Here is a 57,671-nt window from a genome sequence, read left to right on the forward strand (position 1 = left end):
CATAGCCCTTCACGAAGCTGGAGAAGACTCGCTTCGGCTCGCCCACCACGTCGATGCGGGGGAAGCGCTTGAGCACCTCTTCCCAGACGATCCGCAGCTGCATCTCGGCCAGCCGGTTGCCGACGCAACGGTGGATGCCGAACCCGAAGGACATGTGATGCCGGGGCCGCTCGCGGTCGATGATGAAGGCGTTCGGGTTGTCGATCGCCGTCTCGTCGCGGTTGCCCGAGACATACCACATGACCACCTTGTCGCCCTTCTTGATCAGCTTGCCGCCCACCACCGTGTCGGCCACGCAGGTGCGGCGCATGTGGGCCAGCGGCGTCTGCCAGCGGATGATCTCCGACACCATCCCGGGGATCAGCGAGGGGTCGGCCCGCAGCTTGTTGTACTGATCGGGGTTCTGGTTCAGGGCCAGCAGGCCGCCGGTGATCGAGTTCCGCGTCGTGTCATTGCCGCCGACGATCAGCAGGACGATGTTGCCGAGGTACTCCATCGGCGTCATGTCTCTGGTGCTCTCGCCGTGGGCAAGCATGGAGATCAGGTCCGGCGCCGGCGGGGCGTTGATCCGCTCGTTCCACAGCCTCGTAAAATACTCCAGGCAGCCCAGGAGTTCGGCCTGACCCTCTTCCTCGGTCTCGACGATGCCCTGGCCCGGAATGGCGGTGGCCACGTCCGACCAGCGGGTCAGCTTGCGGCGGTCCTCCCAGGGAAAGTCGAACAGGGTGGCCAGCATCTGGGTGGTCAGTTCGATGCTGATCTTGTCGACCCAGTCGAATTCCTCGCCGATCGGCAGGCTGTCCAGCAGCGCCGCCGCCCGCGCGCGGATGACCGGCTCCAGCTCCATCAGCCGCTGCGGCCCCACCGAGGGGCTGACCGTCTTGCGCTGCACGTCGTGCTTGGGCGGGTCCATGGCGATGAACATCGGCAGCATGAACTCAGGATTGAAGTCAGCCAGGGTGATGCCGCCGAGATAGGCGTCGCTGCTGAACGCCTGGTGGTTGGTGTCCACCGCCACGATGTCCTCGAACTTCGTCACCGACCAGTAGGGTCCCCACTCGCTTTCCGGCGTAAAGTGAACGGGATCCTCCTGCCGCAGTCGCTCGAACACCGGCCAGAAGCTGTCGTCGGCGAACCGGTCGGGCAGGCCGGGGTTCAGCTGGTCCAGTGGGGTGGCGTAGGCCGCCGCTCTATCGGCGGCGCGCTTGTCGAAATTGCCATCGGCCATGGGATCAGACCTTCGCGGGGATGATGACGGGAAGGGTGTCGTAGCCCTTCACGAAGCTGGAGTAGACGCGGGTCGGCTCGCCGACCACGTCGATGCGGGGGAAGCGTTTCAGCACCTCCTCCCAGACGATGCGCAGCTGCATCTCGGCTAGTCGGTTGCCCACGCACCTATGGATGCCGAAGCCGAACGACAGGTGATGCCGGGGTCGCTCGCGGTCGATGATGAAGGCGTTCGGGTTTTCGATCACCGTCTCGTCGCGATTGCCCGAAACGTACCACATGACCACCTTGTCGCCGGCCTTGATGGTCTTGCCGCCGACCACCGTGTCGGCCACGCAGGTCCGCCGCATATGGGCCAGCGGCGTCTGCCAGCGGATGATCTCCGAGACCATGCTGGGGATCAGCGAGGGATCGGCCCGCAGCTTGTCGTACTCCGCCGGGTTCTGGTTCAGCGCTAGCAGACCCCCGGTGATCGAGTTTCGCGTGGTGTCGTTGCCCCCGACGATCAGCAGGATGATATTCCCCAGGTACTCCATGGGGTCCATGTTTTTGGTGTGCTCGCCATGGGCCAGCATCGAGATCAGGTCATTGTGCGGCTCGGCGTTGATCCGCTCGTTCCAGAGCCGGGTGAAGTAGTCGAGGCACTCTTTCAGTTCGAGCCGGCGCTGCTCCTCGCTCTGGACGATGCCGTTGCCGGGAATGGCGGTGGCCACGTCGGACCAGCGGGTCAGCTTGCGCCGGTCCTCCCAGGGGAAATCGAACAGGGTGGCCAGCATCTGGGTGGTCAGCTCGATGCTGATCCTGTCGACCCAGTTGAATTCCTCGCCGATCGGCAGGTCGTCGAGCAGCTTGCCGGCCCGCTCGCGGATCAGTGGCTCCAGCAGCATCAGGCTGGCCGGGCTGACCATCGGCTGGACGGTCTTGCGCTGCACGTCGTGCTTGGGCGGGTCCATGGCGATGAACATCGGCAGCACGAAGTCGGGCTTGGGATCCCGGATGGTGATCCCGCCCCGGAAGGCGTCGCTGCTGAAGGCCGCATGGTTGGTGTCCACCGCGACGATGTCGTCGAACCGGGTGATCGACCAGTAGGCGCCCCATTCGCTGTCGGGCGTGAAGTGGACGGGGTCTTCCTGGCGCAGCCGCTCGAACACCGGCCAGAAGGTATCGTCACGGAAGCGGGCCGGATCGCCGGGGTTCAGCCGCTCCAGGGGCGTCGACCAGGCCTCGGCGCGCGCCGCCGCCTGCTTGTCGAAGGATCCATCGGCCATGGTCCCATCCTCCCTTATCTTGTCATTGTTCACATTGGGCCACGGAACCGTGGTTTTGTGAAGCGGGGAGGGATCAAAGACGACCAGCGCTCTTGGCGCCCCCTCCCTAAGGGAGGGGGTAGGGGGAGGGTTTAAGGTGTCCGAAGGTTGGCGTTCGTAAACCCTCTCCCTCCCACCGCTTCGCGGCGGGTCCCTCCCTCTCCCTCAGGGAGAGGGGTTTGAAAGATCGGCCGAACGGATTGGAAAGGGAGCTAACCAGCCCGAGCGTAAGCCGGTCGCGACGCGGTCGCGCCCGCCGCGCTGACCTTGAACCGGCGGATCAGGGCGCCGAGTTGCTCGGCCTCCTGACGCATCATGTGCGAGGCGGCGGTGCTTTCCTCGACCATGGCGGCGTTCTGCTGGGTCATCTGGTCCATTCGGTTGGCGGTCAGGGTGACTTCGCGCAGGCCGATCGACTGTTCGCGCACCGAGCCGGTGATCTCGGTCATCAGGGCGGTCACGTCGCCGACCCGCTCGACGATCCGGTCCAGGGCCGCGCCGGCCTGGCCGACTAGGTCGACGCCGGAACTGATTTGCTGGCTTGAGGCGGCGATCAGGCTCTTGATTTCCTTGGCCGCCTCGGCCGAGCGCTGGGCCAGGGCGCGGACTTCCTGGGCGACCACGGCGAAGCCCCGGCCCGACTCTCCGGCACGGGCCGCCTCGACCCCGGCGTTCAGGGCCAGGAGGTTGGTCTGGAAGGCGATTTCGTCGATCACGCCGATGATCTGGGTGACATGGCGCGAGCTTTCCTCGATGTCGGCCATGGCGGTGACCGCCCGGCGGACCACCTCGCCCGAGCCACGCGCATCGGCGCCGGTCTCGGTCACCACCTGGTCGGCCTTGCCGGCCCCTTCGGCGGCGCGGGCGGCGGCGGCGGTGATCTGCTCCAGGGCCGAGGCTGTCTGTTGCAGGCTGGCGGCTTGGGCCTCGGTGCGGCGCGAAAGGTCGTCGGCGGCGCTGCTGGTCTCACCGGACACCGACTCGATGGTCACCGCACGCTCGCTGATGGTGCGAATGACCCCGGCCAGCTCGATGACCGTGTTGTTGAAGTCGTTGCGCAGGCCTTCGTAGGCGTCGGCGAACGGGGTGGTCAGCTGGAAGGTCAGGTCGCCCTGCGACAGGCGGCTCAGACCCTCGGCCAGGCCTTCGACGACTTGGGCCTGCTCGCGGCTGGCGGCGGCCCGGCGGGCCTCCTCCCCGGCGCGGGCCTGGTCCTGCTGGGCGCTGGCCGCGTCCTGCTGGGCGGCCAGTTCGGCCAGACGCAGCTGGTTGTCGCGGAACACCACCAGCGAACGCACCAGGGCGCCCAGCTCGTCGCCGCGCTTCATCCGGTCCAGATCGACGCTGTTGTCTCCGCCTGCCAGAGTCTCGGTCGCGCGGGCGATGCCCATCACGTCCTTGCGGATCACCATGACCAGCAGGAAGGCGATCCCCGCCACCCCGACCAGAGCCAGCAGCACCAAGCCGATGGCGGCCGAGCCGATCAGCTTGGCCTGGGATACCGAGGCCTCCGCCCGGGCGATGGATCCGGCGCTGATGTTGGCCGCCGCCTTGTCCAGGGTGGCGGTCATCTTCACATAGGCTTCCTCGAACGGCACGGTGAACTGGGCCGCCGTGGCGGTATCGACCTCCAGCATCGACATGACGACGCCCACCGCGTCCTCATAGTCCTTGAGGTCCTTCTTCAGCCCGGCCAGGTCGGCGCGCTCCTTGGAGCCGGCCGGCCATTTGTCGTGCGCCTGGTCGACGGCCTTCTTGATCTGGGCCACCTCGGTGGTCAGGGCCTCGGCCCGGCCCGAAATCGTGCCCTGCTCGATGCCGGCCGACTGGCGGGTCAGCAGCAAATAGAGTTCGCCATGGGCCGAGCGGATCCGCTTGGAGATGGTCGCCAGCTCCAGCATGGCCGGGGTGTCGGTCTGGACGACCTGTGTCAGCACCGCGCGCTGGTTGACGTTCATCCACCAGGAGCCGCCGGCCACCAGGGCCAGGGCCACGATGGCCAACATCGGCGCGAGCCCGACCTTGATGGCGAGCGGAGCGTCTGCAAGCCGAGGCATGCGCATGTCTGGTAGTCCCCTTGGTCCCGAACCCTAAGGTGCAAAGTCGGGCAAGAGGGTAATCCTCAGGTTAAGGATACCGGTCCCCGAGACGATTATTTCCCGCTGCGGGTTCCAGAAACGCGAAAACGCGCGGCGGTCGCAGGACCACCGCGCGTTCCGATGCCCTTGGGAAAGGGCGGAGGCTTCAGGCCTGTCAGGCGCCGGTGAAGCGCAGCGGCACCCGGATCACACCGGACTTGCCGCCCATCGGCAGGGCGCCGGCCACGCAGATGGCGGCGGCTTCGAAGCCCTTCGACGGGGCTTCGCTCTCGACCACCTTGCAGGCGGACAGCTTGCCGGCCGCGGCGGTGCATTCCAGGGTGACCTTGGCCGCCTGGCGGGTGTTGGCGTGTTTGGTCAGGCAGCGGGTCATTTCCGACTGCAGGTCGCCGGCCGAGCCCGCGCTGGCCACGGACAGCATTCCGAGAGCCGCGACCGCGGCAATGATCTTTTTCATAAGCTAGAGCCCCTTCTGAGCTTGTGGGTCGAATGACGGGGGTAGCTAATCGAAGAGTCCTTAAAGGTGGCTTACGCCGCATTGCAACTTGACCGGCCGCGCCGGCCTGGCCCTTGCCGCAAGGCCGCGCGGGTCCCATGTTCGGCTCATGTTTATCCAGACCGAAGCCACCCCGAATCCCGAGGTGATGAAGTTCCTGCCCGGCCGCGAAGTGCTTGGCGAAGGCAGCCGCGAGCTGGCCTCGCCGGAAGAGGCGGTCATCTCCCCGCTCGGGAGGGCGCTGTTCGACCTGGGGGACGTGACGCGAGTATTCCTGGGTCCGGACTTCCTGACCGTGACCCGGGCGGAGGGTGTCGACTGGTCGCACCTGAAGGCGCCGATCCTGGCCGCTATCATGGACCACTACACCTCCGGCCAGCCGGTGCTGACCGGCGATGAGGCCGCCCCCGCCGACGAGATCGTCTATGAGGGCGAGACCGCCCAGATCGTCGCCGAGATCAAGGACCTGCTGGACAGCCGGGTACGCCCGGCGGTGGCCCAGGACGGCGGCGACATCGTCTTCGCCCGCTATGAGGCGGACACCGGCGTGGTCTACCTGCACATGCGCGGCGCCTGCTCGGGCTGCCCCTCCTCGACCGCCACGCTGAAGAGCGGCGTCGAGAACATGCTGCGCCACTACGTGCCCGAGGTGACGCGGGTCGAGCAGACGCTCTGAAGGGCGCCATTTCCATCGGCGAACGTTAGAGACTGGTCCGTCGGGTCTCCGACGCTATATGCAACCCAGTCCGTTACTGATGGAGTCTCTATGTCCGCGCCCCTGCCCGACGCTTCCCTCGACCAACTGTTCCGCGAGGCGCGCAGCTACAACGCCTGGAAGACCGAACCCCTGCCGGAGACCCTGCTCCGCGCCGTCTACGACCTGGCACGCATGGGCCCGACCAGCGCCAACTGCAGCCCGGCACGCTTCGTCTTCTGCACCAGCGCCGAGTCCCGCGAGAAGCTGGCCTCCCTCGCCTCGGCGACCAACGGCGCCAAAATCCGCCAGGCTCCCTGTACGGTGATCATCGGCCACGACCTGGAATTCATGGACCGCATCCCCGAGCTCTTCCCCCACAACCCGGGCGCCAAGGACTGGTTTCCCAAGGGCTCGGACCTCGCCGAACGCACCGCCTTCCGGAACGGGACATTGCAGGGCGCCTACCTCATCCTGGCCGCAAGGTCGCTCGGTCTCGACTGCGGCCCGATGAGCGGCTTCGCCAACGACAAGGTCGACGAGGCCTTCTTCGCCGGCACGACCGTGAAGTCGAACTTCATCTGCAGCCTCGGCCACGGCACGGACGAAAACCTCTTCCCCCGCAGTCCGCGCCTGACGTTCGAGGACGCTTGCCGGATCGCGTGATCAGGCCCGCAGCCGGTACCCCGTCTTGAAGATCCACCAGATCGCCGTCAGGCACAGGGCCATGAACCCGAACGTCGCGGCGATGCTGATGCCGATGGCCACGTCCGACACCCCGTAGAAGCTCCAGCGGAAGCCGCTGACAAGATAGACCACCGGGTTGAACAGGGTGATCTTCTGCCAGACCTCCGGCAGCATGCTGATCGAGTAGAAGCTGCCGCCCAGGAAGGTCAGCGGGGTGACGATCAGCATCGGCACGATCTGCAACTTCTCGAAGCCGTCGGCCCAGATGCCGATGACGAAGCCGAACAGGCTGAAGGTCACCGCCGTCAGCACCAGGAAGCCGGCCATCAGGAAGGGGTGCTCGATCTCGTAGGGCACGAAAATCCGGGCGGTGATCAGGATGATGATCCCAAGGACGATCGATTTGCTGGCGGCGGCCCCGACATAGCCGCAGACCACCTCGATCCAGCTGATCGGCGCCGACAGCACCTCATAGATGGTCCCGCTCCACTTGGGCATGTAGATGCCGAAGCTGGCGTTGGAGATGCTCTCGGTGAGCAGGCTGAGCATCAACAGGCCGGGGATGATGAAGGCGCCGTAGGACACCCCGTCGATGTCGCCCATCCGCCCGCCGATCGCCGAGCCGAAGACCACGAAATAGAGGCTGGTCGACAGCACCGGTGAGGCGATCGACTGCATCAGCGTCCGGAACGTCCGGTGCATCTCGAACATGTAGATGGCGCGGATGGCGTGAAGGTTCATTGTCCGCTCCGGACCTTGTCGTTGTGAACCAGCGAGACGAAGATTTCCTCCAGGCTCGACTGGTGGGTGCGCAGGTCCTTGAAGTCGATGTTCAGCCCGTTCAGCCGCCGGATCAGGGCGGCGATGCCGGTCTCGTCGGCCTGGGCGTCGAAGGTGTAGATCAGGTCCTGGCCGCCCGCCGCCAGCTCCAGCGGCTCGCCCGCCAGTTCCGGAGGCAGCGCCTCCAGCGGCGTCTGCAGGTGCAAGGTCAGCTGCTTCTTGCCCAGCTTGCGCATCAGCACGTCCTTGTCCTCGACCAGGACGATCTGCCCCTTGTTGATCACCCCGATCCGGTCGGCCATCTCCTCGGCCTCCTCGATGTAGTGGGTGGTCAGGATGATGGTCACGCCGGTCTCGCGCAGCTTGCGGACCATCTCCCACATGTCGCGGCGCAGCTCGACATCGACCCCGGCGGTCGGCTCATCGAGGAACAGGATGCGCGGCTCGTGGCTCAAGGCTTTCGCGATCATCACCCGCCGCTTCATGCCCCCCGACAGGGTCATGATCTTCTCGCCCTTCTTTTCCCAGAGGCTGAGGTCGCGAAGAATCTTCTCGAGATAGGCGTCGTTGCGTCCCTTGCCGAACAGGCCGCGGCTGAACTTCACCGTGTCCCACACCGTCTCGAAGGCGTCGGTGGTCAGCTCCTGCGGCACCAGCCCGATCTTGGTGCGGGCGGCGCGATAGTCGCGGGCGATGTCGTGTCCGTCGGCAATCACCGTGCCTTCGGTCTGTCTGACGATGCCACAGATGATGCTGATCAGGGTGGTCTTGCCCGCCCCGTTGGGGCCGAGCAGGGCGAAAATCTCGCCCTGGCGGATATCGAGGTTCACGTCGCTCAGCGCGGCGTGTCCGGTGGCATAGCGCTTGGCCAGCCCCTTGATGGAAATGATCGGTTGCACGCGCGTCCCCAGCGATGAGCCTGTCAGGTAGGATGGCCGGGCGGGTTTGCCTAGCGGTCGCGGCGGCTGGTCCGCAAACAACCTCCTGTGAGCGGCCTATCTCGCCATGGGGCCTTCCCCACGTGAACCGCGATAACTAAACTGATGTTTGAACGGGCCCGTCAGCGGTCCCGACCTCGGCCCAGGGAGCGAGCCATGCGCGACTATCTGAAATTCTACATCGACGGCAAATGGGTGGACCCGATCACCCCCAAGACCCTCGATGTCATCAACCCGGCCAACGAAGAGGTCGCCGGCAAGATCTCGATGGGCTCCGAGGCCGACGTGGACGCCGCCGTGAAGGCCGCCCAGAAGGCCTTCGAGACCTACAGCCAGACCACCCGCGAAGAGCGGATCGAGCTGCTCGAGCGGATCATCGTCGAGTACCAGAAGCGCTACGAGGACATGGCCAAGGCCATCACCGAGGAAATGGGCGCCCCGTCGTGGCTGGCTCAGCGCGCCCAGGCCGCCATGGGCATCGGCCACGTCCAGACGGCCGTCGCCGTGCTGAAGACCTACAAGTTCGAGGAAGACCGCGGCACCACCCGCCTGGTGAAAGAGCCGATCGGCGTCTGCGGCTTCATCACCCCCTGGAACTGGCCGGTCAACCAGATCGCCTGCAAGGTCGCGCCCGCCCTGGCCACCGGCTGCACCATGGTGCTGAAGCCCTCCGAAGTGGCCCCGTTCAGCGGCTACATCTGGACCGAAATCCTGCACGCCGCCGGCGTCCCGGCCGGGGTGTTCAACATGGTCAACGGTGACGGCCCCACCGTCGGCGCCGCCATCTCCAGCCATCCGGGCGTCGACATGGTGTCCTTCACCGGCTCGACCCGCGCCGGCATCGAGGTGGCCAAGAACGCCGCCCCGACCGTCAAGCGTGTGCACCAGGAGCTGGGCGGCAAATCGCCGAACATCATCCTGGAGGACGCCGACTTCGCCAAGGCGGTGGCCGGCGGCGTCGGTTCGGTGATGATGAACTCGGGCCAGAGCTGCAATGCCCCGACCCGCATGCTGGTCCCGGCCAAGAAGATGGACGAGGTGATCGCTATCGCCCGCGCCACCGCCGAAGCCCACACCGTCGGTGACCCGAACGGCAATTCCAAGATGGGCCCGGTCGTCTCCGAGGTGCAGTGGAACAAGATCCAGGGCCTGATCCAGAAGGGCATCGACGAGGGCGCCACCCTGGTCAGCGGCGGCGTCGGCCGTCCGGAAGGCCTAGACAAGGGCTACTACGTGAAGCCCACCGTGTTCGCCAATGTCACCAGCGACATGACCATCGCCAAGGAAGAGATCTTCGGCCCGGTCATCTCCATCCTCGGCTACGAGTCGGTGGACGAGGCGGTGAAGGTCGGCAACGACACCGAATACGGCCTGGCCGCCTACGTCTCCGGGACCGACCCGGAGAAGATCAAGGCCGTGGCCTCCAAGCTGCGCGCCGGCCAGGTCAACATCAACGGCGCCGCGCCGGACATGATGGCCCCCTTCGGCGGCTACAAGATGAGCGGCAACGGCCGCGAATGGGGCGACCACGCCTTCGGCGAGTTCCTGGAGACCAAAGCGGTCCTAGGCTATTCCTCGCCTGCTGCAGCAGAGTAGAATAGCCCGAACAGACTAAGGTGGTGGGAATTGGCAATCGCGACATCAACTGCGGGGTCGTTTCTGCATGTTGTCAGACAACGCGGGAGGCGTGTGGCGGTTGTCACGTCCCTTGGTGAGCGGAGCTATGAAATACCTGAAAGTGATTCTGACCAAGAGATCTTTAATGGAGAGTATTCGGTAGCGTGTGCATCCTGGTCTCGGGTTGGTGATCTTCCCGTTTCCGGGAGCCGCTTTGTCTTTTGCAGTGCCAGCGGACACATCGATCGAGAAAGCGGGGTGCGATTACCAATATGCGCTGGTCAGGTAGCCGTGCTGTCCTCTGGGGATCAGGTGTGCGGCGGCGAGGGGATTGCCGTGCAGATCGATGGTCATCGCTTTGCATTTTGCCTGACCGATGTTGGCGGGGGGCCGGGCGCGCTAAGGTACATTAATGGTTGCACCACCACTGCCGTCTGGGGTCCGCAACTCTTGGGTTGGCCCAGTCTAAATGCCCTGTTCATGCCAGCGGGGCTGCAACAGCTGGAGCATTGGCATCCTACCGCGCGGTTTGGTTTGGTTTTGAGTGGCAATGGGCGCTTCAAAATTAGAGACGAATTTGTGGAGTTTGGCCCGGGAAGCGTACTTATACTGGATCCCGGTGACGTCCATAGCTTTCATACTGAAAACAGCGGAGCAGTCTTCGTCGCGTTCCATCCCGATTCAACAATTGGCCCGACGCACCAAATTCAAAATATGCTCGATCGAACGGTCTCAGACACGATAAGTGGATCACGTCTATTGGATGCAGTATAGGCTAAGTGGGGGGGGGTTATGAGTGGGACTTCTAACTTAAGGCGAAACTTCCTTTCTGCTCTTCTGGCCCCCCGATTTTGGTGGGTTGTTATTTTTTTGATTGTGGTTGCGGGTATTTGGGCCGCAATTAAGATGGCCATACCCACTAACCTGTACAAAGAGTGGGCGGCAATATTTTTAACTATAGAGAAGACGTTGGCTGTTATTGCAGTGTCTATAATTGTTCAGATGTTCTATTCATTATTTGAGAAGGCCGAAGAAAAATCTGAAATCGAGGATTTGATAAAGAAAGAATTCTCAGCCATTCGTAATGAGCTGCTGCCGGGGTCCGAACGACATAAACTATTTCAGATTGTCGATGCGATGGATTTTGATCAGGTGTTTCGAACCGCTCCTGATGGAGGAGAGGTGTGCATATTTTTTACTTTCCACCCGGACCTTAGTGGCGAGGGAATGTACGAGCGCGCCTTGAAGAGGGGCGTGGCGGCGAGATTGTTGCTTGCCGATCCCGAATCGCCAGGTCTGGCATTTAAATTTGATCTCCTGCAGGACCCAAGGGGCGCTGAATGGAGGGAATCAGCTATAGATGGTCTAAGAAATTTTCTCGATAGTACAACTAAGAGAATCCGATTTTACAGCAAACCGGAAGACCAATTTCTGGTTCGTATTGCAGAGAGCAGTGTGGATATACCTTTGGTGATTGTAAAGGATAGTCTAAGAGCAATCGTATCAGTGTATTCCGGGTTCTATTCATTTAGGCCCGCGGTCGATATGCCGTGGATTCAGTGGCAGTGGTGTGGCTGTGACTGCGACGAGAACATGGCTGGAGTTCTAGCGAAGTATTTTGAGATGAGATGGGAGCGGGGAAGGGTACACGTAGGTACCAGTCATTCGGCCAACGGTCCAATCGCGATGCCCTGACAAGTACGCCCTCTAGCTGAAGCCCCCAGTCGTCAGCTTGGAAGTTCACTAGGCCCCACGCTCCCGGTTAGTTCTCCTGACGGCGCGACTCGACAGCCGCCGGCACCTTTGCTCCACTTCCTCCAACGCCCGCCAGAGGCGACACCCGAGGAAAACCGCCCATGCAGCTGACATCCGTCGCAGACATCCCGCGCATCCAGGCCGCCGAACGGCCGAACGAGGTCGCCCTGTGGTTCGAGGGCCGTGAGACGACCTTCGCCCAGTGGAACGAGATGTCCAACCGCTGCGCCCAGGCGCTGCTGGCGATGGGGCTGAAGCCCGGCGACCGGGTGGGGGTGCTGGCCAAGAACAACGACGACTTCTTCGCCCTGTGGCTGGGTTGCGTGAAGGCGCGGGTCTGCCTGGCGCCGGTCAACTGGCGGCTGGCCCCGCCGGAAATCGCCTTCATCCTCAAGGACGCCGGGGCGAAGGTGCTGGTCGTTGGGGAGGAACTCGCCGGCGTGGTCGACATGATCGCCTCCGACCTGCCGGGCCTCAAAGGCCTGGTCCAGTTCGAACCCGGCCACCCGCGCTGGCCCGCCTTCCGCGACTGGATCGGCAGCCACTATCCGGATGACCCCAGGCTCGTCGCCCAGGATGAAGACGACATCGTCCAGCTCTACACCAGCGGCACCACCGGTCTGCCCAAGGGGGTACAGCTGACACAGGGCAACTTCCTCAGCCTGTTCGCCCTAGCCATGGAGGCCGGCTGGGCCCGCTATGACGCGGGCAGGACCAACCTGGTGGTCATGCCGCTGTTCCACGTGGCCGGCACCAACTGCGGCCTGCTGGGCCTGCTTCAGGGCGTGCGCGAGGTGATCACCCGCGAGGTCAACCCGGCCGAGATCGTCCGCCTCATGCCCGAGCAGAAGGTCGCCTACGCCTTCCTCGCCCCGACCATCATCAACATGCTGCTGCAGACGCCGGGCATCGACGAGGCCGACTTCTCCCACCTGGAGCGGATATTCTACGGCGCCTCACCGATCTCGGAAGCCGTGCTGCGCAAGGCGCAAGATGTGTTCGGCTGCGACTTCACCCAGCTCTATGGCCTGACCGAAACCATCGGCGGCGCCACCTACCTGCCGCCGGAGGACCACGCCGAGCACCGCGACAAGCTCCGCAGCTGCGGCAAGCCCTGGCCGGGCTATGAGGTCCGGGTGGTCAAGCCGGACGGCTCGGTAGGTACGACCGGCGAGGTCGGCGAGGTGCAGATCCGCGCCAAGGGGGTGATGAAGGGCTACTGGAACCGCGCCGAGGCGACGAAGGAAGCCATCTGCCCGCAGGGATGGTTCCGATCCGGCGACGCCGGCTATTTCGACGACGAGGGCTACCTCTACATCTACGACCGGGTGAAGGACATGATCGTCTCCGGCGGTGAGAACGTCTATCCGGCCGAGGTCGAGAACGCCCTGTTCAGCCACCCGGCCGTGGCCGACGCGGCGGTGATCGGGGTGCCCGACGAGCGCTGGGGCGAGGCGGTCAAGGGCATGGTGGTGCTCAAGCCCGGCGCGACGGCCACCCCCGACGAGATCATCGCCCACTGCCGCGAAAAGATCGCCGGCTACAAATGCCCCAAGTCCATCGACTTCATGGGCGCCCTGCCGCGCAACCCGTCTGGCAAGGTCCTGCGCCGGGAACTGCGCGCGCCGTTCTGGGAAGGGCGAGAGCGGATGGTGGGGTAAGCGCCGAATTTCGGTGACAGGGCACTTATTGCGTCCGCGATCAGGAATGCCGCGCCGCCCGTTTCCGCCATAAGTGCACTGTCACCGAAATTTCCCCCGCCGGCGAAGGTCAATCTCAGGTTTGCTTCCGCCGGGACAGTTGTGATCGGCTGCGGAAAACGAGGAAACCCCCATGCCTGATTTCCGCATCATCGAGACCAACGGCATCAAGGTCCGCGCCGCCATCCAGGGCTCCGGCCCGCTGGTGGTCATGGTCCATGGCTTTCCGGAGAGCTGGTACAGCTGGCGCCATCAGATCGGCCCCATCGCCGACGCCGGCTTCACCGCCTGCGCCATCGACGTGCGCGGCTATGGCGGCTCGGACAAGCCCGGCGAGGTGGCCGACTATGGCCTCGAACAGATCACCGCCGACGTCGCCGGGGTGATCGAGGCCCTGTCGGAGGACGGCACCGGGGTGCTGATCGGCCACGACTGGGGCGCGCCCATCGTCTGGAACACGGCGCTCACCCGGCCGGACCGGGTCAGCGCCGTGGCCGGACTGTCGGTGCCCTACACCGGCATCCCGACCATGAACTTCCTGGACGCGGTGAAGGCGGTGTTCACCGACAACGGGAAGTTTTTCTACCAGGTCTATTTCCAGGACGTGGGGCCGCCCGAGGCCGAGCTGGAGGCCGACCCGGCCGCCACAATCCGCCAGTTCTACTATGCCATCAGCGGCGATGCGCCCGACGGGACTTGGCCGAACGACAAGCCGCATGGCGCGACCCTGCTCGACCGCCTTCCCGACCCCAAGCCCTTCCCGGCCTGGCTGACCGAGGCCGACATCGCCTACTACGCCGCCGAATTCGCCCAGTCCGGCTTCTTCGGCCCCCTGAGCCGCTACCGCAATCACGGCCGCGACTTCGACTGGCTACAACAGTTCAAGGGCCGCACCGTCGACCAGCCGTCCCTGTTCATCGGCGGCACGCGAGACCTGGTGCTGAAGATGCTGCCCGGCGTCAATCCGGTCGACCTGATGGCCCCGCACCTGACCAATCTGAAGGGCGCCCATCTGATCGAAGGCTGCGGGCACTGGACGCAGCAGGAACGGCCCGAAGAGGTCAACCGGCTGCTGCTGGACTGGCTGAAGGGTCTCTGATCCCCGATTGATTTTTACAACTGTACGTTCATAGTGGCTCCAACGACGGGAGCGGAACCATGAACGAAGCCGGCAAGCGGACCCTGGCGGTCGTGCTCACCCTGGCGGCCAGCCTCGCCATCATTGCGGCGCTCTCCTTGGCGCCCTCGCCACGCCAAGCGCGGGCCGCCGACGCCATGGAGCCCTTTGCCTCGGAGAAGGGCCTGTCCGACTTCCTGGCCGGGCAGATGAAGGCGCGGGAGCGGCTGTTCGAGGACTCCACGCTCGACGCGGCTCCGATGCTTGCCGCGGAGGCGCCGGCCAGCGTCGCTAAGCCGGGCCAAGTGCTGGGCATGATCGGTCCGCCAGGCGACCGCATCACCAACACCCAGGAAGCCGAGGTCGACGAGGGCGGCATCGTCAAGGCGCGGGGCGATCTGCTGATCATCCTGCGGCGCGGCCGGCTGTTCACCGTCTCGACGGTGGGCGGCGGCCTGCGCGCGGTCGACCGCATTGACGCCTTCCCACCAGGCACGCGCGGCGAGGCTTGGTACGACGAGATGTTGGTCGCCGGCGACCTGATCGCGGTGGTCGGCTACAGCTATGAAAGCGGCGGGACCGAGATCAACCGCTTCCGCCTCTCGCCCGACGGCCGGCTCAGCTTCCTCGATTCCCATGCCCTGCGGTCGGCCGACTACTATTCCAGCCGCAACTACGCCTCGCGGCTGATCGGCAATCGGATGATCTTCTATTCGGAACTGCCGCTCGGCTGGGGCGAAGTTCCCATGGAGTCGCTGCCGGCCGTGCGCCGCTGGACGCCGGGGACCAAGACCGAGTTCCGCCGGATCGCCGCCGCCCGCCGCATCTTTGCTCCGCCGCAGGTTCGGGCCAACCAGGCCGCCGTCACCTCGATTCACACCGTGACCACCTGCGACCTCGCCGCGCAGACCTTCGACTGCCAGGCCACCGCCGTGCTGGGGCCGGGCTCGCGCACGTTCTATGTTTCCAGGGCTGCGGTCTATCTGTGGGTCACCAACCAGCCCTGGGAGCGGGGCAAGCCTGGGCCGACCCTGCTGTACCGGCTGCCCCTCGACGGCGCCGCGCCCCAAGCTATCCAGGTCACCGGCGCGCCGATTGACCAGTTCTCGTTCCGCGAGGCGGCCGATGGCGAGCGGCTGCATGTGCTAGTCGGCCGCGACGGGGCAGGCGATGGCATGTGGGGCGCCGAGCAGGCCAAGCCGCGCAGCCTGGCCCTGCTGACCCTGCCGCTGGACCTGCTCAACGACGGCAGCGCCGCCGTCGGCTTCCAGCACTACCGCAGCCTGCCCAGCCCCGGCGCCGGCTGGGCGCTGCATGACCGCTTCGTCGGTGACCACCTGCTCTACGGCCTCGGCGCCGACTGGGGCGACCGCGACGATGGAAAGGGCCTGTTGCTGGCCGCCCCGCTCGATGGTGGGCCGGTCGCCTCCATCGACCTGCCGCATCCGGTCGACCGGATCGAGGCCATGGGACCGGACGCGGTCGTGGTCGGCAGCGGCGGCAGCGCCGTCTGGTTTTCCACCATTCGCCTGCTAGGCGCGCCGACGGCGGGCGACCGCTACCGGCTGGGCGACGCGGCCGAGGCCGAGAGCCGCAGCCACGGCTTCTTCTACCGCCCAGACTCCGCCGACGGGACGCAAGGGGTGCTCGGCCTGCCCGTCACCCGCGCAGCGCGGCCGGCCTATCACCAGCTGTTCGAGAACTCCGCCGCCGTCGTCTTCCTGCGCCGGTCGCAAGACCGCTTCCAGCCGCTGGGCCAGCTCGCCGCGGCCGAGGAGGGCATCGCCGATGACGGCTGCATTGCCTCTTGTGTCGACTGGTACGGCAACGCCCGGCCGATCTTCTTGCGTGGCCGGGTGTTCGCCCTGCTGGGCTATGAGCTGGTCGAAGGTCAGGTGCGCGGGCGGGTGATCCAAGAGGTCGGCCGGGTCAGCTTCGCGCCACCGGCCGCGCCCAGCCGGTCCTAGAAGGGCTGGTTTGACTCCCCTAGGGGCAAGCATAGTCTTCAACGGGACAACAATAACGATACCCCCGAGGAGACCGCCCATGACCCCCGCCGATGGCGCGGCGGCGCCTGCGTCGCTGTCGAAAACACCCTTCGCCGACCTGCCGATGAAGGGGCCGGACGTGACGGTCGAGCGGCGGGCGGACGGCTCGGTCCTCATCCGCTCGAACCACCCCGTCGGCCAGGGACCCCGATCCATCGCCCACCTCCTGAAGGAGAAGGCCGAGAAGCATCCCGAGCGGCCTTGGATGAAGCAGCGCGAGCCCGGCCACGGGCCCTGGCGGACGCTGACCTACGGCGAGGCGCTGCGGAAGGCCGAAGGCATCGCGCAGTGGCTGCTGGACCAGGGGCTGACGGCCGACGACAGCGTCATGGTGCTGTCCTCCAACAGCCTGGAGCATGCCCTGATCAAGGTCGGCTGCTACACGGCGGGCGTTCCAGTCTCGCCGATCAGCCCGGCTTACAGCCTGATTTCCACCGACCACGCCAAGCTCAAGCACTGCGTCTCGGTGGTGAATCCGAAGGTGATCTTCGCCCAGTCGGGCGAGATGTACGCTCGCGCGTTTGAGACCCTTCGGGGCCTGGGCCGCGACCTGGTGTTCGTCACCGCCGATGGGAGCGGGGAGGACGCCATCCCCCTCTCGACGCTGACTGACACGATCCCCGGCGCCGCGGTGGAGGCCGCCCGCGAGACGCTCGGCCATCACACGGTGGCCAAATACCTGTTCACCTCCGGCTCCACCGGCATGCCCAAGGCTGCCCCCCAGACCTTCGGGATGATGGCCGGGGTGATCGCCGGCCAGGACGGTTTGCGCTCTGAAGAGCCCGATCCCGACGTGGTCTCCGAGAGCCTTGAGTGGATGCCCTGGAGCCACATCAGCGCCGGCAACATCGGCTTCAACGGGGTGCTGTGGGCTGGCGGCACGGTCTATCTGGACGAGGGCAAGCCGCTGCCCGGCATGTTCGAGACCACCATCAAGAACCTCTATGAGGTCTCCCCGATGGTGTTCGGCTCGGCCCCGATCGCGTTCGGCATGTTGGCCGAGGCGATGGAAAAGGACCCGGTCCTGCGCAAGTCGTTCTTCAAGAACATGCGCTACATGGGCTACGGCGGCGCGACGCTCAGTAACGACGTCAATGAGCGGCTGCAGGCCCTGGCCATCGCCGAGACCGGCAAGCGGATGCCGCTGACCACCATGTACGGCGCTACCGAGACGCAAGGCATCACCGTGACCCACTGGGCCACCGAGACCGTCGGCCTGGTTGGGCTGCCGCTGCCGGGGATCACGCTGAAGCTGGTCCCCAACGGCTCCAAGCTGGAGGTTCGGGTCAAGGGGCCGACGGTGACCAGCGGCTATCTGGGCGATCCTGAGAAGACCGCCGCCGCCTTCGACGAGGAAGGCTTCTACAAGCTGGGCGACGCCGCCAAGTTCATCGACGAAAACGACCCCGCGCAAGGGCTGGTCTTCGATGGCCGGGTGACCGAGGACTTCAAGCTCGACAGCGGCACATGGGTGTCGGTCGGCACCCTGCGGCCCGAGCTCGTCGCCGCCTGCACCCCCTGGATCCTGGATGCGGTCGTCGCCGGCCAGGACAAGCCGTTTATCGGCATCCTGGTGTGGCCGTCGATGGCCGGGATGCAGGCGCTGGCCGCCGACGAGGAGCCCGGTACGCCCATCGAGAAGCTGACCGCCCGACTGACCGAGCAGCTGACGGCCTTCAACGCCACCGCCGGCGGCCTGTCACGCCGGGTGGGCCGCTTCATCATCATGACCGAGCCCCCGTCCATCGACGCCGGCGAGATCACCGACAAGGGCTATGTGAACCAGCGCGCGACGTTGGAGCGCCGGGCCGACCTGGTGAATGCCCTCTATGGCGACGGCTCCGCGCCGGGCGTCATCAGCCTTTAGGAACATCCCATGAGCCTCGATCCCCACTTCCGCGCCATGCTCGACGCCGCCGCCGCCATCGAGATGCCGCCCCTCGCCACCCTGCCGCCGGAGATGATCCGCATGGGCTACGTCGCCCAGCGGGCCGGTCTCGACGCCGGCGCGCCCAAGGACCTCGCCGTGCGCGACCTTCAGGTCGATGGCGGCGCCGGCCCGCTGAAGGCGCGGCTGTATGAGCCGAAGGACGCCCCGGCCACCACCGGCGGGCTTGTCTATTTCCACGGCGGCGGCTTCGTGATCGGCGACCTGGAGACCCACGACGACTTCATGCGCCGCCTGTGCGCGGCCTCCGGCTGCCGGGTGCTGGCGGTGGACTACCGGCTGGCGCCGGAGCACCCCTTCCCGGCCGCTCATGACGACGCCCTGGCCGCCACCAAATGGGCCTTCGACCACGCCGCCGAGATCGGCTTCGATCCGGCCCGCATCGCGGTCGGCGGCTGCAGCGCCGGCGGCAACCTGGCCGCCTGCATGGCCCTCGAACTGCGCGACGATCCCAAACGCAAGCTGGCGTTCCAGCTGCTGCTTTACCCTGCCACCGCCATGGAGCAGGACACCCAGAGCCGGCGGGATCTCGCCACCGGCTATGTGCTGACCGCCGAGGTGATGGCCTGGTTCGGCCAGCATTTCGCCGCCGCGGGGCATGCGAACGCCCGTCGCGCCGAGCCGGCCCATGTGGACGACCTGACCGGCCTGCCGCCGGCCCTGGTGGTCACCGCCGGCTTCGACCCGCTGAAGGACGAAGGAAAGGCCTATGCCCATCGCATGGCCGCCGCCAGGGTGAAGGCCGAGCACATCGAGTATCCGTCCTTCGTCCACGACTTCTACATCATGGCCAGCGTCAGCCCACCCGTGGTGCAGGCGATCGAGGACACGGCGGAGAAGCTGAAAGCCGCCCTGGCCTGACTTTCTGAAAAACCGGCTCGACCCGAAAACGGGGCTTGACGGCAGTGTACTCTGCAATGCAAAGTACATTGCATGAGGCGGGGTGGTCCCGCCGGGGAGCTGACGACATGACCTTCAAATCTCTGATCCTGGCGGGGGCGGTGAGCGCTCTTGCCGTTCCTGCCATTCCCAGTGTTGTTTGGGCCGCCGACGTGGCCGTCACCCTGACCGGCGTGCAGCCGCAGGGCGGAACCATGCTGGTGTCGCTGCAGACGCGCGACCAGTTCATGAAGCCGATGGGCGCCGCCGGCGCCATGGGCGAGGCCCAGGCCGGGACCATGACCCTGACCATCGAAAATGTCGCGCCCGGCGACTACGCCCTGATGGTGATGCACGACGCCGACGGGAGCTGGAGCCTGACCACCAAGGACGGCAAGCCGGCCGAGGGGCTGGCGCATTCCGGGGCCACCGGCGCCAAGACCTTCGACGAGATGAAGATCACCGTGACCGAGCAGGGCGCCAAGGTGACCCTGCCCCTGGTCTATCCGAAATAATCGGGAGCGCGGGGCCATGAAGACGGCGATGTGGGCGGCTTTGGCCGCTGCGGCGGGGCTGGCCCTGGTGGGTCCGGCGGGAGCCCAAACCCCGCGAGCTGGGGGACCGGAGACGATCCGGTTCACCGGCGCCCAGTGGTGGACCCCGCAAGGGTTCGCCGGCGGTGACCGGTATGTGCGGGGTGGTGTCTTCGTGGCGCCGACCAAGGGCGCCCGCGTCGTCGACCTGGCGGGGGCCTTCGTGGTGCCGGCCTTCGGAGAGGCCCACAACCACAACCTCGACACGCCGGAGCTGGCCAAATCCGTCAGCGACCAGTACCTGGCCAACGGCGTCTTCTATGTGAAGAACCCCAACAGCCGGGCCGCCTTCACCCCCGCCGCCCGCGCCCTGCTCAACAGGCCGGACACCGTGGACGCCAAATTCTCGATGGGCGGGCTGACGGCGGAGGGCGGCCACCCGATCCGCCTCTACGGCTTCCTGTCGCGGTTCAGCGGCAAGGAACAGCCCGGCGAGGCCTTCGAGGGCGACGCCTTCCATGTGATCCGCACCGCCGCCGACATCGAGCCGGCGCTCGGCAAGCTCCAGGCCCAGGGCGCGGAGTTCGTGAAGACCTACCTGCTCCACTCCGAACAGTATGACGCGCGCAAGGACGACAAGGCCCACTACGGCATGCGCGGCCTGGACCCCAAGCTCTACCCGGCCATCGTCAAGGCGGCGCACCGGCGGGGGCTGAAGGTCAGCGTCCATATCGAGACGGCGGCGGACTTCCGCCTGGCGGTGGCCAGCGGGGTCGACGAGATCAACCACCTGCCCGGCTACATGTGGGCGAGCAGCGACACGGCGCAGACCTATACGATCACCCCGGCTGACGCCCATGCGGCCGCCCGCGCCGGGGTGGTGGTGGTCACCACCACCGTGGTCACCAACGGCATCAACCTGCCCCCCGCCCGCAAGGCGCAGATCAAGGCGGTCCAGACCGCCAACCTGCGCCTGCTTCAGGCGGCCGGGGTCAAGCTGGCCATCGGCTCGGACAACTACATGCAGACCTCACGCAGCGAGATCGAGAACCTCGCCGCCATGAAGGTGTTCGACGACGCCACCCTGCTACGGCTGTGGGTCGAGACGCCCAAGGTCTCGATCTTCCCGAACCGCAAGGTTTCCTGCCTCGATCGCGGCTGCGAAGCCGACTTCCTGGCCCTCTCGGCCGATCCGACCAAGGACATCGCCGCCACCAAGGCCATCAAGGCCGCCTGGAAGGACGGGGCGCCCCTGACCCTGGTCCCCGTCCAGGGCAGCGTCATCCCTGGCGCCCCCGGCGGCGGGGGCCACGTCCACTAGATCGCGAACGCCTCCAGGGCCCGGAACAGGTCCGGACTGAAGGCGGTCGTATCGGTCAGCTCCGCGCGGCAGACCTCGCCGGCCCGCAGGCCCAGATGCTGGGCGCCGGACAGGACGCGGACCTGGACCGGCACCCCCTTCAGCCGGCCGGTGGCCACGGAGGTGGGTGTGGAATCGTCATGCTCAGCGAAGACGAACATCGCCTTGCCGCCATAGGCCCGCCACAGCGGCAGGGGATCGAAGGCCGGATCCAGGGTGACGAACCAGTCGCCGGCGGACCGGTCCACCTCGCCCGAGGCCGGGAACAGCCAATCGCCCAGTCCGGCCCGCTTCCGCCCCTCGGCGGTCAGCCGGTCCAGCTCCGGCGCCGCCCGGCCGTCGCGCAGGAAGGCGAAGAAGGCCGACTGCTGGCGTAGGGCAAGGTCGATATCCGCTCCGGCAATGCCGGCGCAACCCATCCGCACCTTCGTGTTGTAGAGGTTCTGCTCCGCCACGGTCAGCGCCGCGCCCGCCGCCCCCAGCAGGAACACGTCCGCCGGCGTCCCGCCCTGGCGCAGCACCGCCGCCGCCACCCAGCCCGCCTGGCTGGATCCCGCCAGGCCGATGCGGCTCGCATCCACCTCCGGCCGCGTGGCCAGGAAGGCCATGCCGGCCATGGCATCCTGGGCCAGACTGTCGAACCCGGCCCGCGACCAGTCCCCGCCGGACCCATCGACCCCCCGCTTGTCATAGGTCAGCACCACCCGCCCCGAGGCGGCCAGGGCGTCGGCCATCACGGCGATGATCGAGGCATAGCCGTCCCGATCCTGCGGCCCCGACCCATGGACAAGCACCACGGCCGGCGCCGTCCCAGCCCGCCCGGACGGCAGGTACAGCTGTCCCGCCAGCTTGACCCCATCCTTGGCCGGGAACACCACCCGCTCGCGGCGATAGGCGTCGGCGCGCACGGCGATCAACCCGTCCACCGTCACCGCGGCGCTGGTCCCGTCCGTCGGCGGCGCGAACCGCCAGGTCGCCACGGCCTTGTCCGACCGCACCCGGTCGCCCGCCGTCCACTCCAGTCCCGATACCCGGTTCAGCCCCCGAAAGCTGTTGTCGCAGCTGTTGCGGGCGAACAGCCGCACGACGGAGCGGGTCACCACCAGGACACAGCCGTCCGGCAGTCGATAGCGGCCGGTCAGCGCCTCATGGAAATCGCGGTCCAGCACCTCGTCCTCGTTGGCGAACATCAAAGGGCCGGCGACGCTCTCGAAGTCGGAGACTGTCCCGTCGCTGCTGATGTCCTGGACGAAGCGGCCGTCCTTGCCCAGCCGCACCTCGAAACGGCCATAGCTCGCCGCCTTGCCGATCCGCATCCGGTAGTAGCCGACCCGCCGATCCCCGGCCGTCTCCGCCACCCGGAAATTCAGGTCGATCGCCGTTGCCGGATCAATCTGGTCGAACAGCTCGCGGAACGAGGCCGCGATGGCGGTGGTCCCGGCCCGCCGATCCTCAGGCGTTCCGGCATAGCGATAGATGACCTCGGCGTCCGGCGCATAGGCGGCCGCCGCTGCGGCAGCGTCCTTGGCCGCATAGGCCGCCCGCAACGCCTTGAAGGCTGTCTCTTCCGGCGGGGCAGCGCCGGCCGCGCCCGACAGCAGGACCAGGGTGGCGGCGATCCAGGCAAAGGCTCTCATGGGCGACCGTTGTTATTTTCGGCCACTCTAGCATCTGGCCGCCCGCAGGGGACAACCCGTCTCACCAGCTCTTGGCGATCCCCTCGCGCCGGGGATCTGCCCCACCCTCCAGCTTTCCACCCTCGCGGACGATTATGCCATGCAGGCCACTGTTCTCTCCGCCGGAGCTCTTCAGCACAAGCCCCCGCTCGGCCAGGGCGTTGACCACGCCGGGTGCGAACCGGTCGGCCTCGCCGGTGACGGTGAAGCCTCGCGCGATGAGGTTGGGCAGGGCGATGGCGTCCTGCATCGACAGCTTCCAGTCCAGCACCCCGACCAGGGTCTTGAGATTGTAGGACAGGATGGACGTCCCTCCCGGGCTGCCCAGGGCGGCGACGAACCGCCCATCGCGGTCCAGCACGATGACCGGCGACATCGATGAGCGCGGCCGTTTGCCCGGCGCCGCGGCGTTGGCGGCCGGGGCGCCGTCCGGGTCGGTGGGGCTGAAGTTGAAGTCGGTCAGCTGGTTGTTGAGGAAGAAGCCGCCGGCCATCCGGCCCGAGCCGAAGATGCTCTCCACCGTGGTGGTCATCGAGACCACGTCGCCCCAGGCATCGACGATCACCAGGTGGCTGGTGCCGCCCGGCTCGTTCGTGGCGTCGATGGCGCGGGGCGCCGCGCCGGGGGGCAGGCCGGCCTTGGGCGGCACAGTCGCCATCCGCTCCCCGATCCCCTTGGCGCGCTCGGTCACATAGCCGTCGTTCAACAGCCCCTGGACAGGTACGGCGACGAAGTCCGGATCACCGACATAGCGGTCGCGGTCGGCGTACATCAGCCGCTCGGCCTCGGCGATCTGGATCCAGGCCACCGGGTCGGTCGGACCGCGCTGGGCGATGTCGGTCTTCTCCAGCATCCTCAGGGCCTGCAGCAGCGACACGCCGCTGGAGGCCGGCGGGGCGGTGCAGACCACATAGATCCGATAGGGCGCGCAGAGGGCGTCCTTCTTCAGCGGCCGATAGCCGGCCAGGTCCTTCATCGTCAGGGTCCCCGGCCGGGGGCCTTCCGCCGTCTTGGCGACAATGGCCTCGGCCGTCGGTCCCTTCAGCAGGCCATCGGCTCCCTTGGCGGCGATCAACCGGATGGACTGGGCGTAGGCCGGGTTTTTCAGGGTGTCGCCCGCGGCGTAGCGTTTCCCATCCGGCTTGGTGAAATAGCGGGCCCCGTCCGGCGTCTTCGACTGCGGGAAGGGTGATGCGATCATCCCGGCCAGGCGCGGGCTGACAACGAACCCCTCGTCGGCCAGCCGTTCGGCCGCCCCGAACAGCTGCGACCATTCCAACCGCCCGTGCTCCCGCTGAGCCATGGCCAGCATGGCGATCGCGCCGGGGGCGCCGGTTGATCGCCCGCTGAGGATGGCGTCGACGAAGCCCAGCGGCTTGCCGTCCTCGCCCAGGAACATCTTCGCATCGGCCCCGGCCGGAGCCGTCTCGCGCCCGTCGTAGACCGTGACCTTCTTCGTCTCCGCATCGTAGTGGACCATGAAGGCGCCACCACCCAGGCCGCTGGACTGCGGTTCGACCAGCCCCAGCACCGCCTGCACCGCCACCGCCGCATCGACCGCGCTGCCGCCCCGCCGCAGGACCTCCAGCCCCGCCTCGACCGCCAGGGGATTGGCGGCGGCGACCATGGCCGGGCCCTTCGGCGCCTCTTGTGCGGAGTTCCAGATCGGCGTCGCGCAGCTGGAGAGCAGGAAGGCGAAGGCCGTCAGGGCGGCGATGAACGGACGCATGATCTCTCCGGCGGCGGGCGCTTCACCATAGCGGCGCCGCGATGGACAACAACGGCCCGGCGGGCGAATAACCACCCAAGGGTCTCACTGCCCCCAAGGCTTTCGCAGCCCAAGGAGTTCCCATGCCCGCCCGTCCCGGCCCCCGCAACAGCCTGACCGACGTGCCGGGCCTCAAGGTCGGCCAGGCGGCCGACACGGCGGTGCGCACGGGGGTCAGCGTCATCCTGCCGGACGAGCGGGCGGTCTGCGCCGTTGATGTGCGCGGCGGCGGGCCGGGCACGCGGGAGACCGACGCCCTCGACCCGGAGAACCTGATCGGCGCCACGGTCGATGCGGTGGTGCTGTCCGGCGGCTCGATGTACGGCCTGGGCGCCGCCGATGGCGTGGCCGCCTGGCTGGCCGCCCACGGCCGGGGCTATCCGGTCTCCTCGCGCCCGGAGGTGCCCAAGGCCCCCATCGTCCCGGCCGCCATCCTGTTCGACATGGCCAACGGCGGGGACAAGGCCTGGGGCCTGGACCCGCCCTACCGCCGCCTCGGAATCGAGGCCTGCGAGGCGGCCGGGCTCGACATCGCGCTGGGCACGGCAGGATGCGGCTACGGCGCCATGGCCGGCGGCTGGAAGGGCGGGACGGGCAGCGCCAGCATCGTCACCGACGATGGCCTGGTCGTCGCGGCCATCGTAGGGGTCAACAGCTTCGGCTCGGTCACCGCCGGCGACGACCGCAGCTTCTGGGCCGCCCCTTTCGAACAAGGGGCGGAATTCGGCGGCCTGGGCTCGGCCGGCCTCTTCTCCGCCGCCGACGACTGGAACCTGGCCAAGCTGAACCCCGGCCTTCGCCAGAACACCACCATCGCCTGCGTGGCCACCAACGTCGTCCTCGACCCGGGCCAGGCCAAGCGCGTCGCCATCATGGCCCAGGACGGCCTGGCCCGCGCCATCCGCCCCGCCCACGCGCCACAGGACGGCGACATCGTCTTCGCCCTGTCCACCGCTCGGATGGCCCCCGCAGACCCCCCCCATGTCACGGTCGGCCGCATCGGCGCCCTGGCCGCCGACGTGCTCAGCCGGGCCATCGCCCGCGCCGTCTACGAGGCCACCCCCTACCCCGGAACCGACGTCCGCTGCTGGCAGGGCGGCTGACCGAAAAAACCCGTTCGGGACGGCTTGCCTTTCCGTCCGCCCGCGACTAGGTTCCGCGCCCTCGCCGGACCCCTTCCAGGGCCCAGCGAAGTGCGCGCCCGTAGCTCAGCTGGATAGAGCATCAGACTACGAATCTGAGGGTCGGACGTTCGAATCGTTCCGGGCGCGCCATTTCTCTTCACCCATCCCGAACCCAATGAGCCCGCTTTTGGGCGCGCAGCCGTAATCGCGCGCGCCGTGCGACTCGCTGGAATGAAGAAGCCCGGCCGGACGCCTGGTCCGGCCGGGCCGATGCCTATTTGGTCTTCTTCGCCGGTTTCAGGGTCATGGCCTCGAAGGTGGCCTTGTCCGACGGCGCCAGGTTGGGCTGCCCCACCCAGGCGCCGACCACGACGGTACCGCGCACGAAGTAGGTTTCACCGGCCTCGACCTCGATCTTCAGGCCGTCCCGCGCCTCGGTGGCCGCGGTGAACAGATGGTCGCCCGGATCGGCGTCGACGCTAAAATAGACGCCCGACGACAGGGTGCCCAGGACCACCTCGTTGTTCGGCCCGGTGCGGATCTTGTAGGAGATGGCGCTGCCCTGGAAAACGTTGTCGCGGAAGAACACCACCCGCGCCTTGCCGGGCAGGGGCGCCTTGACCTTGCCGGGCACGACGTCGGGCTGGGGACCGGCATCGGCGGCCAAGGTGACCGGATCGACCGGCTCCGACCGCAGGCCCTCGGCGGCGACCACCAGGTTCTCCGACAGCCGGGCTTCACCCGCCGTGCCGGCCACCATCTCCGCCTCGCTGCCCTTGACCAGGCCCATGGCCCACAGGGAGGCGCTGCTCAGATCCTTGCCGCCGGCCCGCAGCCGCAGCCCCTTCAGCGGGATCTTGGCGCCGTTGACGTCGATGTAACGCGCGGTCACCAGGATTTCGCCCGGCTTGCCGCCGTTGGCCTTCGGGGTGGCGTGAATGATCTCGCCGACCACGGTGGCGCCGGCCGGAATGACCTCGGTCTCTCCGGCCTTCAGCGGCTTGACCAGGGTCATGTTGACCTTGGCGCCGGTGGTGGCGGTGAGGGAGTTCAGCGGCTCGCTGGTGGCGACCAGGACATAGGTTCCGGCGGGCACGACCACCGCGGCGGGAGCCTGTGCAGCGGCCTGCGAAGGCGCCGGGGCGGCCTCGGCCGGCGCGGCGGGCGCCTGGACGGCCGCGGGCGCCGGGGCTTCGGCCGTCGGTGGGGCCTCCTGGGCCCAGGCGGCGGACGTGATGGCGGAGACGGCCACGGCCGCCAGCAGACTCGATTTCATGTTGAACAACCCCCAGTTTACGGACTCCTTCGTGGCACAGACCACGTGAGCCGCCAAGGGGTGGGCGGCGGTCGACAGTTGCCCCGGCGCGGCGCATCGGCTACAGCCCGCCCGCGCATCCCGCGCCGGCAATGACATGATCCACGGTCACACCCTCGCCGACACCCTGAGCCGCACGGCCTCGCCGCTGCGTTCGGGTTCGCGCGCCATGACCATGATGATGTCGATTAAAACCCCCTTGCCAGGGACGGGAACAGCGCGCGCGTAACCGCACACGCCGACGGATCGTAAGATCGAACCCCGCTCCCTCTCCAGGCAGCGGGGTTTTTTGTTGCGCGCCGTCGGTCCTCCAATTCTCGAAGAAGGACAGACCGATGACCCCCTCGAATCCCACGGACGACGAACTCCCCGCCAGCCTCGCGGCCCGGCGGTTCGCCCAGGCGCTGGCCTGGACAGACCTCCTGGGCCACACCTTCCGGGTGGAGGCGACCAGCGCCGGGCCGCTGGAGGAGCTGGTGGCGCTGGAGGCGGGGCTGAACGCCGCCCTGGCCGCCCGCGCGCCCTTCTGCGAGATGCTGTGGGCCGGGCGAGCCAGTGGGCTGGAGAGCGGCGGGGTGCAGCTGGCCGCCTTCGACGAGGCCGGCCGCCTGCTGCTGCGCCGCCGCTACCTGGCCGGGAGCGGGCGCCGTGGCTGAGGATCCGCTCAAACGGCACACCTTCGTGGTCGAGGCGGCCGGGGAGCCCGACGTCCTGCTGCGGGTGCTCGGCCCCTTTGCCCTGCAGGAGGCGACGATCACCGACCTGCGCCTCGACCGGCAGGCGGACGCCCTTCGCCTGTTCATCGAGGCGAGCGGGGTCGGCGATGACCGCGCGGCCCTGATCGCCCGACGGCTGGACGGGCTGGCCGCGGTGCGCGGCGTGACCTTCGGCTGGCGCAGCACCGATCGGCCCTATCCGTAGCGAAAGAAAACGGATTAGGATTTCATATGACCGCCGAGACGTCGACCGCCGCGCCCGCGCCAACCCCCGTGTTCAACGCCGGCCAGGCCGCGCCCAAGCCCTCGGCCATGCCGCCGCATCCGTTGCTGACCGCCCCGGTGGCGCAGACGCTGATCAAGCTGGCCGCCCCGAACCTTTTGGGCATGGCGGCGACCACGGCGGTGTCGATCGCCGAGACCGCCTATGTCGGGCGGCTGGGTCCCGAGCCCCTTGCGGCTTCCGCCCTGGTGCTGCCCTTCATCATGCTGATGGGCATGATGAGCGCCGGGGCCATGGGGGGCGGGATCTCCTCGGCCGTCAGCCGGGCGCTGGGCGCCGGCGACCAGGCCCGCGCCGAGCAGCTGGCGCGCCATGGGGTGGTGATCGGGCTGGGCATGGGCCTGGGCTTCACCATCATTCTGACCCTCAGCGCCGGGGCGCTGTTCCATCTGCTGGGCGGGCGGGGGGAGACCCTGCGGCTGGCCGTGTCCTATGGCGGCATCGTGTTTCTCTCGGCGGTGTTCATCTGGCTCTCCAACATGTTCGCCTCGGTGTTGCGCGGCTCGGGCGACATGATCAGGCCCTCGGCGGCGATGCTGGGCATGGCCACCCTGCAGGTGGTCCTGGGCGGCGCCCTCTGCTTCGGCTGGGGGCCGGCGCCCCGGTTGGGCATCATCGGGGTGGGGCTGGGCCAGGCCATGGCGGTGATCCTGGGCGCCACGACCATGTTCCTGATGCTGCGGTCGAAGGGGGCCAGGGTGCGGCTGACCCTGTCGGGGCCGTTCCGGCGCGAATACTTCGACGACATCCTGCGGGTCGGCGGCCCGGCCATGCTGTCGCCCATCCAGACGGTGGCGACCATCCTGGTGCTCACCGCCATCGCGGCCCGGTTCGGGGTCGAAACCCTGGCCGGCTACGGGATCGGCTCGCGGCTGGAGTTCCTGTTGGTGCCCATCGCCTTCTCGGTGGGGGTGGCGTCCCTGCCGATGGTCGGACTGGCCATCGGGGCCGGCGACGTGGCCCGCGCCCGGCGCGTGGCCTGGACGGCGGGCGGCCTCGCCGCTGCGGGGCTGGGGTCGCTGGGCATCCTCCTGTCCCTGTTCCCTAGCCTCTGGGTGTCGATCTTCACCAGCGATCCGGGGGTGCGCGACGCGGCCGCCCTCTACCTGCGCTTCGCCGGCCCGGCCTTCGTCTTCTTCGGCCTGAGCCTGGCGCTCTACTTCTCGGCCCAGGGGGCGGGGAAGATCGGCGGGCCGCTGCTGGCCGGCACTTTGCGTCTGGTGGTCGTCGCCTTGGGCGGCTGGGCGCTGATCGCCATGAGCGCGCCTTCCTGGGCCCTGTTCGGGCTGGTGGCCATCGGCATGGTGATCATGGGAACGGTCACCGCCGCCTTCATCTGGTTCACCCCCTGGGGACCGATCAAGACCGGGTCAGGGTGACGTAGAGCTCCTGCTCGATGACCCATTGGCCTGTCTGCCTGCGCCAGACCGCCAGGTAGTCACCGCCCAAGGTCAGGTCCTTCCAGCGCCCGACCCATGTCCCGCGCTCGGCGGCGCGGGCGCCGTCCATGTCCAGGGTGATCTCCCCAGCCGTGCGCTCGTAGGCGATGAAGGAGGGATCGACGAACTGGGCCGCGAAGGCGGCGACGATCGCCGGCGCACCGACGATCAATCCGCCCTCGCCGCCGATCAGGTTGGCCTCGGCCGCGAAGAAGGGCGCCAGTCGGGGGGCCGCATGCGCGGCGATGAATTTGTTGGTCAGGCGCCGCCGGGCGCGGATCGCATCTTCGGCCGTGGTCATTCCACGACCTTAGCTTATCTAGCGGCGCGCGGCGGCCCTCAGATCGGCCAGCATGGCCGGGGTCAGCGACCAGGGCTCGACCAGGTAGCGATAGGCCAGCCGCCCCGGCTGAGACACCAGCCGGAACAGCCACTCCATCCCCATCCGCCCCATCCAGCGCGGGGCCGGCGGTTGCACCCCCGCCTCATAGTCGAAGGCGGCACCGACCGGGAAGAAGACGCCCCGGCCGATCCGATGGCGGTTGGCGGCGATCCAGGCCTCCTGGCGGGGCATGCCCATGCCGACCATCACCACGTCCGGCCCGAACTCGGCGATCCGGCGCAGGACGGCGTGGTTCTCCAGCCCCTCGACGTTGAAGTAGCCATGATGTTCGGCCAGCTGCAGGGTCGGATGGCGGCGCAGGATTTCCTCGCGGGCCTTGACCCCGACGCCCGGCGCCCCGCCGACATGAAACACCCGCCAGCCGCACTCGGCCGCCCGCGCCCAGAAGGCGTCGCTCCAGTCGAGATAGGTGGAGCGATGCTCCCGGCCAACCGGCTGGCCCATGAGCCTGCCCCACAGGATCATCGGCACACTGTCGATCTGCACCAGATCGGCCTCTTCAAAGAAGGCGGCCAGGTCCGGCGAGCGGCGGGTCAGGTAGAGACTGTGAGCATTGTGGTTGGCGATCACCGCCGTCCCACCCCCGGCCACGAAGGCCTCGGTCGCGGCCAGCATCGCCGCCGGCGTCAGCGGATCGACCTGGGCGCCGAGGATGCTGAGGCGGGGCATGGGGGTGATGGCGTGGTGTTCCATGCCGCCATCATGCCCAGGGGCGATTTCAACGCGGTTAGGGAGCGTGGTTAAGCAAGGGTAGCGGGCTCTACTTCGAGAACTTCACCTTCAGAACCAGGATCACCCCCGACAGCGCCAGGCAGACGGCGTTGGAGAGGATCAGGGGCCAGCTCTGGAGCATGGCCCCATAGGTGGTCCACAGGGTGAACCCGGTGACCGTAAGGGCGAACATGCCCAGCGACACATTGGAGGCGTCGCGCTCGCGCCAGATCTTGAAGATCTGCGGCGTGAAACTGACCATTGAGCAGAGCGCCGCACACGTCCCGACGGCATTGATCCAGATCTTGTCCATGTCGCCGAAACGCCGGGCGATACCCGGTGTTCCGGCGCATGTCTTCGGAGTGGACGCGTCCGGCCCTAGAACATCATCCGGCCAGCGAGGCGCAGGTTGTAGCGGTCCTCGCCCTCGGCGGCCTCGACATCGCCTTCCAGGGCGACGTAGCTCATCGGGGTGCCGGCCTTCAGCGAGAAGCCGATCACGGCCGCGCCCTCGCCCGGCTCGGTGGCCACCAGGGTGAAGGGGCTGCCGCCGTTGAAGTAGGCGACGGTGTTGCCGATCTCGCCCGCGATGTGCTGGCGGTAACCCAGGCGAAGTTCCGGACGCCACCAGTTGTCGCGGCCGAAGGTGGCCCCGAAGGCGATCTCGGCGGAGGCCGACAGCCGGCTGCTGGTCCGTTCGTCGACGGTCAGGCCAAGGCCCAGGTCGCCGTTCTCGTCGCGCTCGCCCTCGGACAGATAGAGGTAGTCCACGCTGACCATCGGCCGCACGTAGAAGCGGCCGAAGCGCGCCTCATAGCTGGCCATGATGTTGGCCGATCCGGTGAAGCCGCCCCAGCTGGCGTTGGCTTCGCGGATCAGACCGACGCGCGGATCGATGAACCGGCGCTCGCCCTCGAACCAGCCGTAGCCGGCCGCGCCGCGGGCCGCGAACAGCCAGCCGCCGGCCGAGCGGCGCCAGTAGACGCCAGCCTCGACCAGCGAGACGTTGGTCTGCTCGCCGATCTGGGCGACGTCGTCCTTCTCTTCGGCGTTCATGTAGGCCAGGGTCGCGCCCAGCGCCCCACCGTCATCGCCCATGCTCTCGTAGCCGGCGATGAAGCCGAAGGCCTTGGTCTCCGAGCCCACCGTGATACCGGTCTCGCGGATGACGCCGACGTTGATCTCCTGGATCCAGAAGCTGTCGGGGCCGTACTTCTGGCCCATGTCCGGCCGGGTGGCGGTCAGGCGGAACAGCGCCTGGCCGGCCATGTCCAGGGCCGAGAACAGGCCCTCGCCCTGGTCAGGCAGCAGCTGGTTGTAGAGCTTGTAGAATTCCTTGGCGTTGGTCGCCGACAGGAAGGAATCGGCCAGTTCGTCGTCGCTGAACAGCGCCTCATAGACGGCGTCCAGCGCCGCGCCCTGGTTGTCGGTCATCCCCAGCTGGGCGGCCGTCTTGCGGCTGATGACCAGGTCGACCTCGCCGGCGGCGACGTCGGCCTCGGCGGTCACGGTGTAGAAGAAGGGCGAGTTGCTCAGGCCGGTGGTGTTGACGTCGCCTGCGTAGACCAGGGTGTTGGCGTCGACGATGGTGTAGCGGACCGCCGTCATGCCATCCGGCCCGAAGGCGCTGCGGTCGATCAGGCTGGTCAGCTCCATGCCGATCACCGACTTGCTGCCGAAGGTGACGGTGTCGAACTGCAGCAGGGTGTTCTGGCGCCCGGCCACTTCCTCCGGATTGACCGTGACGAACAGCTGGGTGTTGGCGCCGACATTCAGGTCGCCGCCGCGGATCACGCTGGTGTTGGTGATGGTCAGGCGGGTGGCGTTGTCGACGTCCGGCAGGGTCGCGATCGGCGCCGGACCGGTCAGGGTGATGTCCAGCTCGTCGTCGAGGTTGCTGGCGGTGTAGCGGTCGGCGACCGAGTTTTCCTGGCCGGCGATCAGGTTGAGGACCGCGCCTCGCGCCTTGGCGCCGGCGCTCATCGTCAGGGTGTCGGCCCCGTCCCCGAACGACATGTCCCCGAGCACAGTGCCGTTGGCGATGGTCAGGGCGTCGGCGCCGGAACCCATAAGGATGTTGCCGCGCACCGAGGCTTCGTCGGCGTCATCGATGCCATCTGCGTCCGCGTCCAGGTCGTCGAGGTCATCGTCCCCGTCATCCCCGTCGGCGATCCCGGCGATGTTGATCTGGAGGCCTGTGGTGTTGGCCCGCATGTCGAGGGCGATGGCCCGGCCCAGCACCGTTTCGTTGTTGGTCAGCAGGTCGTCGTCATCCGTATCGTCCAGGTCGTCGTCGGGGGCGACGATCGCGCTGATGATGCCGGAGATGTTGACCTGGTCGATGGTGCCGGAGCTGTCGCGCACCGCGATGGCGTCGACGTTCTCGCCGCGGACGCCGACGGAAACCAGGCCGGTCAGGTTCAGCACGCCGGTCCCGGCGCCGCCGATGCTGGCGCCGGAATCGATGTCCACGCCGATGGCGGCCGTCTTGGTCTCCGTGCCGGCGGGCCCGGCGACCGGGCCGGGGTTCAACGGATCGGCGTCCGGCGCGGGAGCCGAGGTGTTGGTGACGACCGCCACGATGGCGCCGCCCAGGTCCAGTTGACCGGCGGTCGTGCCGCCCTTGATCCAGAGGCCTCGGGCGTCGGCGTTATAGGCCCGGGCGCTGAGCGAGCCCTCGAGGTTGATGCCCTTGTTCAGATCGACCGTGCCGCCCGCGCCGATCACCACGGCGGTGGACGACATATTGTCCAGCAGGCCGTCCGAGGTGATCGAACCCCGGATGTTCAGACCCCAGACGTCGTCCGAACCATCGGCCAGCAGCCCCTCGCCCAGCGAAACCGCGCCGGTGTCGCCGATCAGCAGGCCCGGCGCGGAGCCGAACACGACGATCGAGCCGACCCCCTCGTTGAGATCCGGGATACCGTCGTTATCGAAGTCCTTGTCATCGGTGTCCAGGACGCCATCATTGTCATCGTCCGTGTCGTCCTTGTCGGGCGTGCCGTCCGCATCGTCATCTTCGTCCACGGCGTCGGTCTTGCCGTCGCCGTCCGTGTCGACGTCGGCGGCGGTGGTCGGCATGCCGAGGATGACGCCGTCGCGGACGTTGCCGGTGACGCGGACGCCGGCGGTGGCCTGCAGCAGGTCGTCGGCATCGAGGTTGTCGCGGGCTTCCTCGGTGAAGGGGCGGACGTCGTAGCGCAGGCCGGTGGCGGTAACGTTGCCCTGAAGCACGAAGGCGCCGTTGACGTCGCCCGACACGTCGATGCCGACCGCGCCCTCGCCGCGCACGGTGACCGAGCCGCTGACGTACAGGCCGTTGCGCTGCTCAAGCGCCGTGCCGCCGCCGATATCGCCGGTGACGCTGATGCCACGGGCGTTGTCGCCGGTGACCGAGATGCTGCCGTAGCTGCGCAGGTAGCCGGAGACGTCGGTCTCGATGCTGATGCCGAAGGAGTCGTTGCCCTCGATGGTGATCGAGCCGGAGTTCAGCACAAAGCCGTTGAGCCCGCCGGCCCCGATGGCCCGGATGCCGTACTTGCCGGTCCCCTCGACGAAGTCCCCATCGTCATCCCCATCCTTGTCGGTGTCGGAGGGGGTGAAGTCGTCGCTGTGGGTGATGGTGCCGCCCTGGGTCAGGTTGCCCGTGACCGGCCCGGCGGTGGTGTCGACCAGGATGCCGACGGCCCCGTCGACGTCCTTGGTGGTGATCTGGCCACCGTCATTGTTGACGTTGTTGTTGCTGTTCTGGGTGATCGCCGGGCCGCCGGCGGTCAGTTCGAACTTGCCCTGGTTGGTCACCTTGATGTCATCGGCGGCGCCGCCGTTGACGGTGGAGGTGGACACGCCCGTGGTGCGGGTGTTGCTGATGGTCGTCTCGGCGAAGGCCGAGCCGGCGAACAACAGCAGGGGGGCCACCGCCACAGTGGCGACCAGACGCTTACGAACCATGGGATTTCCCCGCAACCAGATCAGACACCCAAGTGTCTCCGCGATAAGGCGAAAATGCGTCAGCCATGACGTCTTCGCTCCTCACCAACGGAACCCGCCTCGTCTATCGCAAGGTTCTTCAGGGCGCCATACGAACGTGCACCATAGAGTCGGCGCACACGCGAATCGAGGCCGCGCATGTCGATCCTGAAGGCCCTGTGGCCGCAACGCACCGCTGAACCGGCCCCGCAGGCCCCCGCGCCCCCGCCGGCGGCCGCGCCGGACCCGGCCGAGTCGCCGGGTCCGTTCCGCACCCTGGTGGAAAGCTTGCCCGATCCGGTGCTGGTCATCGAGGGCGATCCGGCCGAGCCAGCGGCCCGGCGGATTCGTTTCGCCAATGCGGCGGCCAGAGGGCTGTTCACGACCCGGCTTGAGGGCGCCCGGCTGGTCACGGCCCTGCGCAACCCCGAGGTGCTGGAGGCGGTCGACGAGGCCCTGCACGGCGCCTCCGGCTCGGCCCTGATGGAGACCGGCGGCGCCCAGGAACGGGTCTGGGCGGCCCAGACCCGGCCGCTGGGCGAGGGGCCGGGCGGGCGGATCGCCCTCCTGACCCTGCGCGACGAGACCGACGTGCGCCGGGCCGAGCGGATGCGGGTCGACTTCCTGGCCAACGCCAGCCACGAGCTGCGGACCCCCCTCGCCTCCCTCTCCGGCTTCATCGAGACGCTGCGGGGGCATGCCAAGGACGACGAGGGCGCGCGGGAAAAGTTCCTCGGCATCATGCAGGCGCAGGCGGAGCGGATGGCCCGGCTGATCGACGACCTGCTGAGCCTCAGCCGCGTCGAGTTGAACGAGCACATCGCCCCCACCGGCTCGGTGGACCTAGGGTTGGCGACCACCGATGTGCTGGACGCCCTGGTTCCGCTGATCCGGGAGAAGGCGCTGGACGTGACTACCGACTTCCCGCCCCGGGGCGTGTCGGAGGTCGAGGGAGACCGCGACCAGATCCTGCAGGTGATCCAGAACCTGGTGGAGAACGCGATCAAATACTCCGGTCCCGGCGCCGCCCTGCGCCTCAGCGTCAGCGCTCCGGTCGCCGACGCGGCCTTCGCCCTGCCCGCTGATCCGGCCGCCACCCGTATCACCCTGCTGGCCCCCGACCGGCCGCAGGGGCGACGCTATGCCCTGCTCAAGGTCGTCGACGCCGGCCCCGGCATCCCGCGTGACCGTTTGCCGCGCCTGACCGAGCGGTTCTACCGGGTCGAGGGCCAGAAGAGCGGCGGCGAGCGGGCCGGCACGGGCCTGGGCCTGGCCATCGTCAAGCACATCGTCAACCGCCACCGAGGCGGCATGGCCGTGGAAAGCGCCGAGGGGCGGGGGGCGACCTTCACGGTCTGGTTGCCGCTGGTTGCCCCGGCGGAGAGGGACCCGGCATGATCGACCGGCGCGCATTCGGGCTGGCGGGCGCCGCCGCCCTGGTCGGAGGGACGTCGATGGCCAGGGTCGGAGCGCGGATTCCCATCGTGATCGCCCATCGCGGGGCCAGCGGCGAGCGGCCGGAGCATACGGCCATGGCCTACCGCCTGGCCGTGGCCCAGGGCGCCGACTTCATCGAGCCCGACCTGGTGCTGACAAGGGACGGCCATTTCGTTTGCCGCCACGAGAACGAGATCGGCGGGACCACCGACGTCGGCGCCCGGCCCGAGTTCGCGGGGCGCAAGGCCACCAAGGTGATCGACGGGGAGGAGATCACCGGCTGGTTCACCGAGGACTTTACGCTGGCTGAGCTGAAGACCCTGCGTTGCCGCGAGCGCCTGCCGGGCGTGCGCCCCGCCAACGTGGCCTTCGACGGGCAGGAAACCATCCCGACCTTTGACGAGGTCGTCGCCCTGGCGGCCGAGGAAGGCCGGCGGGCGGGACGGATCATCGGCCTCTATCCGGAGCTGAAGCATCCGCAGCATTTCGCCAGGGCGGGCTTGGCGATGGAGGCGCGCTTCGCCGACCGGCTGAAGGCCCACGAGTTCGACAGCCGCTCCGCCCCGGTGTTCGTGCAGTGCTTCGAGGTGACGCCGTTGAAGACCTTGCGCGGCCTGGTGAAGACCCCGCTGGTGCAGCTGATTTCCGACGCCGGCGGCCCCGTCGACCGGCCGGACCTGACCTATGCCGGCATGACCGATGCGGCGGGGCTCAAGGCCATTGCGGCGTATGCCGATGGGGCCGGGCCGCATAGCCGGTATGTCGTGCCGACGGATGGCGCGGCTCTGTCGCCGACCACGGGGTTCGTGCGCGACGCCCATGCGGCGGGGTTGAAGGTGCATCCCTGGACGGTGCGGCGGGAGAACGCCTTCCTGCCGACGGGGCTGCGGTCGTCCGGGACCCTGTCCGAGGCGGGGAATGTGGCGGCGGTGTTCGCGGCGCTGCTGCGGGCCGGGGTGGACGGGGTGTTCACCGACAACGTCGCCGAAGGGGTGAAGGCGCGGAACGCCTTCATCGGGGGGAAGGCGTAGCGCTTCTGCGGCCAGCGCCGAATTTCGGTGACAGTGCACTTAGGCAGTTTGGGGACACGTTGGATTCCAACGTGTCCCCAGCCCACCGGGGGAGCTCCCCTGACACGAACCTTGCTTTCGGGCTGTATTTTTGATACAGTTTCGCCATGACGGTTTCAACGGATCTGCCCGCCGCGCCCTCCCATCGTCAGATCGTTGTGGGGGTCGGGGTGACCCGGCTGGCGGAGCGGCTGGGGGCCAAGCGGACGACGGTGAGCAGCTGGCGGACGCAGGGGATTCCCGAGGGCTGGTGGCCGGCCCTGGTCGAGGAAGGGGTGGTGGCCAGCCTCGAGGTGCTGCGGGCCGGGGCGACGGGGCTGGGGCTTCAGAGGAAGCAGGTTTGCCTGGCGCCGGACGCGCCGCCGCCCCAGGCCGCGCCGGCCATGCCGCTGACCCGGCGGGAGCTGCGCGCCGTGAAGGGCGCCAAGGGCGGGCTGCTGGCTTTTGCGCGGATGATCGACATTCCCGGGCTGGGCCCCGGGCGGACGGCGAAGTTGGCGGCGCATCATCGGCTGTGGCTGGAGAAGCTGGAGGCGATTGAGCGGGGGGAGATCCGGCGGCTGATGGGGTTCATGCCGCCGGGGTCGGCCAAGTCGACCTATGCGGTGGATGTGTTCACCCCCTGGTTCCTGGGGCGGGCCAAGAACCGCAGCGTGCTGGTGGTGACCTATGCCACCGCCCTGGCCGGGCGGCGGGGGCGCAAGGCGCGGAGCGTGACGCGTCAGCCGGTGTTCGCGGCGCTGTTCGGGGCCTCGCCGGAGAAGGGCCGGGCCAGCGCCATCGACTGGGGGCTGGATAACGGCGGGGAGTGGATGGGCGCCGGGATGCTGGCCGGAATTACCGGCAATCGGGCCGACCTGATCGTGGTTGACGATCCGGTCAAGGGCCGGGCCGAGGCCGACAGCGAACTGATCCGGCGGCGAACGCGGGAGGAGTTCGACGACACGGTGCGCACCCGGCTGAAGAGCGGCGGGCGGATCGTGCTGATCCAGACGCGCTGGCATGAGGACGACCTGGCGGGGAGCCTGTTGCCGGCCGACTATGACGGGCGCAGCGGGCCGGTGCTGTGCCGCGACGGTGAGGTCTGGGAGGTGGTGTCGATCCCCGCCCAGGCCGAGCGGGCGGACGATCCGCTGGGGCGCGGCGTGGGGGAATATCTGTGGCCGGAGTACTGGCGGGCCGACCATTGGCCGCAGTTCCGGCTGAACCCCCGGACCTGGAACGCCCTCTACCAGCAGCGGCCGGCGGCCGAGCAGGGCGGCTATTTCGAGCGGGGCTGGTTCAGACGGTTCCAGGACCATGAGCGGCCCGGCGCGATGCGGTACTACGGGACCAGCGACTATGCGGTGACCGACGGGGGCGGCGACTACACCCGGCTGGTGGTGTGGGGCGTGGATGCGCGGATGAACCTCTGGCGGATGGCCAGCTGGGGCGGCCAGACTAGCAGCGACGTGTGGATCGAGCGGCAGTGCGACCTGATCGAGGAATTCCGCCGGCGGGGCGGCGGCATCCGGCGCTGGTTCGGCGAGGCGGGGGTGATCCAGCGGGCGGTGGAGCCGATGCTGCTGGCCAAGTTGCGGGCGCGGCGGCTGAGCTGCCCCTTGGAGTGGCTGAGCTCGGGCCAGGACAAGGCGGCGCGGGCGCGCGGCGCCCAGGCGCTGGTCCGCGAGGGGCGGGTGTGGGTGCGGGACGATGGGGACGGCGACTGTTTCATCGACGAGTGCGTGGCCTTCCCGGCCGGGCGGCATGATGACGAGGTGGACTGCCTGTCGCTGATCGGGCGGGCGATGGACCGGGTGAGCGGGCCGGTGGCGGACCGGGGGGACCTGCCGGAGTACGCCGATGGGGGATCGATCTGGGAGCCGGGGGTGAACAGCGGGTTCGGGCTGCCGGAATATGCGGACTGTGGGGATGTGTTTGAGTGAGGGTCAGTGCTGAATTGCGGCTCGTTTGGGGACACGTTGGATTCCAACGTGTCCCCGAGCAGACCAGCAGACGCGCGGTTCTCGCTTGCAGCTATGCGCCGGCCTCGAGCCGGGCGACAAAATCTCGGGCGCCGAGGGGGCGGCCGGTGCGTTCGGCGGAGCGGATGGCGGCCAGGTCCGGCGCAGACAGGTCCACCCCAAGGAAATCTTCCCAGTCGGGGAAGCGATCGAGCATAGGGTCGATGGCCGTGAGGCCGTCAGGCGCTCGCGCCAGGTGGGCCCGTGCGCTGGACCAGGGCCAGTCCGCAGGCGAGGCCACCAGCCCCGCACGGACTGGGTTGAGTTCAACATAACGGACCGCCGCCGCTAGATGACCTTCATCCATCGGTGCGGACGAGAAGCGGCCCTGCCAGAGAAAACCCGTCCAACCCTCGCGACGATTGATCCGAACCGTGTAGCGGCGATGGGTTTGGGCAAGGGCTGCGCCCAGGCTTGTTCCTGTGGCCGGTACGAGGACCAGATGGACGTGGTTGGGCATTAGGCACCAGGCGAGCACCTCGACTTGGTGTGCCAAACAACGGTCGGCCAGCAGCGCGCGGTAGGCGGCGTAATCCTGGGCGCTGAAGAAGGTGGTCTGGCGGCGATTGCCGCGCTGGGTGACATGATGCGGCAGGCCGGGCACGACGAGACGGGCGGTTCGGGGCATGAGCGCGCTCGAACAGTGGGCGAGAACATTTAAAGAACATAGAAGTGTGGACGGGGGAAGAGAAAAGGGGGGATGTGGCGATCTCAATATGTCCCACATCCAACGCCGGTTGGGGACACGTTGGATTCCAACGTGTCCCCGGTTAGGGGTGCCTACCCCCCAACCTTGAACAGGTTGTCGTCCGAGTTGCGGTCTATGAGGATGCTGTAGGGGTCGGCGCCCACCCAAGTGGGCTTCTTGGCGACGGTGACCGTGATGGTCTGCTTGCCGGTGCGGATGGGGCGGCGTTCGAGGAACAGGACGCTCTTCTTGTCGAAGCCCTTCTTGCCCGGTTGGGCGGCGAAGACGCCGATGTCGAGCATCTCGTTCATCGGGGTGGCGGTCTCCTTGCCCTTGCCGTCGGCGTAGAGCTTCTTGGCCTCCACCTGCAGGGTGACGTCGAACCTGCCGTCCTTGCGGGCGGTGACCCGGCTGGAGGTGACCTTGACGTCGTAGAGGGTGATCCGCTCGAACAGGTCGGTGATCAGGTCCTGCTTGTCGGCCGGCGCCTCGGCCCGGAACAGGGCGATCAGGTCGGTCGAGATCGGATAGGGCGCGCCCTTGAAGCCGTGCTGGGCGACGAACTTGGCGAGCGCCCGGTTGACCGCGTCCTCACCGATCTCCTCGGCCAGGCGATACATGACCAGCGAGCCCTTGCGGTAGTGGACATAGCCCTGGCTGGGCTCGACCCGGCTGAGGGGCCTCTCCTCCAGCGGCTGGCCGCCACGGGCCCGCAGGTAGCTGTCGAGCTCGTACTTGAGGAACTTGCGGATCTGGTCCTCGCCATAGAGGCCCTTCATCACCCGCAGCGCCGAGTATTGAGCCAGGGTTTCGCTCATCAGCGTGACCCCCTCCTGGTCGGCGCCGACCACCTGGTGGGCCCACCACTGGTGGCCGATCTCGTGGGCCCCGACGTAGGTGACCATGTCGATCTTCTCGGGATCGCTGTAGTCGGCGATGAAGAACAGGCCTTCCGACCAGGGCATGGTGCCGGCGAACGCCTGGGCGAACTGGGCGTAGTCGGGGAATTCGATGAACCGCAGGTGGTCGAACTGGTAGGGGCTGAAGTTGGTCCCGAAGTAGGTGATCGAGGCCTTCATCGCCGTCTTCATCCGCTCGATGTTCCAGGCGTGGGCGGGGTCGTAGTAGATTTCCAGGTCCAGCCCGTTCCACTTTTCATGGGCGATGGCGTAGCGGCCCGACTGGATCGAGAAGAAGGGCATCACCGGCGCCTGGGTGACGAACCGGGCGCGGCGGCGCTTGCCGTCGGCGGTGTCGATCACCTGGTCGGAGACGCGGCGTCCGGGGGCGATCGGGGTCTGATCGGCCACGGTGGTCACCGTGATGTCCGAGCTCATGAAGTCGGCGTCGTGGCGCAGGTAGTTGAACTGGCGTGACGGCACATCGCCCAGCGGGGCCATCGGCTGGTCGGCCTTCAGCCCGTACTTGCGCCGCTTGGCGCGGTCCTGCAGGCCATCGCCCGGCCAGATGCCGAGCGCCGGGGCGAACTCGGCGGAATTGATGAAGGTGCCGTTGTCGACGACCCGCATCTCGTTGCCGCGGTTCTTGAAGCCCTTCTGCGAGCGTTCGGTGATGAAGCTCATCGTCCGGCTCTCACCAGGCGCCAGGGGGGCGTCGAAGGTGAAGATGCGGTAGTTGAACCTGGCCAGGGTTTCCTTCGGCCGGGCCCCCTCGATGGACAGGCCGCTTACCTTCAGGTCGCGGTCGAAGCGGACGTGAACCTCCCGCATCGGGGCGCTGGTCGTGTTCTTGATGACATAGCTGCCCTTGACCACCAGGCTGGGCTGATGGGGCTTGATGTCGACGTCCAGCTTCATCGACTGGATCTTCGGCTGGGGAACCTTGTCGAACTTGCGCGCGACGATCAGTTCCTTCTCGTAGTCGGCCTGCCACTTCTCGTCGGAGATGGCGGTGCGGTACTCATTCCAGACATTGGTGTTGAGGAAGATCCAGCCGCCGACGGCGCCGGCCCCGATGACCGCCACGACCAGCAGCAGCCCGGCGCCGCTCATCATCCGGTGGGGGAAACGCTGGAGCCGGGGCCAGAGGCGGATCTCCGCCCCGCGCCGCCACAGGCCGTAGGCCAGGATCAGCAGAATGAGGGCGATCAGGGACCAGTAGGCCCGCGCCGTCCAGGCCCCGATCCAGAACTTGCCGAGGCCGTTCATGTCCGAGAAGGGCGTGCCGAAGCCGCCGTCGTTGGGCACGGCGCCGTAGTTGTAGAGCAGGTGGTCGAAGCCGAGGTTGCCCAGGGTGATCGAGGCGATCAGGTAGAGGACCATGATCCCCCAGCCGACGAACTTGTGCGGGCTGATCGCCTGGACGAAGACGGCCAGGGCGGCCAGCAGGATCCAGTCCACGCCCTGGGGCAGGATGTACCAGACCAGCCATTTGCCGAGCTCGTAGTTGGTGTAGCCCTTGAAGGTCTGGATCAGCACCGCGGCCAGCACGCTGATCGCCAGGGTCGACAGCAGGACCAGGGAGATGGCCAGGGTCTTGGGCAGGACATAGGCCCAGTCGGGGACCGGCGAGGCGTCGATGATCTCGTGGGTCTTCTTCTCGCGTTCGCGCCAGACCAGCTCGCCCGCGTAATAGACCGCGATGATCAGCGGAATGAAGGTGAAGCTGCCCATCAGCGGGTTCAGCAGCACCCGGGTCAGCGGATGGACCATGCCGCCGTAGCCGGTCTGTTCGGTGGCGAACCACAGGGCGCCGACGGCGTTGAACAGGCCCAGGGCCAGCAGCACGAAATAGGCGGGGCTCAAGAAGACCTGGCCCATGTCCAGCTTGGTGCGGGCGACCAGCTGGCCCCAGGCGCTGGCTAAGCCGAAGGTGGGCGCCGGCAGGGCGCCGAGGGGGGCCGGCGGCGGGGCGCTGGGCGCGGCGGCGGCGGCGATCCTGGCCTGCTTTGCCCGCTTGCCCGACAGTTGGCCGGGGGTGAAGCGGAACAGCAGCATCGGCAGCAGCATCAACAGCCCGCCCAGGGACAGGGCGAAGATGCGGTTCTGCAGCAGCAGACCCTCGATGGCGGGTGTCAGCGTGTTGCGGTCGGAGACGGTCCAGTACTTGGTCGCCAAACCAACGGCGCCAAAGCCCAAGGGCTCCCAGAACGCTACGATCTTGTCCCATTCGGGCCGGTTCGACGCGACGGTGCCGATGGTCCACAACACCAGGAAGGCGACGACCGCCACATAGGTCCACATCATCGACCGGGTCAGCGTCGCCACGACGAAGAACAGGGCCGACATCAGGAAGATGTTCGGCAAGGCGATCGCCAGGTAACCGGTGAGGTAGGGCTGAAGGGTGTTCGGGCCGAGAGTCTCAGGGTCTACCCACGGCATCAGGCTGCCGATGAGGATTGCCAGCGGCACGGTCAGGAAGGCCAGGGCCGCCGCGCCGAACGCGCCGACGAAACGGCCATAGAGGTAGTCGAACCGCTTGACGGGGGTCGAGCGGAGGATGCCGCCGAAACCGGTTTCGTCGTCCCGCACAATCACGTTGGCGACGAAGGCCGTCGAGACGAACATGAAGAACAGAGTCAGGACCTGCTGAGTCTGGATCACCGCGAACGGCGAATTCTTGTGGATCGGACCGCCGCCGCCGATGGAGATCTGGTCGATCACCACCGAGCCGTAGGTCAGCAGGAAGAAGATGCCCGCGGCCACCCAGAACACCGGGTTCTTGAGCTGGTAGCGGAATTCGAAGCTGGCGATCTTGCCGAACATGACGGCGGCCCCTTACGCGGCGCGGGAGGCGTGGAGGGTGGTGAAGTAGACGTCCTCGAGGCCGCCATCGACGGGCACGAAGCCGTCGCCCGGATCGCTGTCGCTCTCGATGTGGACCACGGTGCGGCCGGTGAACAGCCGGGTGTGGATGACCTTGTAGCCCCGGGCCCGCAGGCCCTCGAGCTCTGACTTGTCGATGGTCTTCTTCCAGATGCGGCCCTTGAGCTGGGCGACCAGCTCCAGCGGGGCGCCCTGTTTGACGATCTTGCCGTCGCAGATGATGGCCATGGCCGGACAGAGGTCGGAGACGTCCTCGACGATGTGGGTCGAGAGGATGACCACCACGTTCTCGCCGATCTCGCTGAGCAGGTTGAGGAAGCGGTTGCGTTCCTCGGGGTCGAGGCCGGCGGTGGGCTCGTCCACGATGATCAGGCGGGGATCGCCGATCAGGGCCTGGGCGATGCCGAACCGCTGGCGCATGCCGCCGGAGAAGCCGGCGATGGCCCGCTTGCGGACGTTCCAGAGGTTGGTCTGGTTGAGCAGGTGTTCGACCGTCTCGCGGCGTTCCTTGCCGTTGGAGACGCCCTTGAGCACCGCCATGTGGTCAAGCATGTCGTAGGCGGAGACCCGCGGATAGACGCCGAAGTCCTGGGGCAGGTAGCCGAGGGTCTTGCGCAGCTCCTCGGGGTCCTTGAGCACGTCGATCTCGCCGAACCGCACATGGCCGCCGGTCGGCGCCTGCAGGGTGGCGATGGTCCGCATCAGGGTGGACTTGCCGGCGCCGTTGGGGCCCAGCAGGCCGTACATGCCCTTGGGCACGATCAGGCTGACCTCATCCAGGGCCTTGTGCCCGTTGGGATAGACGTGGGTGAGGTTCTCGACGATCAGCATGGCTGCTCCGCCCCTTGAATTATGCGGTCCTGTCCGTGTCGCCCGAATGAGACGGCCCGGTAACCCCCGCAACAGTCATGGCCGGGCGGGGCGGAAGGGGCAAGTGAAACAACGGTAAGGCGCGGGTTCAGGCGGGTTTGGCCGCGGCCCGGTCAGAGTCTGCCTCAGGCTCTTCGGATGCCTCATCATCCTCGGCGTCGGGGTCGCGGCCCTGGCGGCGGTCGAGGCCGCGCATCACCGGCGTGACGGTCAGCCCATGCAGCAGCACGGAGAGCAGCACGATCAGGCCGACGATGGCCCAGAGCCGCTCGGCCCCGGCCATGGGGGCGTGGTTGAGGCCGTAGGCGAGGTAGTAAAAGGACCCCACGCCCCGGATGCCGAAGAAGGCCAGGGTGAGCCGCTCGCTCCAGCTCGCCTTCATCCCGATCATCCCGGCCAGCCCCGCCAGGGGGCGGACCAGCAGCAGCACCGCCAGGGCCAGGGCGACATCGGTCCAGGTGAGGGGCGCCAGCAGGCCGCTGACCAGGGCGCCGCCGAACAGCAGCAGCACCACCATCATGACGATCCGCTCCAGCTGTTCGGTGATGTCGTGCATCTCGCGCTGGAACTCGTGGCGGCGGTGGGCGTGGCGCAGGGTCAGGGCGGCGATGAACACCGCCAGGAAGCCGTAGCCGTGGATCGCCTCCGTGGCCCCATAGGCGACCAGGGTGCAGGCGATGGCGATCAGGCCATCGCCGGTCTTGGCCAGGGAGTTGCCCGGGACCTTGAAGGTGAGCCAGCCGAACAGCCGGCCGATCAGCCAGCCGGCGAGGCAGCCGGCCAGCAGCTTCCAGGCCACGTCGTAGCTGAGCCAGTCGACCAGCCAGGGCTTGCCGCTGGCGGCGGCCAGGCTCAGGGCGATGCCCAGATTGACGAAGGGAAAGGCCAGGCCGTCGTTGAGGCCGGCCTCGGAGGTGAGGCCGAAGCGCACCTCGTCCTCCTGGCCCTCGCGGGGCGGGCCGACCTGGACGTCGGCGGCCAGCACCGGGTCGGTGGGCGCCAGGCTGGCGGCGAGCAGGATGGCGGCGGCCAGCGGCAGGCCGGCCCAGACCCCGAGAATGGCGATCGCGGCGATCGACAGCGGCATGGTCACCGCCAGCAGCCGCCAGGTAATGCCCCAGCGCCGCCAGCCGACCACCCGGTCGATCTTCAGCCCGGCCCCCATCAGGGCGATGATCACCACCAGCTCGGTGAGCCGCTCGGCGACCTCTGGATGCTGGACGGGCAGCGGCGCCAGCCCGACCTGCGGCAGGGCGAAGAACCCCGCCCCCAAGCCTATGCAGACGATGGGCAGCGACAGGGGCAGCCGGCGCAGGGCCAGCGGCAGCCAGGCCACCAGGGCGATCAGCAGCCCGGCGCCTCCGAGAACCAGGATATAGGGGTCCGGGAGCAGGTCTTTGAGCAGGTCTGGAGACAGGGCCATCGGCCCCTAACGGCCCGGAAGGCGAAAACGTTCGGTGACCGGCGCTAAACCAAGCGGAAAGGCTTGGCCTGTAAACAAGCCCAAGTATCGCCCGACGAGAGTTCCCCCGTGCAGATCGACATTGTCCGTCCCGACGAACTGACGGCCGCCCAGGTCGAGGGCTGGGCGTCGCTGCAGGGCGCCGACACCCGGCTGCACAGCCCCTTCCTGTCGCCCTGGTGGGCGCGGTCGGTGGCGGCGGCGCAGGGGACCAAAGCCAACGTCAAGGTCGCGGTGCTGCACGATCACGGCCGCGAGGTCGGCTATATGGCCGCCAGGGCCCAGGGCGGGGCGGCCATGCCCGTCGGGGCGCCGATGTGCGACTACCAGGGCATGACGGCCGAGCCGGGCGTGCGCTTCGATCCGGTGGCGCTGGTGAATGCGCTGGGGGTCGGCCGCTTCGACTTCTGCCACATGCTGGACGGCCAGGACGACTTCGCCCCGCATGTGAAGGGCTCTCAGACGGCCTACTCCATAGAGCTTCGCGACGGCTACGAGGCCTACGCCAAGGCCCGGCGGGAGGCCGGGGTCGGCGCGCTGAAGGACATCGACAAGAAACGGCGCAAGCTGGAGCGGGAACTCGGGCCGGTGACCTTCACCGCCTTCTCGCGGTCGCGCGGCGACTTCGACACCCTGATGGGCTGGAAGAGCGAGCAGTGGAAGAAGACCGGCCAGACCGACGTGCTGGGCGCCGGCTGGACGACCAAGCTGGTCCGCGACCTGTTCGCCAGCCGTGATCCGATGTACGGCGGCATGCTGTTCACCCTGCATATCGGCGACCGGCTGGCCGCCGCGCAGTTCAACCTGCGGGCCCATGGGGCGATCAACAGCTGGCTGATCGGCCATGACGCCGCGTTCGATCGCTACAGCCCCGGCCTGATCCTGTTCCAGGACATCCTGCGCTGGATGGACGACACGCCCTACTGGCGGCTGGACCTGGGGGCCGGCGACTACCGATTCAAGCGCGAGCTTGCCAACGCCACCGTGCAGGTCGGCCACGGCTTCGTCGGCGGCGTCTCGCCGGCGGCGCTGTTGCGGTCGGCGGCCTATGCGCTGCGCCAGGCGGCGGAATCCCTGCCGCTCGGGCCGGTGTCGGAGCTGCCGGGCAAGGCGATGCGGCGGCTTGACCTGATCCGTGGATTGCGGTGAAGCGGCGGGTCTCTTTCTCCCGCCAGGTTCCATGACCCTTTCCATCGACGACATCCGCGCCGCGGCCACCCGGCTGGCCGGCCATATCGAGCGCACGCCCTGCCGCTATTCGAAGACCCTGTCGGAGATTACCGGCGCCCAGGTGTGGGTGAAGTTCGAGAACCTGCAGTTCACCGCCGCCTACAAGGAGCGGGGCGCGCTGAACAAACTCATGCTGATGAGCGACGCGGACCGGGCCAAAGGGGTCATCGCCGCGAGCGCCGGCAACCACGCCCAGGGCCTGGCCTATCACGCCACGCGTCTGGGCATTCCTTCGACCATCGTCATGCCGCGCGGCACCCCCTTCGTGAAGGTCGAGCACACCCGCGCCCATGGGGCCGATGTGGTGATCGAGGGCGAGACCTATGACGACGCCTACGCCCACGCCATGCAGTTGAAGGAAGAGCGGGGCCTGACCTTCGTCCACCCCTTCAACGACCTGGAGGTGATGGCCGGACAGGGGACCATCGCCCTGGAGATGCTGGAGGACGTGCCTGATCTGGAGATCCTGCCGGTGCCGATCGGCGGCGGCGGGCTGATCAGCGGCGTCGGGGTGGCGGCCAAGGCGATCAATCCGGACATCCGCATCATCGGTTGCGAGCCGGCGATGTATCCCAGCTTCACCAACAAGATGCGCGGGATGACCGGCCAGAGCGGCGGCCAGACGATCGCCGAGGGCATCGCGGTCAAGCAGGTCGGCGACATCACCTATTCGGTGGCCCGGCCGCTGGTCGAGGACGTGCTGCTGCTCGAGGAGCCGTTCATCGAGCGGGCTGTGGCCCTCTATTGCAATGTCGAGAAGACCGTGGCCGAGGGCGCGGGCGCCGCGGCGCTGGCGGCGCTGCTCGCCTATCCGGAGCGGTTCCGGGGCAAGAAGTGCGGGCTGATCCTGTGCGGCGGCAATATCGACACCCGCCTGCTGGCGTCCGTGCTGACCCGCGAGCTGGTGCGGGCCCAGCGGATCATCTCCCTGCGCATCGTCGGCGACGATCGCCCGGGCCTGCTGGCCACCGTCTCCCGCGTGATCGGCGAGATGGGCGGCAACATCATCGAGGTGGCCCACAACCGCCTGGCCCTGGACGTGCCGGCCAAGGGCGCCGAGTTCGACGTGATGATCGAGACCCGCGACGCCCAGCACACCCAGGAAATCATGGACGCCCTGCGCGAGTGCGGGTATCCGCCGCGGGCGGTCTAGTCCCGCCTGTCGAGGTTCGAAATGCGCCTGATCCCCGTTATCCTCGCCGCTATCGCGGCTCTGTCCCTGGCCGGCTGCACCAACGAGCGGCTGGCGCGCAAGAATAGCGAGGAGGGCGCCGTGTTCCTCAAGGAGAACGCCGCCAAGCCGGGCGTGCAGACCCTGAAGAGCGGCGTGCAGTACCTGGTCATGCGCTCGGGCCCGCAGGCCGGCCTCAAGCCCAAGAAGGGCGACGAGCTGCTGGTCCACTACGAGGGCAAGCTGCTCAACGGCGAGGTGTTCGACTCGAGCTTTGAGCGCGGGAAGCCGGCGGCCATGCCGCTGGCCGGGCTGATCCCGGCCTGGCTGGAGGTGCTGCCGATGATGCGGCCGGGCGACGAGTGGGTGATCTATGTCCCGCCGGAGGCCGGCTACGGCGAGGACGGCGGCGGAAGCATCCCGCCGAACGCCACCCTGATCTTCCGCATCCAGCTGATCGACGTGCTGCCGTCGGGCCGGAACTCGGTCCTGGGTTAGTCGGTAAACACCACCGTCTTTCGGCCGTTCAGCAAGACCCGGTCCTCCAGCCGCCAGCGCAGGGCCCGGGCCAGCACCCGGCGTTCGATGTCGCGGCCTTTGCGGACGAGATCCTGCGGCGTATCGCGGTGGCTGATGCGTTCGACGTCCTGCTCGATGATCGGGCCCTCGTCGAGGTCGCCGGTGACATAGTGGGCCGAAGCCCCGATCACCTTCACCCCGCGCGCATGGGCCTGGTGGTAGGGCTTGGCCCCCTTGAAGCCCGGCAGGAAGCTGTGGTGGATGTTGATGCAGCGGCCCTCCAGCTTGGCCGCCAGCCCGTCCGACAGGATCTGCATGTAGCGGGCTAACACCACGATGTCGGTCTTCGTCTCGCGGATCAGAGCCCAGAGCTGAGCCTCCTGTTCCAGCTTGGTGTCCTTCGCCACCGGCAGGTGGTGGAAGGGCAGGCCTTTCAGATCGACATGGGCGAAGGTGTCGGCCGGGTGGTTGGAGACCACCGCGCTGATATCCATGGCCAGCTCCTCGATCCGCCAGCGATAGAGCAGGTCGGCCAGGCAGTGGTCGGTCTTCGACGCCAGGATCATCACCCGGTAGCGCTGGGCCGGGTCGCGCAGGGTCCACCGCATGGCGAACGCGGCGCCGATCGGTTCGAACGCGGTCCGCAGAGTCTCGAGGTCGGCCTGAGCCGGATCGAACACCACCCGCATGAAGAAGGCCCCAGTCTCGGCGTCATTGTACTGCTGAGCGTCGAGGATGTTGCAGCCCCGCTCGCTGAGAAAGACCGAGACAGCGGCGACAATGCCCCGGCGGTCGGGACAGGCGAGGGTGAGGATCAGCGAGGCGGTCATGGCGGATGGCGCGTAGCTCGCGGGTTGGGCCGTGACAATCCTCCTCCGGCGCGCGCCTCGGGGACACGTTGGATTCCAACGTGTCCCCGGTTCATCCGGTTCGCGCTTCGCGCGCCCGAAGGATGACAGCTATATGGGCGGATGAATTCCGAAACCCTGCACGACCGCGCGGTCGATATCCTCGCCACCTTGGTCGGGTTCGACACCACTTCGCGGGACTCCAACCTGCCGCTGATCGATTGGGTGGAGGGCTATCTCGCCGGCCATGGCGTCAACGCCCGCCGCATCGCCAACGCCGACGGGACCAAGGCCAACCTGATGGCGCGGATCGGACCTGCGACCGAAGGGGGCGTGATCCTGTCGGGGCATACCGACGTGGTGCCGGTGGATGGCCAGCCCTGGTCGACCGATCCCTTCGTACTGACCGAGAAGGACGGGCGGCTGTACGGCCGTGGCAGCGCCGACATGAAGGGGTTCGTGGCCCTGGCGCTGGCCGCCGTGCCGGACCTGACGGCGGCGGAGCTGAAGGCGCCGGTGTGGCTGGCGTTTTCCTATGACGAGGAGATCGGCTGCCTGGGGGCGCCGGCGATGATCGAGGCGTTGGCGGCAGAAAACCCGCCGCCGGCTCTTGCCGTGGTCGGAGAGCCGACCGGGATGGAGGTGGTGGGGGCGCACAAGGGCATCCTGTCGGCCAAGGTGGTGGTCACCGGCAAGGAGGCCCATTCCAGCCAGACCCACCTGGGCGTCTCGGCCAACATGGCGGCGCTGGAGCTGATGGGCGAGTTGAAGGCCCTCGCTGATCGGCTGGCGGCGCAGGCCGATCCCGCCTCCCCCTTCGAGCCCGGCCACGCCACCCTGACCATCGGCCTGATCCACGGCGGCACGGCGGTGAACATCCTGGCCCGAGAGTGCGAGTTCTCCTTTGACCTGCGCTGTCCGGCGGACCAGGACCCGCATGCCCTGCTGGCGCCGTTCTGGGAGCGGTGCGCGGCGATGGATGCGCAGCTCAAGGCCAAGGCCGAGGGGGCGGGGGTGGTCTGGTCGCTGTACAGCGACGTGCCCTCCCTGGCCCTGGAGCCGGGCGGACCGGCCGAGGCGCTGGCGCGCCGGCTGGCGGGCGACAACGGGCCGTTGCGGGCGGTGTCCTACGCGGCCGAGGCCGGGCAGTTCCAGCGGGGCGGCTTCCCGGTCGTGCTGTGCGGCCCGGGCTGGATCGACCAGGCGCACCAGCCGGACGAATGGATCGAGATCGCCCAACTCAGGCGCGGAGCGGGCTTCATGACCAGACTCGTTGAAGCCTTATCCTAACCCCGTCATCCCGGACGTCCCGAAGGGGCGATCCGGGACCCAGGCGTGACAGGGCGCTGGATGCAAAGCTGCGTCGGGCGGCGAGATCACGCCCTTCTGGGTCCCGGCTCTACGCGCTGCGCGCTACGGCCGGGATGACGGAGATTAAGTCAGCGTGAACCAGGCCAAGCCCGCGATGCCGGCCGCGATCCGCCACCAACCGAAGGGGCTGAGGCCGTGGCGGTCGATGAAACCCAGCATCCACTTGATGACGATCCAGCCGGAGACGAAGGACACCAGGAAGCCGAGCGCGATGATCCACAGGCCGTCGGCGCGGGCGAAGATCTGTTCGCGGCCCTCGATGAAATCGAGGGTAAAGGCGCCGACCATGGTGGGGATGGCCAGGAAGAAGCTGAACTCGGCGGCCGCCCGGCGCTCCATCTTCATCAACACCCCACCGACAATGGTCGCGCCGGAACGCGAGACGCCGGGGATCATCGACAGGCACTGGATCAGCCCGACGCCCAGCGCCGTCAGCAGCGGGGTCTGCATGGCGTCGGTCACCACGGGCTGGGGCCGCCAGCGGTCGATGGCCAGGAGCACGAAGCCGCCAAGGATCAGGGACCAGCAGACGATGATCGGGTTGAACAGCACCGCCTTGATGAAGTCGTGCAGGGCCAGGCCCAGCACTACCGCCGGGATGAAGGCGATCAGCACCGACAGGGCGAAGCGGCGGGCCTCGGGCTTGGTCGGCAGGCCGATCAGCACCTGCCACAGGCGCTGGAAGTAGAGGGCGACGACCGCCAGGATCGCCCCTAGCTGGATCATCACCACGAAGGTGTCCCAGAACTCGCCGTCCAGCCCCAGCAGATCAGCGGCCAGCAACAGGTGGCCCGTGGAGGAGACCGGGATGAACTCGGTCAGGCCCTCGACCAGGCCAAGGATGATGGCGGACAGCCAGTCAGGCATTCGGGGGCCCCTCGCAGAATGGGAAAGCCTTGTCCCGGCTGGCGCTGGCGATGGCAAGAGGCCGAGCGGGAGCTGCGCTGAAAAACCACCCACCAACCGTATTGTCAATTTATAGGACAATAAGCGCTTCAGACCGTGGCATCGGGCGCCTGCGACCACAGCATCACCAGGAAGTCAGTCCAATTTATAGACGATGGCATTCTTGTTGCGCCGCTGCCCCAGTAAGACGCCTCTCGCGCAACTTTTGACCCCTGGGGATGGGCGAAGACACCGATGGCCGAACGTATGCTGAAGTTCACGGTGATCGACCGGCGGACGCCCGAGAAGCGGGCGGCTTCCAGTCGCGACCGCGACTTCCACGAAATCTACGCCGATTTCATCGACGCCAAGGCGGCCGAGCAGGCCTCGCGGTGCTCGCAATGCGGCATCCCCTTCTGTCAGACCCACTGCCCGCTGCACAACAACATCCCCGACTGGCTGCGGATGACCGCCGCCGGGCGTCTGGAGGAGGCCTACCAGCTTTCCCAGGCGACCAACGCCATGCCCGAGATCTGCGGCCGCATCTGCCCTCAGGATCGGCTGTGCGAGGGCAATTGCGTGATCGAACAGTCGGGCCACGGCACGGTCACCATCGGCGCGGTCGAGCGCTACATCAACGACAAGGCCTGGGAAGAGGGCTGGGTCGCGCCCCTGGTCCAGGGGCCGTCGCGCGGCCAGTCGGTCGGCGTGGTCGGCGCCGGGCCGGCGGGCCTGTCGGCCGCCGAGCGCCTGTTCGAGCTGGGCTATGACGTTACCGTCTATGATCGCTACGACCGGCCGGGCGGCCTGCTGGTCTATGGCATCCCCGGCTTCAAGCTTGAGAAGGACGTGGTCGCGCGGCGCACCGACCGGCTGGCCGAGGGCGGCATCGTCTTCAAGCTGAACTTCGAGGTCGGCCGCGACGCCACCCTTGAGGACCTGCGCCGCACCCATGACGCCGTGCTGCTGGCCACCGGCGTCTATGCCGCCAAGGATCTGCCCGTGCCGGGCGCCGGGTCGGGCGGAGTGGTGGCGGCCCTCGACTATCTGACCGCCTCCAACCGCAAGGGCTATGGCGACGCCGTGCCGGCCTTCGACAGCGGCGAACTGGACGCCCAGGGCAAGAATGTCGTGGTGGTCGGCGGCGGGGACACCGCCATGGACTGCGTCCGCACCGCGATCCGCCAGGGGGCGGAAAGCGTCACCTGCCTCTATCGGCGCGACCGGGAGAACATGCCGGGATCCCTGCGCGAGGTGCAGAACGCCGAGGAAGAGGGCGTGGTCTTCGAATGGCTGGCCGGGCCCCGCGCGGTGACCGGCGACGCCGGCCGCGCCGGCGGCGTGCGGGCCGCCCGCATGCGGCTGGGCCCCGCCGACGCCTCCGGCCGCCAGAGCCCTGAGCCGATCGAGAACGGCGACTTCGAGATCAAGGCCGACCTGGTGATCAAGGCTCTGGGTTTCGACCCGGAAGACCTGCCGACCACGCTGGGCTCCCCCGACCTGGAGGTCAGCCGCGCCGGCACGGTGAAGATCGACCGCCGGTCCAAGGCGACGAACCTGCCTGGCGTCTACGCCGCCGGCGACATCGCCCGCGGCGCCAGCCTGGTCGTCTGGGCCATCCGCGACGGTTTCGACGCCGCGGCGGCCATCCACAAGCAGCTGTCGGCCCCCGTGCTCGTGGCGGCGGAGTGATGAGGATGCGTACCGCTCCTGTCCTGGCCGCCATCTTGATCGCTGCTGCGACGCCAGCCTGGGCGGGCGATGTCGCCGTTGGCCAAATCTACGAATGCGACTCGCCCGACAGCGATTTGACCCTGACGCTGGTCGTCGGAAGGATCGACCACAAGCAGGGGCAAACCTTCATCAGCGTTTCGATGTTCAACGATGCGCCCGACGCCCCGCATCGCGAGATCGGACATACGCCCTTCGTTGATGGCGCGTTGGAATTTTGCACGCTCCAGCCCGGCGCGCGCGCACTCTCAGCTAACTTCGAAGAAGGCTACGCCATGTGGCGCGAGGCTTTTGATGAAGGCGGCGGCGGCGCATTCGATGAAGCGCCTGCTGACACCTACGAGATGATGCTGGAGATGACTTCTCCAGACGCCGCCCCTCAGCCTGGACGGAATGACACATGAGCGACGTCCTCGACCTCTACTTCAAGAACCGCCAGACCCTGATCGACGGCCACGCCTACGATCCCGCCTCCGAGCGCGACAACTGCGGCGTCGGCCTGGTCTGCGCCATCGACGGCAAGCCGCGCCGCGAAGTCGTGGAGCTGGCCATCAAGGCGCTGAAGGCCGTCTGGCACCGGGGGGCGGTCGATGCCGACGGCAAGACCGGTGACGGGGCCGGCGTGCTGGTCAGCGTGCCTCAGGCCTTCTTCGCCGAGCAGGTGGCGGGCACCGGCCATGCCCTGCGGCCGGGGCCCATCGCCGTGGGCCAGGTGTTCCTGCCGCGCACCGACCTGGGCGCCCAGGAGGCCTGCCGGACCATCGTCGAGAGCGAGACCTTGCGGTTCGGCTTCTATATCTACGGCTGGCGCCAGGTGCCGGTCGACACCTCGGTGATCGGCGAGAAGGCCAACGCCACCCGGCCCGAGATCGAGCAGATCATGCTCAGCCCCCCGCCCGGCATGGACGGCGAGGCGCTGGAGCGCGCCCTGTTCCTGGCCCGCAAGCGGATCGAGAAGAAGGTCACCGCCGCCGGCATCAGCGACTTCTACCTCTGCAGCCTGTCGGCCCGGTCGCTGATCTACAAGGGCATGTTCCTGGCCGAGAGCATCGACGCCTTCTACCCGGACCTGACCGACGAGCGGTTCGAGGCGGCGGTGGCCATCTTCCACCAGCGCTACTCGACCAACACCTTCCCGCAATGGCGGCTGGCCCAGCCCTTCCGGATGATCGCCCACAACGGCGAGATCAACACCATCAAGGGCAACATCAACTGGATGAAGAGCCATGAGATCCGCATGGCCGCCCAGGCCTTTGGGGACTTCGGGGACGACATCAAGCCGGTGATCCAGCCGGGCGGGAGCGACAGCGCCGCCCTCGACAACACCTTCGAGGTGCTGGTCCGCGCCGGGCGCGACGCGCCGATGGCCAAGGCCCTGCTGATCCCCGAAGCCTGGAACGCCAAGACCGACGAGCAGATCAAGCCCGCGCACAAGGCGCTCTACAGCTACTGCAACGCGGTAATGGAGCCCTGGGACGGGCCGGCCGCCCTGTGCGGCACCGATGGCCGCTGGGTGGTCGCCGGCAAGGACCGCAACGGCCTGCGGCCCCTGCGGGCGGCGCTGACCGATGACGGGCTGCTGATTGTCGGCTCCGAAGCGGGCATGTGCGGCGTGCCGGACGAGCGGATCAGCCGCAAGCTGACCATCCAGCCCGGTCGGATGATTGCGGTGGACCTCAACGCCGGGCGGATGTTCGGCGAGGAAGACATCATCGACGAACTGGCCGCCCGCCATCCCTACACCGAATGGCTCGGCAACATGGTCGATCTCGAAAAGGAGATCGGCCCCGGGCCCGAACCGCGCCGCTGTGGGCGCGAGGAGCTGACCCGGCGCCAGACGGCGGCCGGCTACAGCCTGGAAGACCTGGAAATGGTCCTCGCCCCCATGGTCGAGGACGGCAAGGAGGCCGTCGGCTCGATGGGCGATGATGCGCCCCTGGCCGTGCTCTCCGACCGCTATCGGCCGCTCAGCCACTTCTTCCGCCAGAACTTCAGCCAGGTGACCAACCCGCCGATCGATCCCTTGCGGGAGACCGGCGTGATGAGCCTGAAGACCCGGTTCAAGAACCTCGGCAACATCCTGGCCCAGGACGAGGCCCAGACCGACGTCTATGTGCTGGAAAGCCCGGTGCTGACCACCGGGATGTACGAGCGGATCCTCGGCTACATCGCCGGCAAGAACCTGGCCGTCATCGACTGCACCATGCCGTTGCCGGCGGCCGAGGCGCGGGCGGGCGACGCCCTGCGGGCCAACCTCGACCGGGTGAAGGCGGAAGCCGAGGACGCCGCCCTGCGAGGCTGTTCCACCATCGTGCTGACCGACACCGAAAGCGGACCTGACCGGGTGGGACTGCCGATGATCCTGGCCACCGCCGGGGTGCATGCTCACCTGGTGGCCAAGGGCCTGCGCAGCTACGTCTCGATTATCGTGCGCTCGGCCGAGTGCATGGACACCCACTATTTCGCGGTGCTGGTCGGGGTGGGGGCCACGGCGGTCAACGCCTGGCTGGCCCAGGAAAGCTTCCAGGACCGGCTGGAGCGCGGACTGGCGGGGGAGCTGTCCCTTCGCGACGTGTGCGTGAACTTCAAGACGGCCATCGAGCAGGGTCTGTTGAAGATCATTTCGAAGATGGGGATCGCGGTGATCTCCAGCTATCGCGGCGGCTACAACTTCGAGGCCATGGGCCTGTCGCGGTCGCTGGCGGCGGAATTCTTCCCGGGCATGCCCAGCCGCATTTCCGGCATCGGCCTGGCCGGCATCGAGGCCAAGACGGTGGAAATCCACCGCCGCGCCTGGGAACAGGCGGCCATCGCCCTGCCCGTCGGCGGCTTCTACAAGGCCCGGCGTTCAGGGGAGGCGCACGCCTTCGAGGCCCGGCTGATCCATACCCTGCAGGCGGCCTGCAATACCGGTGACTACGAGACCTACAAGCGCTGGTCGGCCGGGCTGTCGCGCCAGAAGGCCAGCCAGCCGCGCCACCTGCTGGACTTCCGCAAGGGCCGCGGCCCGGTCAGCCTGGACGAGGTCGAAAGCGTCAACGAGATCCGCAAGCGCTTCCTCACCCCCGGCATGAGCCTGGGCGCCCTGGCGCCGGAGGCCCACGGGGCGCTGAACATCGCCATGAACCGCATCGGGGCCAAGTCGGTCAGCGGCGAGGGCGGCGAGGACCGCGCTCGCTATCGCCCCCTGCCCAACGGCGACAACCCCAACAGCGCGGTCAAGCAGATCGCTTCGGGACGGTTCGGGGTCACCGCCGAGTACCTGAACGAATGCCGCGAGATCGAGATCAAGGTCGCCCAGGGCGCCAAGCCCGGTGAGGGGGGCCAACTGCCCGGCTTCAAGGTCACCGAGCTGATCGCGCGGCTTCGCCACGCGACACCGGGGGTGATGCTGATCAGCCCGCCGCCGCACCACGACATCTATTCGATCGAGGACCTGGCCCAGCTCATCTATGACCTCAAGCAGATCAACCCCGACGCCCGGGTGACGGTGAAGCTGGTCTCGATGACCGGCATCGGCGCCATCGCGGCCGGGGTCGCCAAGGCCAAGGCCGACGTCATCCTGATCTCCGGCAACGTCGGCGGCACCGGCGCCTCGCCCCAGACCTCGATCAAGTACGCCGGCTCACCCTGGGAACTGGGCCTCAGCGAGGCCAACCAGGTGCTGACGCTGAACAACCTGCGCCACCACGTCACCCTCCGCACCGACGGGGGCCTGCGCACCGGCCGGGACGTCGTCATGGCCGCCATGCTGGGGGCCGAGGAGTTCGGCATCGGCACCGCCAGCCTGATCGCCATGGGCTGCATCATGGTCCGCCAGTGCCATTCCAACACCTGCCCGGTGGGGGTCTGCACCCAGGACGAGGCCCTGCGCGCCAAGTTCACCGGCACGCCGGAGAAGGTGATCAACCTCTTCACCTTCATCGCCGAGGAGGTGCGGGAAATCCTCGCCGAACTGGGCTTCCGTTCCCTGCTGGAAGTGGTCGGCCGCACCGACCTGCTGGCCCAGGTC

General features: G+C 67.8%; 45 protein-coding genes and 1 tRNA gene (2 of these 46 cut by a window edge). 27 read left to right on the forward strand and 19 right to left on the reverse strand.

Features of this window, described 5'->3' with window-relative positions:
* The 4 genes from GVN21_RS00245 to GVN21_RS00260 form a co-directional block, all read right to left on the reverse strand.
* Nucleotides 1-1,228, reverse strand: the 5' portion of a protein-coding gene (locus GVN21_RS00245; protein WP_166572690.1) for a cytochrome P450. It extends 35 nt beyond the left edge of the window; the window shows 1,228 of its 1,263 coding nt (coding positions 1-1,228); it begins with the start codon at nucleotides 1,226-1,228; its stop codon lies beyond the left edge, outside the window.
* A gap of 4 nt (nucleotides 1,229-1,232) precedes the next feature.
* Complete coding sequence (locus GVN21_RS00250) at nucleotides 1,233-2,495, reverse strand: cytochrome P450 (protein ID WP_166572691.1); 1,263 nt, start codon at nucleotides 2,493-2,495, stop codon at nucleotides 1,233-1,235.
* A gap of 251 nt (nucleotides 2,496-2,746) precedes the next feature.
* On the reverse strand, nucleotides 2,747-4,591 hold the full coding sequence (locus tag GVN21_RS00255) for a methyl-accepting chemotaxis protein (RefSeq protein WP_166572692.1): 1,845 nt from the start codon (nucleotides 4,589-4,591) through the stop codon (nucleotides 2,747-2,749).
* Nucleotides 4,592-4,787: 196 nt separating this feature from the next.
* On the reverse strand, nucleotides 4,788-5,090 hold the full coding sequence (locus tag GVN21_RS00260; RefSeq protein WP_166572693.1) for a hypothetical protein: 303 nt from the start codon (nucleotides 5,088-5,090) through the stop codon (nucleotides 4,788-4,790).
* Nucleotides 5,091-5,238: 148 nt separating this feature from the next.
* Here GVN21_RS00260 and GVN21_RS00265 point away from each other — a divergent pair, with 148 nt between their 5' ends.
* Together GVN21_RS00265 and GVN21_RS00270 are read left to right on the forward strand one after the other, a co-directional pair.
* Nucleotides 5,239-5,805: a NifU family protein gene (locus GVN21_RS00265; protein WP_166572694.1), complete on the forward strand. Its 567-nt coding sequence runs from the start codon at nucleotides 5,239-5,241 to the stop codon at nucleotides 5,803-5,805.
* Nucleotides 5,806-5,895: 90 nt separating this feature from the next.
* Nucleotides 5,896-6,489 (forward strand): malonic semialdehyde reductase, encoded by a 594-nt coding sequence (locus GVN21_RS00270; protein ID WP_166572695.1) that lies wholly within the window; start codon nucleotides 5,896-5,898, stop codon nucleotides 6,487-6,489.
* Here GVN21_RS00270 and GVN21_RS00275 read toward each other — a convergent pair whose 3' ends face one another.
* Both GVN21_RS00275 and GVN21_RS00280 read right to left on the reverse strand, forming a co-directional pair.
* The gene (locus GVN21_RS00275) at nucleotides 6,490-7,251 is read right to left on the reverse strand and encodes an ABC transporter permease (RefSeq protein ID WP_166572696.1); all 762 of its coding nucleotides are present in this window, start codon (nucleotides 7,249-7,251) and stop codon (nucleotides 6,490-6,492) included.
* Nucleotides 7,248-8,189 carry an ABC transporter ATP-binding protein gene (locus tag GVN21_RS00280; protein ID WP_166572697.1) on the reverse strand — a complete coding sequence of 314 codons (942 nt, stop codon included), beginning with the start codon at nucleotides 8,187-8,189 and terminating at the stop codon, nucleotides 7,248-7,250. The genes GVN21_RS00275 and GVN21_RS00280 overlap by 4 nt, the downstream gene beginning before the upstream one ends.
* Nucleotides 8,190-8,384: 195 nt before the next feature.
* On the opposite strand from GVN21_RS00280, the gene GVN21_RS00285 reads away from it, so the two are divergent.
* The 10 genes from GVN21_RS00285 (at nucleotide 8,385) to GVN21_RS00330 (ending at nucleotide 21,146) form a co-directional block, all read left to right on the forward strand.
* The gene (locus tag GVN21_RS00285; protein ID WP_166572698.1) at nucleotides 8,385-9,824 is read left to right on the forward strand and encodes an aldehyde dehydrogenase family protein; all 1,440 of its coding nucleotides are present in this window, start codon (nucleotides 8,385-8,387) and stop codon (nucleotides 9,822-9,824) included.
* Between the two features lie 357 nt (nucleotides 9,825-10,181).
* On the forward strand, nucleotides 10,182-10,619 hold the full coding sequence (locus GVN21_RS00290) for a cupin domain-containing protein (protein ID WP_166572699.1): 438 nt from the start codon (nucleotides 10,182-10,184) through the stop codon (nucleotides 10,617-10,619).
* An 18-nt stretch (nucleotides 10,620-10,637) separates the two neighbouring features.
* Nucleotides 10,638-11,540: a hypothetical protein gene (locus GVN21_RS00295; RefSeq protein ID WP_166572700.1), complete on the forward strand. Its 903-nt coding sequence runs from the start codon at nucleotides 10,638-10,640 to the stop codon at nucleotides 11,538-11,540.
* Nucleotides 11,541-11,701: 161 nt separating this feature from the next.
* Nucleotides 11,702-13,261: a long-chain-fatty-acid--CoA ligase gene (locus GVN21_RS00300; RefSeq protein WP_166572701.1), complete on the forward strand. Its 1,560-nt coding sequence runs from the start codon at nucleotides 11,702-11,704 to the stop codon at nucleotides 13,259-13,261.
* Nucleotides 13,262-13,433: 172 nt separating this feature from the next.
* A complete protein-coding gene (locus tag GVN21_RS00305) occupies nucleotides 13,434-14,399 on the forward strand; it encodes an alpha/beta hydrolase (RefSeq protein WP_166572702.1) in 966 nt (321 codons plus the stop codon).
* A gap of 59 nt (nucleotides 14,400-14,458) precedes the next feature.
* The gene (locus GVN21_RS00310; protein WP_166572703.1) at nucleotides 14,459-16,384 is read left to right on the forward strand and encodes a beta-propeller domain-containing protein; all 1,926 of its coding nucleotides are present in this window, start codon (nucleotides 14,459-14,461) and stop codon (nucleotides 16,382-16,384) included.
* A 79-nt stretch (nucleotides 16,385-16,463) separates the two neighbouring features.
* Nucleotides 16,464-18,332, forward strand: a complete 1,869-nt coding sequence (locus tag GVN21_RS00315) for an AMP-binding protein (RefSeq protein ID WP_166572704.1) — start codon at nucleotides 16,464-16,466, stop codon at nucleotides 18,330-18,332.
* A 9-nt stretch (nucleotides 18,333-18,341) separates the two neighbouring features.
* Nucleotides 18,342-19,274 (forward strand): alpha/beta hydrolase, encoded by a 933-nt coding sequence (locus GVN21_RS00320; protein WP_166572705.1) that lies wholly within the window; start codon nucleotides 18,342-18,344, stop codon nucleotides 19,272-19,274.
* A 107-nt stretch (nucleotides 19,275-19,381) separates the two neighbouring features.
* The gene (locus GVN21_RS00325) at nucleotides 19,382-19,807 is read left to right on the forward strand and encodes a DUF2141 domain-containing protein (protein ID WP_166572706.1); all 426 of its coding nucleotides are present in this window, start codon (nucleotides 19,382-19,384) and stop codon (nucleotides 19,805-19,807) included.
* Nucleotides 19,808-19,823: 16 nt separating this feature from the next.
* On the forward strand, nucleotides 19,824-21,146 hold the full coding sequence (locus tag GVN21_RS00330) for a hypothetical protein (RefSeq protein ID WP_166572707.1): 1,323 nt from the start codon (nucleotides 19,824-19,826) through the stop codon (nucleotides 21,144-21,146).
* Here the strand turns inward: GVN21_RS00330 and GVN21_RS00335 are convergent.
* Entirely contained in the window at nucleotides 21,143-22,822 is a 1,680-nt protein-coding gene (locus tag GVN21_RS00335) for an alpha/beta hydrolase (protein WP_166572708.1), read from the reverse strand. The genes GVN21_RS00330 and GVN21_RS00335 overlap by 4 nt on opposite strands.
* A gap of 61 nt (nucleotides 22,823-22,883) precedes the next feature.
* A complete protein-coding gene (gene ggt / locus GVN21_RS00340; protein WP_205689855.1) occupies nucleotides 22,884-24,590 on the reverse strand; it encodes a gamma-glutamyltransferase in 1,707 nt (568 codons plus the stop codon).
* A gap of 122 nt (nucleotides 24,591-24,712) precedes the next feature.
* On the opposite strand from ggt, the gene GVN21_RS00345 reads away from it, so the two are divergent.
* A complete protein-coding gene (locus GVN21_RS00345; RefSeq protein ID WP_166572709.1) occupies nucleotides 24,713-25,732 on the forward strand; it encodes a P1 family peptidase in 1,020 nt (339 codons plus the stop codon).
* Between the two features lie 94 nt (nucleotides 25,733-25,826).
* Nucleotides 25,827-25,903, forward strand: a tRNA-Arg gene (locus GVN21_RS00350).
* Nucleotides 25,904-26,027: 124 nt separating this feature from the next.
* Here GVN21_RS00350 and GVN21_RS00355 read toward each other — a convergent pair.
* A complete protein-coding gene (locus tag GVN21_RS00355) occupies nucleotides 26,028-27,029 on the reverse strand; it encodes a hypothetical protein (protein ID WP_166572710.1) in 1,002 nt (333 codons plus the stop codon).
* Between the two features lie 374 nt (nucleotides 27,030-27,403).
* Here GVN21_RS00355 and GVN21_RS00360 point away from each other — a divergent pair, with 374 nt between their 5' ends.
* The 3 genes from GVN21_RS00360 to GVN21_RS00370 are packed head-to-tail and all read left to right on the forward strand — an operon-like array spanning nucleotide 27,404 to nucleotide 29,446.
* Nucleotides 27,404-27,724, forward strand: coding sequence for a hypothetical protein (locus GVN21_RS00360; RefSeq protein WP_166572711.1), 321 nt, complete (start codon nucleotides 27,404-27,406; stop codon nucleotides 27,722-27,724).
* Nucleotides 27,717-27,989, forward strand: a complete 273-nt coding sequence (locus GVN21_RS00365) for a hypothetical protein (protein WP_166572712.1) — start codon at nucleotides 27,717-27,719, stop codon at nucleotides 27,987-27,989. Before GVN21_RS00360 ends, GVN21_RS00365 begins: the two co-directional genes overlap by 8 nt.
* 26 nt (nucleotides 27,990-28,015) lie before the next feature.
* Nucleotides 28,016-29,446, forward strand: coding sequence for an MATE family efflux transporter (locus GVN21_RS00370; protein ID WP_166572713.1), 1,431 nt, complete (start codon nucleotides 28,016-28,018; stop codon nucleotides 29,444-29,446).
* On the opposite strand, the gene GVN21_RS00375 is transcribed toward GVN21_RS00370, so the two are convergent.
* From GVN21_RS00375 to GVN21_RS00390, 4 genes are all read right to left on the reverse strand, one after another.
* Nucleotides 29,427-29,807, reverse strand: coding sequence for a DUF4440 domain-containing protein (locus GVN21_RS00375; RefSeq protein WP_166572714.1), 381 nt, complete (start codon nucleotides 29,805-29,807; stop codon nucleotides 29,427-29,429). The genes GVN21_RS00370 and GVN21_RS00375 overlap by 20 nt on opposite strands.
* An 18-nt stretch (nucleotides 29,808-29,825) precedes the next feature.
* Entirely contained in the window at nucleotides 29,826-30,602 is a 777-nt protein-coding gene (locus GVN21_RS00380) for a WecB/TagA/CpsF family glycosyltransferase (RefSeq protein ID WP_166572715.1), read from the reverse strand.
* Nucleotides 30,603-30,669: 67 nt separating this feature from the next.
* Entirely contained in the window at nucleotides 30,670-30,933 is a 264-nt protein-coding gene (locus GVN21_RS00385; RefSeq protein WP_166572716.1) for a SemiSWEET transporter, read from the reverse strand.
* Nucleotides 30,934-30,998: 65 nt separating this feature from the next.
* The gene (locus GVN21_RS00390; protein ID WP_166572717.1) at nucleotides 30,999-34,571 is read right to left on the reverse strand and encodes an autotransporter outer membrane beta-barrel domain-containing protein; all 3,573 of its coding nucleotides are present in this window, start codon (nucleotides 34,569-34,571) and stop codon (nucleotides 30,999-31,001) included.
* Between the two features lie 177 nt (nucleotides 34,572-34,748).
* Between GVN21_RS00390 and GVN21_RS00395 the strand changes: the two genes are divergently transcribed.
* The 3 genes from GVN21_RS00395 (at nucleotide 34,749) to GVN21_RS00405 (ending at nucleotide 39,021) form a co-directional block, all read left to right on the forward strand.
* A complete protein-coding gene (locus tag GVN21_RS00395) occupies nucleotides 34,749-35,987 on the forward strand; it encodes an ATP-binding protein (RefSeq protein ID WP_166572718.1) in 1,239 nt (412 codons plus the stop codon).
* Complete coding sequence (locus GVN21_RS00400; protein ID WP_166572719.1) at nucleotides 35,984-37,057, forward strand: glycerophosphodiester phosphodiesterase; 1,074 nt, start codon at nucleotides 35,984-35,986, stop codon at nucleotides 37,055-37,057. The genes GVN21_RS00395 and GVN21_RS00400 overlap by 4 nt, the downstream gene beginning before the upstream one ends.
* A 146-nt stretch (nucleotides 37,058-37,203) precedes the next feature.
* On the forward strand, nucleotides 37,204-39,021 hold the full coding sequence (locus GVN21_RS00405; RefSeq protein ID WP_166572720.1) for a hypothetical protein: 1,818 nt from the start codon (nucleotides 37,204-37,206) through the stop codon (nucleotides 39,019-39,021).
* Between the two features lie 91 nt (nucleotides 39,022-39,112).
* Here GVN21_RS00405 and GVN21_RS00410 read toward each other — a convergent pair whose 3' ends face one another.
* The 4 genes from GVN21_RS00410 to GVN21_RS00425 form a co-directional block, all read right to left on the reverse strand.
* A complete protein-coding gene (locus GVN21_RS00410) occupies nucleotides 39,113-39,727 on the reverse strand; it encodes a transposase (RefSeq protein ID WP_166572721.1) in 615 nt (204 codons plus the stop codon).
* Nucleotides 39,728-39,879: 152 nt separating this feature from the next.
* Nucleotides 39,880-43,512, reverse strand: a complete 3,633-nt coding sequence (locus GVN21_RS00415) for a M1 family aminopeptidase (protein ID WP_166572722.1) — start codon at nucleotides 43,510-43,512, stop codon at nucleotides 39,880-39,882.
* Nucleotides 43,513-43,524: 12 nt separating this feature from the next.
* Entirely contained in the window at nucleotides 43,525-44,403 is an 879-nt protein-coding gene (locus GVN21_RS00420; RefSeq protein WP_166572723.1) for an ABC transporter ATP-binding protein, read from the reverse strand.
* Between the two features lie 127 nt (nucleotides 44,404-44,530).
* Entirely contained in the window at nucleotides 44,531-45,865 is a 1,335-nt protein-coding gene (locus tag GVN21_RS00425) for a cation:proton antiporter (RefSeq protein ID WP_166572724.1), read from the reverse strand.
* A gap of 108 nt (nucleotides 45,866-45,973) precedes the next feature.
* On the opposite strand from GVN21_RS00425, the gene GVN21_RS00430 reads away from it, so the two are divergent.
* From GVN21_RS00430 to GVN21_RS00440, 3 genes are read left to right on the forward strand one after another with little or no spacing between them, the layout of a single operon-like run.
* The gene (locus GVN21_RS00430) at nucleotides 45,974-47,053 is read left to right on the forward strand and encodes a GNAT family N-acetyltransferase (RefSeq protein ID WP_166572725.1); all 1,080 of its coding nucleotides are present in this window, start codon (nucleotides 45,974-45,976) and stop codon (nucleotides 47,051-47,053) included.
* A 31-nt stretch (nucleotides 47,054-47,084) separates the two neighbouring features.
* Nucleotides 47,085-48,287, forward strand: coding sequence for a threonine ammonia-lyase (locus GVN21_RS00435; RefSeq protein ID WP_166572726.1), 1,203 nt, complete (start codon nucleotides 47,085-47,087; stop codon nucleotides 48,285-48,287).
* A gap of 21 nt (nucleotides 48,288-48,308) precedes the next feature.
* The gene (locus GVN21_RS00440; protein WP_166572727.1) at nucleotides 48,309-48,803 is read left to right on the forward strand and encodes an FKBP-type peptidyl-prolyl cis-trans isomerase; all 495 of its coding nucleotides are present in this window, start codon (nucleotides 48,309-48,311) and stop codon (nucleotides 48,801-48,803) included.
* Here GVN21_RS00440 and purU read toward each other — a convergent pair.
* Nucleotides 48,800-49,642: a formyltetrahydrofolate deformylase gene (gene purU, locus GVN21_RS00445; protein ID WP_166572870.1), complete on the reverse strand. Its 843-nt coding sequence runs from the start codon at nucleotides 49,640-49,642 to the stop codon at nucleotides 48,800-48,802. The genes GVN21_RS00440 and purU overlap by 4 nt on opposite strands.
* A 153-nt stretch (nucleotides 49,643-49,795) precedes the next feature.
* Between purU and argE the strand changes: the two genes are divergently transcribed.
* Entirely contained in the window at nucleotides 49,796-50,962 is a 1,167-nt protein-coding gene (argE, locus tag GVN21_RS00450; RefSeq protein ID WP_166572728.1) for an acetylornithine deacetylase, read from the forward strand.
* A gap of 144 nt (nucleotides 50,963-51,106) precedes the next feature.
* Here the strand turns inward: argE and GVN21_RS00455 are convergent, their stop codons facing one another.
* On the reverse strand, nucleotides 51,107-51,910 hold the full coding sequence (locus tag GVN21_RS00455; protein WP_166572729.1) for an undecaprenyl-diphosphate phosphatase: 804 nt from the start codon (nucleotides 51,908-51,910) through the stop codon (nucleotides 51,107-51,109).
* Between the two features lie 273 nt (nucleotides 51,911-52,183).
* On the opposite strand from GVN21_RS00455, the gene GVN21_RS00460 reads away from it, so the two are divergent.
* The 3 genes in view from GVN21_RS00460 to gltB are tightly spaced (at most 5 nt apart) and all read left to right on the forward strand, a layout consistent with a single transcriptional unit that may run on beyond the window.
* A complete protein-coding gene (locus GVN21_RS00460) occupies nucleotides 52,184-53,620 on the forward strand; it encodes an NAD(P)-dependent oxidoreductase (RefSeq protein WP_166572730.1) in 1,437 nt (478 codons plus the stop codon).
* Between the two features lie 5 nt (nucleotides 53,621-53,625).
* Complete coding sequence (locus GVN21_RS00465; RefSeq protein ID WP_166572731.1) at nucleotides 53,626-54,063, forward strand: hypothetical protein; 438 nt, start codon at nucleotides 53,626-53,628, stop codon at nucleotides 54,061-54,063.
* Nucleotides 54,060-57,671 carry the 5' portion of a glutamate synthase large subunit gene (gltB, locus tag GVN21_RS00470; RefSeq protein ID WP_166572732.1) on the forward strand. 927 nt of this gene lie beyond the right edge of the window, so 3,612 of the gene's 4,539 nt are visible here — the first part of the coding sequence; it begins with the start codon at nucleotides 54,060-54,062; its stop codon lies off the right edge, out of view. Before GVN21_RS00465 ends, gltB begins: the two co-directional genes overlap by 4 nt.

This window comes from Caulobacter sp. SLTY, assembly GCF_009905535.1.
In the GTDB taxonomy this organism is placed as follows: domain Bacteria; phylum Pseudomonadota; class Alphaproteobacteria; order Caulobacterales; family Caulobacteraceae; genus Caulobacter.

What these genes read in the sequence shown, in the direction of transcription:
- GVN21_RS00250 (WP_166572691.1), bottom strand. Translation starts at nt 2,495, where the DNA reads ATGGCCGATGGATCCTTCGACAAGCAGGCGGCGGCGCGCGCCGAGGCC.
- GVN21_RS00255 (WP_166572692.1), bottom strand. Translation starts at nt 4,591, where the DNA reads ATGCCTCGGCTTGCAGACGCTCCGCTCGCCATCAAGGTCGGGCTCGCG.
- GVN21_RS00260 (WP_166572693.1), bottom strand. Translation starts at nt 5,090, where the DNA reads ATGAAAAAGATCATTGCCGCGGTCGCGGCTCTCGGAATGCTGTCCGTG.
- GVN21_RS00265 (WP_166572694.1), top strand. Translation starts at nt 5,239, where the DNA reads ATGTTTATCCAGACCGAAGCCACCCCGAATCCCGAGGTGATGAAGTTC.
- GVN21_RS00270 (WP_166572695.1), top strand. Translation starts at nt 5,896, where the DNA reads ATGTCCGCGCCCCTGCCCGACGCTTCCCTCGACCAACTGTTCCGCGAG.
- GVN21_RS00275 (WP_166572696.1), bottom strand. Translation starts at nt 7,251, where the DNA reads ATGAACCTTCACGCCATCCGCGCCATCTACATGTTCGAGATGCACCGG.
- GVN21_RS00285 (WP_166572698.1), top strand. Translation starts at nt 8,385, where the DNA reads ATGCGCGACTATCTGAAATTCTACATCGACGGCAAATGGGTGGACCCG.
- GVN21_RS00295 (WP_166572700.1), top strand. Translation starts at nt 10,638, where the DNA reads ATGAGTGGGACTTCTAACTTAAGGCGAAACTTCCTTTCTGCTCTTCTG.
- GVN21_RS00300 (WP_166572701.1), top strand. Translation starts at nt 11,702, where the DNA reads ATGCAGCTGACATCCGTCGCAGACATCCCGCGCATCCAGGCCGCCGAA.
- GVN21_RS00305 (WP_166572702.1), top strand. Translation starts at nt 13,434, where the DNA reads ATGCCTGATTTCCGCATCATCGAGACCAACGGCATCAAGGTCCGCGCC.
- GVN21_RS00310 (WP_166572703.1), top strand. Translation starts at nt 14,459, where the DNA reads ATGAACGAAGCCGGCAAGCGGACCCTGGCGGTCGTGCTCACCCTGGCG.
- GVN21_RS00315 (WP_166572704.1), top strand. Translation starts at nt 16,464, where the DNA reads ATGACCCCCGCCGATGGCGCGGCGGCGCCTGCGTCGCTGTCGAAAACA.
- GVN21_RS00320 (WP_166572705.1), top strand. Translation starts at nt 18,342, where the DNA reads ATGAGCCTCGATCCCCACTTCCGCGCCATGCTCGACGCCGCCGCCGCC.
- GVN21_RS00325 (WP_166572706.1), top strand. Translation starts at nt 19,382, where the DNA reads ATGACCTTCAAATCTCTGATCCTGGCGGGGGCGGTGAGCGCTCTTGCC.
- GVN21_RS00330 (WP_166572707.1), top strand. Translation starts at nt 19,824, where the DNA reads ATGAAGACGGCGATGTGGGCGGCTTTGGCCGCTGCGGCGGGGCTGGCC.
- GVN21_RS00335 (WP_166572708.1), bottom strand. Translation starts at nt 22,822, where the DNA reads ATGAGAGCCTTTGCCTGGATCGCCGCCACCCTGGTCCTGCTGTCGGGC.
- ggt (WP_205689855.1), bottom strand. Translation starts at nt 24,590, where the DNA reads ATGCGTCCGTTCATCGCCGCCCTGACGGCCTTCGCCTTCCTGCTCTCC.
- GVN21_RS00345 (WP_166572709.1), top strand. Translation starts at nt 24,713, where the DNA reads ATGCCCGCCCGTCCCGGCCCCCGCAACAGCCTGACCGACGTGCCGGGC.
- GVN21_RS00355 (WP_166572710.1), bottom strand. Translation starts at nt 27,029, where the DNA reads ATGAAATCGAGTCTGCTGGCGGCCGTGGCCGTCTCCGCCATCACGTCC.
- GVN21_RS00360 (WP_166572711.1), top strand. Translation starts at nt 27,404, where the DNA reads ATGACCCCCTCGAATCCCACGGACGACGAACTCCCCGCCAGCCTCGCG.
- GVN21_RS00370 (WP_166572713.1), top strand. Translation starts at nt 28,016, where the DNA reads ATGACCGCCGAGACGTCGACCGCCGCGCCCGCGCCAACCCCCGTGTTC.
- GVN21_RS00375 (WP_166572714.1), bottom strand. Translation starts at nt 29,807, where the DNA reads ATGACCACGGCCGAAGATGCGATCCGCGCCCGGCGGCGCCTGACCAAC.
- GVN21_RS00380 (WP_166572715.1), bottom strand. Translation starts at nt 30,602, where the DNA reads ATGGAACACCACGCCATCACCCCCATGCCCCGCCTCAGCATCCTCGGC.
- GVN21_RS00385 (WP_166572716.1), bottom strand. Translation starts at nt 30,933, where the DNA reads ATGGACAAGATCTGGATCAATGCCGTCGGGACGTGTGCGGCGCTCTGC.
- GVN21_RS00390 (WP_166572717.1), bottom strand. Translation starts at nt 34,571, where the DNA reads ATGGTTCGTAAGCGTCTGGTCGCCACTGTGGCGGTGGCCCCCCTGCTG.
- GVN21_RS00395 (WP_166572718.1), top strand. Translation starts at nt 34,749, where the DNA reads ATGTCGATCCTGAAGGCCCTGTGGCCGCAACGCACCGCTGAACCGGCC.
- GVN21_RS00400 (WP_166572719.1), top strand. Translation starts at nt 35,984, where the DNA reads ATGATCGACCGGCGCGCATTCGGGCTGGCGGGCGCCGCCGCCCTGGTC.
- GVN21_RS00405 (WP_166572720.1), top strand. Translation starts at nt 37,204, where the DNA reads ATGACGGTTTCAACGGATCTGCCCGCCGCGCCCTCCCATCGTCAGATC.
- GVN21_RS00410 (WP_166572721.1), bottom strand. Translation starts at nt 39,727, where the DNA reads ATGCCCCGAACCGCCCGTCTCGTCGTGCCCGGCCTGCCGCATCATGTC.
- GVN21_RS00415 (WP_166572722.1), bottom strand. Translation starts at nt 43,512, where the DNA reads ATGTTCGGCAAGATCGCCAGCTTCGAATTCCGCTACCAGCTCAAGAAC.
- GVN21_RS00420 (WP_166572723.1), bottom strand. Translation starts at nt 44,403, where the DNA reads ATGCTGATCGTCGAGAACCTCACCCACGTCTATCCCAACGGGCACAAG.
- GVN21_RS00425 (WP_166572724.1), bottom strand. Translation starts at nt 45,865, where the DNA reads ATGGCCCTGTCTCCAGACCTGCTCAAAGACCTGCTCCCGGACCCCTAT.
- GVN21_RS00435 (WP_166572726.1), top strand. Translation starts at nt 47,085, where the DNA reads ATGACCCTTTCCATCGACGACATCCGCGCCGCGGCCACCCGGCTGGCC.
- GVN21_RS00440 (WP_166572727.1), top strand. Translation starts at nt 48,309, where the DNA reads ATGCGCCTGATCCCCGTTATCCTCGCCGCTATCGCGGCTCTGTCCCTG.
- argE (WP_166572728.1), top strand. Translation starts at nt 49,796, where the DNA reads ATGAATTCCGAAACCCTGCACGACCGCGCGGTCGATATCCTCGCCACC.
- GVN21_RS00455 (WP_166572729.1), bottom strand. Translation starts at nt 51,910, where the DNA reads ATGCCTGACTGGCTGTCCGCCATCATCCTTGGCCTGGTCGAGGGCCTG.
- GVN21_RS00460 (WP_166572730.1), top strand. Translation starts at nt 52,184, where the DNA reads ATGGCCGAACGTATGCTGAAGTTCACGGTGATCGACCGGCGGACGCCC.
- GVN21_RS00465 (WP_166572731.1), top strand. Translation starts at nt 53,626, where the DNA reads ATGCGTACCGCTCCTGTCCTGGCCGCCATCTTGATCGCTGCTGCGACG.